This window comes from Enhygromyxa salina, assembly GCF_002994615.1.
GTDB lineage: Bacteria > Myxococcota_A > Polyangia > Nannocystales > Nannocystaceae > Plesiocystis > Plesiocystis salina_A.
Genome location: NZ_PVNK01000281.1, coordinates 1 through 57,671 on the forward strand (window position 1 = coordinate 1; position 57,671 = coordinate 57,671).

At 69.1% G+C, this 57,671-nt stretch carries 48 protein-coding genes and 5 tRNA genes (1 of these 53 running past the window's edge); 30 read left to right on the forward strand and 23 right to left on the reverse strand.

What is annotated here, in order from left to right:
- Positions 1–144 precede the first annotated feature (144 nt).
- The gene (locus tag ENSA5_RS32540; protein ID WP_146156355.1) at positions 145–996 is read left to right on the forward strand and encodes a hypothetical protein; all 852 of its coding nucleotides are present in this window, start codon (positions 145–147) and stop codon (positions 994–996) included.
- 164 nt (positions 997–1,160) lie between these two features.
- Here ENSA5_RS32540 and ENSA5_RS32545 read toward each other — a convergent pair whose 3' ends face one another.
- Positions 1,161–2,135 carry a hypothetical protein gene (locus tag ENSA5_RS32545; RefSeq protein ID WP_181198388.1) on the reverse strand — a complete coding sequence of 325 codons (975 nt, stop codon included), beginning with the start codon at positions 2,133–2,135 and terminating at the stop codon, positions 1,161–1,163.
- Between the two features lie 234 nt (positions 2,136–2,369).
- Here ENSA5_RS32545 and ENSA5_RS32550 point away from each other — a divergent pair, with 234 nt between their 5' ends.
- Positions 2,370–2,657: an N-acetylmuramoyl-L-alanine amidase gene (locus ENSA5_RS32550; RefSeq protein WP_106395624.1), complete on the forward strand. Its 288-nt coding sequence runs from the start codon at positions 2,370–2,372 to the stop codon at positions 2,655–2,657.
- A gap of 137 nt (positions 2,658–2,794) precedes the next feature.
- Complete coding sequence (locus tag ENSA5_RS36620) at positions 2,795–3,358, forward strand: hypothetical protein (RefSeq protein ID WP_146156358.1); 564 nt, start codon at positions 2,795–2,797, stop codon at positions 3,356–3,358.
- Positions 3,359–3,611: 253 nt separating this feature from the next.
- Here ENSA5_RS36620 and ENSA5_RS32555 read toward each other — a convergent pair whose 3' ends face one another.
- Together ENSA5_RS32555 and ENSA5_RS32560 are read right to left on the reverse strand one after the other, a co-directional pair.
- The gene (locus ENSA5_RS32555) at positions 3,612–4,502 is read right to left on the reverse strand and encodes a patatin-like phospholipase family protein (protein WP_106395625.1); all 891 of its coding nucleotides are present in this window, start codon (positions 4,500–4,502) and stop codon (positions 3,612–3,614) included.
- Positions 4,503–4,520: 18 nt separating this feature from the next.
- Positions 4,521–5,921: a cytochrome P450 gene (locus ENSA5_RS32560; RefSeq protein ID WP_106395626.1), complete on the reverse strand. Its 1,401-nt coding sequence runs from the start codon at positions 5,919–5,921 to the stop codon at positions 4,521–4,523.
- 114 nt (positions 5,922–6,035) lie between these two features.
- Between ENSA5_RS32560 and ENSA5_RS32565 the strand changes: the two genes are divergently transcribed.
- Positions 6,036–6,833 carry a BtpA/SgcQ family protein gene (locus tag ENSA5_RS32565; RefSeq protein ID WP_106395627.1) on the forward strand — a complete coding sequence of 266 codons (798 nt, stop codon included), beginning with the start codon at positions 6,036–6,038 and terminating at the stop codon, positions 6,831–6,833.
- 1 nt (position 6,834) lies between these two features.
- On the opposite strand, the gene ENSA5_RS32570 is transcribed toward ENSA5_RS32565, so the two are convergent.
- Both ENSA5_RS32570 and ENSA5_RS32575 read right to left on the reverse strand, forming a co-directional pair.
- Positions 6,835–7,815, reverse strand: coding sequence for a diguanylate cyclase (locus ENSA5_RS32570; protein WP_181198390.1), 981 nt, complete (start codon positions 7,813–7,815; stop codon positions 6,835–6,837).
- 162 nt (positions 7,816–7,977) lie between these two features.
- Positions 7,978–9,003 carry a penicillin-insensitive murein endopeptidase gene (locus ENSA5_RS32575; RefSeq protein ID WP_181198391.1) on the reverse strand — a complete coding sequence of 342 codons (1,026 nt, stop codon included), beginning with the start codon at positions 9,001–9,003 and terminating at the stop codon, positions 7,978–7,980.
- 83 nt (positions 9,004–9,086) lie between these two features.
- On the opposite strand from ENSA5_RS32575, the gene acs reads away from it, so the two are divergent.
- On the forward strand, positions 9,087–11,075 hold the full coding sequence (gene acs, locus ENSA5_RS32580; RefSeq protein ID WP_106395630.1) for an acetate--CoA ligase: 1,989 nt from the start codon (positions 9,087–9,089) through the stop codon (positions 11,073–11,075).
- 52 nt (positions 11,076–11,127) lie between these two features.
- On the opposite strand, the gene ENSA5_RS32585 is transcribed toward acs, so the two are convergent.
- Positions 11,128–11,703 (reverse strand): hypothetical protein, encoded by a 576-nt coding sequence (locus ENSA5_RS32585; protein WP_106395631.1) that lies wholly within the window; start codon positions 11,701–11,703, stop codon positions 11,128–11,130.
- Between the two features lie 274 nt (positions 11,704–11,977).
- On the opposite strand from ENSA5_RS32585, the gene ENSA5_RS32590 reads away from it, so the two are divergent.
- Complete coding sequence (locus ENSA5_RS32590) at positions 11,978–12,766, forward strand: ATP-binding protein (protein WP_146156359.1); 789 nt, start codon at positions 11,978–11,980, stop codon at positions 12,764–12,766.
- Between the two features lie 28 nt (positions 12,767–12,794).
- Here the strand turns inward: ENSA5_RS32590 and ENSA5_RS32595 are convergent, their stop codons facing one another.
- Positions 12,795–14,123, reverse strand: a complete 1,329-nt coding sequence (locus ENSA5_RS32595) for a zinc ribbon domain-containing protein (protein WP_106395633.1) — start codon at positions 14,121–14,123, stop codon at positions 12,795–12,797.
- A gap of 37 nt (positions 14,124–14,160) precedes the next feature.
- Between ENSA5_RS32595 and ENSA5_RS32600 the strand changes: the two genes are divergently transcribed.
- The 4 genes from ENSA5_RS32600 (at position 14,161) to ENSA5_RS32615 (ending at position 21,793) form a co-directional block, all read left to right on the forward strand.
- Positions 14,161–14,856: a matrixin family metalloprotease gene (locus ENSA5_RS32600; RefSeq protein ID WP_106395634.1), complete on the forward strand. Its 696-nt coding sequence runs from the start codon at positions 14,161–14,163 to the stop codon at positions 14,854–14,856.
- Positions 14,853–15,911, forward strand: a complete 1,059-nt coding sequence (locus ENSA5_RS32605; RefSeq protein ID WP_106395635.1) for a hypothetical protein — start codon at positions 14,853–14,855, stop codon at positions 15,909–15,911. The genes ENSA5_RS32600 and ENSA5_RS32605 overlap by 4 nt, the downstream gene beginning before the upstream one ends.
- A gap of 27 nt (positions 15,912–15,938) precedes the next feature.
- Positions 15,939–18,695, forward strand: coding sequence for an ankyrin repeat domain-containing protein (locus tag ENSA5_RS32610; protein WP_106395636.1), 2,757 nt, complete (start codon positions 15,939–15,941; stop codon positions 18,693–18,695).
- 83 nt (positions 18,696–18,778) lie between these two features.
- Positions 18,779–21,793, forward strand: coding sequence for a carboxypeptidase regulatory-like domain-containing protein (locus tag ENSA5_RS32615; protein ID WP_106395637.1), 3,015 nt, complete (start codon positions 18,779–18,781; stop codon positions 21,791–21,793).
- Between the two features lie 25 nt (positions 21,794–21,818).
- On the opposite strand, the gene ENSA5_RS32620 is transcribed toward ENSA5_RS32615, so the two are convergent.
- The gene (locus ENSA5_RS32620) at positions 21,819–23,210 is read right to left on the reverse strand and encodes a GNAT family N-acetyltransferase (protein ID WP_106395638.1); all 1,392 of its coding nucleotides are present in this window, start codon (positions 23,208–23,210) and stop codon (positions 21,819–21,821) included.
- 265 nt (positions 23,211–23,475) lie between these two features.
- On the opposite strand from ENSA5_RS32620, the gene ENSA5_RS32625 reads away from it, so the two are divergent.
- The gene (locus ENSA5_RS32625; RefSeq protein ID WP_106395639.1) at positions 23,476–23,781 is read left to right on the forward strand and encodes a hypothetical protein; all 306 of its coding nucleotides are present in this window, start codon (positions 23,476–23,478) and stop codon (positions 23,779–23,781) included.
- 12 nt (positions 23,782–23,793) lie between these two features.
- On the opposite strand, the gene ENSA5_RS32630 is transcribed toward ENSA5_RS32625, so the two are convergent.
- From ENSA5_RS32630 to ENSA5_RS32645, 4 genes are all read right to left on the reverse strand, one after another.
- A complete protein-coding gene (locus ENSA5_RS32630) occupies positions 23,794–24,129 on the reverse strand; it encodes a helix-turn-helix domain-containing protein (protein ID WP_106395640.1) in 336 nt (111 codons plus the stop codon).
- Position 24,130: 1 nt separating this feature from the next.
- Positions 24,131–25,072: a protein kinase domain-containing protein gene (locus ENSA5_RS32635; protein WP_106395641.1), complete on the reverse strand. Its 942-nt coding sequence runs from the start codon at positions 25,070–25,072 to the stop codon at positions 24,131–24,133.
- Between the two features lie 163 nt (positions 25,073–25,235).
- The gene (locus ENSA5_RS32640) at positions 25,236–25,571 is read right to left on the reverse strand and encodes a hypothetical protein (RefSeq protein ID WP_106395642.1); all 336 of its coding nucleotides are present in this window, start codon (positions 25,569–25,571) and stop codon (positions 25,236–25,238) included.
- Between the two features lie 288 nt (positions 25,572–25,859).
- Positions 25,860–26,429 carry an RNA polymerase sigma factor gene (locus tag ENSA5_RS32645; RefSeq protein ID WP_181198392.1) on the reverse strand — a complete coding sequence of 190 codons (570 nt, stop codon included), beginning with the start codon at positions 26,427–26,429 and terminating at the stop codon, positions 25,860–25,862.
- Between the two features lie 84 nt (positions 26,430–26,513).
- Between ENSA5_RS32645 and ENSA5_RS32650 the strand changes: the two genes are divergently transcribed.
- Complete coding sequence (locus ENSA5_RS32650; protein WP_181198393.1) at positions 26,514–28,097, forward strand: serine/threonine protein kinase; 1,584 nt, start codon at positions 26,514–26,516, stop codon at positions 28,095–28,097.
- Between the two features lie 158 nt (positions 28,098–28,255).
- Here the strand turns inward: ENSA5_RS32650 and ENSA5_RS32655 are convergent, their stop codons facing one another.
- From ENSA5_RS32655 to pcnB, 4 genes are all read right to left on the reverse strand, one after another.
- Positions 28,256–28,798, reverse strand: a complete 543-nt coding sequence (locus tag ENSA5_RS32655) for a hypothetical protein (RefSeq protein ID WP_106395645.1) — start codon at positions 28,796–28,798, stop codon at positions 28,256–28,258.
- 357 nt (positions 28,799–29,155) lie between these two features.
- A complete protein-coding gene (locus ENSA5_RS32660; protein WP_146156360.1) occupies positions 29,156–31,333 on the reverse strand; it encodes a VWA domain-containing protein in 2,178 nt (725 codons plus the stop codon).
- A 99-nt stretch (positions 31,334–31,432) separates the two neighbouring features.
- A complete protein-coding gene (locus ENSA5_RS32665) occupies positions 31,433–32,320 on the reverse strand; it encodes a class I SAM-dependent methyltransferase (protein WP_106395647.1) in 888 nt (295 codons plus the stop codon).
- Positions 32,321–32,322: 2 nt separating this feature from the next.
- On the reverse strand, positions 32,323–33,759 hold the full coding sequence (gene pcnB, locus ENSA5_RS32670) for a polynucleotide adenylyltransferase PcnB (RefSeq protein ID WP_181198394.1): 1,437 nt from the start codon (positions 33,757–33,759) through the stop codon (positions 32,323–32,325).
- 260 nt (positions 33,760–34,019) lie between these two features.
- Here pcnB and ENSA5_RS32675 point away from each other — a divergent pair, with 260 nt between their 5' ends.
- The 13 genes from ENSA5_RS32675 (at position 34,020) to ENSA5_RS32735 (ending at position 44,543) form a co-directional block, all read left to right on the forward strand.
- Complete coding sequence (locus ENSA5_RS32675) at positions 34,020–34,943, forward strand: hypothetical protein (protein WP_106395649.1); 924 nt, start codon at positions 34,020–34,022, stop codon at positions 34,941–34,943.
- A 65-nt stretch (positions 34,944–35,008) separates the two neighbouring features.
- On the forward strand, positions 35,009–35,428 hold the full coding sequence (locus ENSA5_RS32680; RefSeq protein ID WP_146156361.1) for a hypothetical protein: 420 nt from the start codon (positions 35,009–35,011) through the stop codon (positions 35,426–35,428).
- Positions 35,429–35,650: 222 nt separating this feature from the next.
- On the forward strand, positions 35,651–36,832 hold the full coding sequence (moeB, locus tag ENSA5_RS32685; protein WP_106395651.1) for a molybdopterin-synthase adenylyltransferase MoeB: 1,182 nt from the start codon (positions 35,651–35,653) through the stop codon (positions 36,830–36,832).
- Positions 36,833–36,881: 49 nt separating this feature from the next.
- Positions 36,882–37,463, forward strand: a complete 582-nt coding sequence (locus ENSA5_RS32690; RefSeq protein ID WP_106395652.1) for a histidine phosphatase family protein — start codon at positions 36,882–36,884, stop codon at positions 37,461–37,463.
- 17 nt (positions 37,464–37,480) lie between these two features.
- The gene (polA, locus tag ENSA5_RS32695) at positions 37,481–40,168 is read left to right on the forward strand and encodes a DNA polymerase I (protein WP_181198395.1); all 2,688 of its coding nucleotides are present in this window, start codon (positions 37,481–37,483) and stop codon (positions 40,166–40,168) included.
- A 273-nt stretch (positions 40,169–40,441) separates the two neighbouring features.
- Positions 40,442–41,902: a hypothetical protein gene (locus ENSA5_RS32700; RefSeq protein ID WP_106395654.1), complete on the forward strand. Its 1,461-nt coding sequence runs from the start codon at positions 40,442–40,444 to the stop codon at positions 41,900–41,902.
- A gap of 253 nt (positions 41,903–42,155) precedes the next feature.
- Positions 42,156–43,058, forward strand: a complete 903-nt coding sequence (locus ENSA5_RS32705; protein ID WP_106395655.1) for a hypothetical protein — start codon at positions 42,156–42,158, stop codon at positions 43,056–43,058.
- Positions 43,059–43,356: 298 nt separating this feature from the next.
- Positions 43,357–43,428: transfer RNA gene (locus ENSA5_RS32710), tRNA-Arg, on the forward strand.
- Between the two features lie 20 nt (positions 43,429–43,448).
- Positions 43,449–43,520 (forward strand) — tRNA-Arg (locus ENSA5_RS32715).
- A 6-nt stretch (positions 43,521–43,526) separates the two neighbouring features.
- Positions 43,527–43,597: transfer RNA gene (locus ENSA5_RS32720), tRNA-Arg, on the forward strand.
- Positions 43,598–43,602: 5 nt separating this feature from the next.
- A tRNA-Leu gene (locus ENSA5_RS32725) sits at positions 43,603–43,676 on the forward strand.
- A 4-nt stretch (positions 43,677–43,680) separates the two neighbouring features.
- Positions 43,681–43,754 (forward strand) — tRNA-Leu (locus tag ENSA5_RS32730).
- Between the two features lie 456 nt (positions 43,755–44,210).
- Positions 44,211–44,543 (forward strand): hypothetical protein, encoded by a 333-nt coding sequence (locus tag ENSA5_RS32735; protein ID WP_106395656.1) that lies wholly within the window; start codon positions 44,211–44,213, stop codon positions 44,541–44,543.
- A 77-nt stretch (positions 44,544–44,620) separates the two neighbouring features.
- Here ENSA5_RS32735 and ENSA5_RS32740 read toward each other — a convergent pair whose 3' ends face one another.
- The 4 genes from ENSA5_RS32740 to ENSA5_RS32755 form a co-directional block, all read right to left on the reverse strand.
- Complete coding sequence (locus tag ENSA5_RS32740; RefSeq protein ID WP_106395657.1) at positions 44,621–45,736, reverse strand: WD40/YVTN/BNR-like repeat-containing protein; 1,116 nt, start codon at positions 45,734–45,736, stop codon at positions 44,621–44,623.
- A gap of 4 nt (positions 45,737–45,740) precedes the next feature.
- Positions 45,741–46,010 carry a MoaD/ThiS family protein gene (locus tag ENSA5_RS32745; RefSeq protein ID WP_106395658.1) on the reverse strand — a complete coding sequence of 90 codons (270 nt, stop codon included), beginning with the start codon at positions 46,008–46,010 and terminating at the stop codon, positions 45,741–45,743.
- A gap of 148 nt (positions 46,011–46,158) precedes the next feature.
- Positions 46,159–47,742 carry a sigma 54-interacting transcriptional regulator gene (locus ENSA5_RS32750; protein WP_106395659.1) on the reverse strand — a complete coding sequence of 528 codons (1,584 nt, stop codon included), beginning with the start codon at positions 47,740–47,742 and terminating at the stop codon, positions 46,159–46,161.
- Between the two features lie 193 nt (positions 47,743–47,935).
- Complete coding sequence (locus tag ENSA5_RS32755) at positions 47,936–49,486, reverse strand: hypothetical protein (RefSeq protein WP_106395660.1); 1,551 nt, start codon at positions 49,484–49,486, stop codon at positions 47,936–47,938.
- Positions 49,487–49,613: 127 nt separating this feature from the next.
- On the opposite strand from ENSA5_RS32755, the gene gap reads away from it, so the two are divergent.
- Positions 49,614–50,621, forward strand: coding sequence for a type I glyceraldehyde-3-phosphate dehydrogenase (gap, locus tag ENSA5_RS32760; RefSeq protein WP_106395661.1), 1,008 nt, complete (start codon positions 49,614–49,616; stop codon positions 50,619–50,621).
- A 133-nt stretch (positions 50,622–50,754) separates the two neighbouring features.
- Here gap and ENSA5_RS32765 read toward each other — a convergent pair whose 3' ends face one another.
- Positions 50,755–51,567 carry a sulfite exporter TauE/SafE family protein gene (locus tag ENSA5_RS32765; protein ID WP_106395662.1) on the reverse strand — a complete coding sequence of 271 codons (813 nt, stop codon included), beginning with the start codon at positions 51,565–51,567 and terminating at the stop codon, positions 50,755–50,757.
- Between the two features lie 77 nt (positions 51,568–51,644).
- Between ENSA5_RS32765 and ENSA5_RS32770 the strand changes: the two genes are divergently transcribed.
- From ENSA5_RS32770 to ENSA5_RS32780, 3 genes are all read left to right on the forward strand, one after another.
- Complete coding sequence (locus tag ENSA5_RS32770) at positions 51,645–53,258, forward strand: DUF4215 domain-containing protein (protein ID WP_106395663.1); 1,614 nt, start codon at positions 51,645–51,647, stop codon at positions 53,256–53,258.
- A gap of 51 nt (positions 53,259–53,309) precedes the next feature.
- Positions 53,310–54,035 (forward strand): metallophosphoesterase, encoded by a 726-nt coding sequence (locus ENSA5_RS32775; protein ID WP_106395664.1) that lies wholly within the window; start codon positions 53,310–53,312, stop codon positions 54,033–54,035.
- Between the two features lie 295 nt (positions 54,036–54,330).
- Positions 54,331–54,603: a hypothetical protein gene (locus ENSA5_RS32780; RefSeq protein ID WP_181198396.1), complete on the forward strand. Its 273-nt coding sequence runs from the start codon at positions 54,331–54,333 to the stop codon at positions 54,601–54,603.
- A 170-nt stretch (positions 54,604–54,773) separates the two neighbouring features.
- On the opposite strand, the gene ENSA5_RS38675 is transcribed toward ENSA5_RS32780, so the two are convergent.
- Both ENSA5_RS38675 and ENSA5_RS32790 read right to left on the reverse strand, forming a co-directional pair.
- A complete protein-coding gene (locus ENSA5_RS38675; protein WP_181198397.1) occupies positions 54,774–56,279 on the reverse strand; it encodes a lyase in 1,506 nt (501 codons plus the stop codon).
- A gap of 253 nt (positions 56,280–56,532) precedes the next feature.
- Positions 56,533–57,396, reverse strand: coding sequence for an MBL fold metallo-hydrolase (locus tag ENSA5_RS32790; RefSeq protein WP_258183096.1), 864 nt, complete (start codon positions 57,394–57,396; stop codon positions 56,533–56,535).
- Between the two features lie 273 nt (positions 57,397–57,669).
- Here ENSA5_RS32790 and ENSA5_RS32795 point away from each other — a divergent pair, with 273 nt between their 5' ends.
- A protein-coding gene (locus tag ENSA5_RS32795) for a hypothetical protein (protein ID WP_106395667.1) crosses the window boundary here: on the forward strand, positions 57,670–57,671 show a 2-nt sliver of it. Its footprint extends 1,153 nt past the window's final position; only 2 of the gene's 1,155 nt are visible here; only part of the start codon is in view: it crosses the right edge, with 2 bases visible at positions 57,670–57,671; its stop codon lies beyond the right edge, outside the window.

The following is a 57,671-nucleotide window of genomic DNA, read 5'->3' on the forward strand; positions in this document are numbered from 1 at the left end:
CGGAATTTTCGCCGAGGGCGCGAAGCCAAAACGCCGCTGTACCGGGCGTACTCCAAGTTTTGGCGACAAAGCCCTCGGCGAAAAGGCCAAGCGAGCCGGCGCGAGGCATTGCTCCACGGGCTGCTAGGGATGATGGCGAGCGCGATGATGCTCTGCTGCGCTTGTGCAGGACCGAGCCAAGATGATGCGGCCGACGCCACGAGCACAGACGCCACGAGCGCGGGCGAGACCGGCGAGACCGGCGAGACCGGCGAGACCGGCGAGACCGGCGAGGGCGAGACCGGCGAGGACGAGACCGGCGGCGACGAGAGCCCCGACCCGGGGTGGGGAGAAGGGCCCCGCACGATCAGCGGTCGGGCCTACTTCTTCGAGATGCCGACCCTCGGTGAGATCGAGTGGGTCACCGATGTCGACGGCGCCGAGGTCTTCGTGTTCGAGGCCCCGCAGCTGCGGGTGAGCTTGAGCCAGGACGAGGACCACGTCTTCTCCATCGAGGGCATCCCCGACGGCGTCGACGTGACCCTGGCCCTGGAGCACCCCGACTTCTACCCGCTGCTCACGGCCACCTTCCCGGTCGACGGCGCGGATCTGAGCGGGCTGAGCTTCCAGGCGGTGAGCCACACGATCGCGACCGGGGCCGCGGCGCTGGTCGGGGCCGACGCGTCGGATCCGACCCGCTGCCAGATGGCGACCACGGTCTCGGCAGCCGGCGCCGAAGACATCTGGGCGATCGGTGAACCCGACGCCACGGTCACGACCGACCCGGCGGTGCCCCTCGAGCAGGGGCCATTTTACTTCAACACGGACGTCATCCCCGATCCCTCGCTGATGGCCACGACGACCGATGGCGGGGTCCTGATCGCGGACGCCGAGCCCGGGGTCTACACCTGGCACGCCACCAAGGACGACCTCGAGTTCGAAGCCCTGACGCTCCGATGTGAGGCCGGGTGGCTGACCAACGCGTCGCCGCCGTGGGGCCTCAACCTCGTCGAGTAGCGGGGGCCGGGCGTACTCCAAGTTTTGGCGACAAAGCCCTCGGCGAAAAGGCCAAGCGACGCGGCGCGAGGCATTGCACCCCGGGCTGCTAGCGGGGGCCGGGCGTACTCCAAGTTTTGGCCTTGTGCACTGGATAACACCACCGAAACCTGACGATGCCGCCTCTACGGCTGTCCACCCCACGATGGCCTGGGGACCCAACCCTCGTGAAGGTACGCCTCAATCAGCTGATCACCCTGCCAAACGTGGAGCACCAACATGGTGAGGGATGTCTCATAGTTGTCACAGTACTCGACGAGGAAGTCATCGATCCCATCATCTCCGATGTCAATGAGAGAGTATTGTCGATAGTATTGCGAAGTCCGAAGGGCCTCCTTGGGGAAGTCCATCAATTGTCCCTGATGACCAAGCAACAAACCCGCGCCGATCTCCCCAAAAATCGAAGGGTTGCGCACAGTCCAGGTTGCGTTCACCAGTACTTCGTACGGTGGAGGAAATCGCGCTGGAATGACTTCAGGTCGCCTGGTTTCTAGGTCATCGTCTTCGTAACTGAGCCGATCGGTGAGATCACGGTAGGCCTCGAGATAGTTCGCGGAGAGGTCATCCTGCTTGTCCATCGGACGCAGAGGAGTCAGGCGCGGGCCGTCGGCTCGGACGACGAGGCCTCCTTCATCCAGCGGGTGATGGGGAGTGAAGACGAGCATCAAGATGCTATCACCCTCGAAGGGACGGACGTCCACTTCGAAACCAGTGAGGGTCGCAGCGTACACGCCAGTTGCGCTGGCAACTTGGTATTCATCGCCGACTTGGAAGTACTCGGGGATACAGTCGGCGCTCGGATCGACTGGACCCATGTCGGCCTCGTCAAGCTTGGCCCACAGCCCCTCATCCTCGAAGCTGAGGATCTGAGCACGCAAGCGCTCACCATCCTTGGTGGCCCAAAAAAACCGCGGCGAGGAGGGCGCGGCCGCTAAATCGGTGGGGTCTTCACCAACAGGTTCGGACTTGGGCTCTATTTTCGGCGGGATTACTGGGGTTGGATCAGGTCGGCAGGAGAGCGAGCAGATGCTCGCTGCCACCACTATCAGGGAAGCGATGCCCCCAGCTCCCGCTCGCCCCCCTGTGTCGCGCCTGCGCACGTCAGCATTCTACCCGCCGGTTCTCACCATGTCACTTGACCCGTTCGAGGCGAAGCAAGACACTCTGAGCGTGGCTCTGGGCATCTACGTCGGCCCCCTGCGCATCCCCAGCATGGGGGCGGGAGAGCTGTGGCTCCATCGAGGGCCGCCGCCCCGGTCCGGGCGTCGTCTCGACGACTACTCGGCACTCCGGTGTCTACGCCACGCGGTCGTGACGGGGCACTCTCCAAATTCATGAATGGATCTGTAACCACAGGGGTTCACTATATCGTGGACTACGATGGCCACGTCGTCAAAATGTGCCCAGATACACGAAGCCTCGGCCACGCACATACTTCTTATTGGCGGGGAGTAAAGAAAATGAACTCTCGCGCGGTGGGGATCGAGCATGGCTGGACGCACTTGCCAGTTGGGCAGTCCCCCGCGCAGATGCGGGTCTCCGCGGAACTTGTCCAGCAAACCAAGTCCAAATTCAACATCGATGCCGAAACATCGCTGGGCATGGTGAAGTTCGTTGCATGAGTGACACGGAGCTACGGAGGAACCAAGCAGTACGGACTGAATTCAACGACCCATCTCAACTCACCCCTGATCAGAGGGCCTTACTCGCTAGGGAGCGCGCCAAAAAGCGTAGCAGCCTGGAGACCGTAACCCCTCCATTGACCGGACAACAAATCAATGAGAAAGTTGAAAGGCATATCAAGTCCTTCGATCTTGGCATTGACTACGACCCGTCAAATGGCCCCGCGCTGCACCCGAACGATCGGCTGACGAGTTGCCCTGGACGTAGCTTTGGGTGGGACTACTTGGCGGACAGGGGCGTTGCTCCCCATCCTGACACGATTGGTGTTCCCCAGGATTGGGACAGTCGTTACTACTCTGGGTATTTTGATAAGAGTCGAAATCAGGTGCGGCCCCTACGAGAAGGGGATGATGATGATGCTCAGACTTGGGGCGAAAAGCCGCAAGCTGACTTCGCCGGCACTCCAATTCGGGATTTGCACCACTACCTAGGCCAGATTGGCTACGCTGCCCCTGTAGGAGCATTCAACGGACATGGTTCTGTCTTTCACGTGACCCTCAAGTACGCCATCAAAGCGTTCAAGGTTCGATACATGCCCAACGACTCACTCACGAGTCAACAGCATGGGCGAGTCGACTATCGGACAGCTGAATTTATTCTCAAAGTCATGATGGCCTACGCCCAGGTAGGTCCAATTTGACCGCCGCCGTGGGACTCAAGCTGTTTGTCTGCGAGCGGTCGATCTACTCTGGCGTCCGGGGGTCAACGCTCAGCGGCGGACTCGCACGTGGCCACAGGTTACGCTGGAGGTCGAGGTCAACTTGCCAACCCGGCCCCGGGTCCGTGCCCGGGTCTTGCGGACGCGACCGAGGCGGGCGTACTGCAAGTTTTGGCGACAAAGCCCTCGGCGAAAAGGCCAAGCGAGGCGGCGCGAGGCATTGCACCCCGTGCTGCTAGCCCGTGCGGGCCTGCGCGCCGCCGTGGACAAAGTCGAGCAGCCGGTCGCGCATCGCCGCCGCGTCGCGGCGGCCGAGCTCGAGCGCCGCGTTGATCCGCGCGGGCGAGGTGTAGTCCCAGACCCGCACGGGCAGGGGCTCGCGCGCGGCCAAGTACAGCACCTGCGCGCCATCGGGCAGCATCACGGGCCGCTCGGGCACGCGGAACTTGTGGCTGACCAGACACAGGATCTTCGACCCGGGGGCGCGCGCCTCGTCGGGCAGCGCGCGAATCGGGATGTTGTCGATCAGCCCGCCATCCAAGTAGCGCCGCCCCCCGGCCTCCTGGATCGGCGTGATCGGCGGGATCGTCGACGACATCAGCGTCCAGTTGAGCAGCTGCTCGACGTCGGCGGCGTTGCGCGAGCACACGACCTGCGCCCCGATCCCCGGGGGCAGCTCGCGCGGCCCGTGCAGCACGCCCCGGCGGCGCCGATCCATGAAGGCCTGGATCGCGTTCAAGCTGGTCGAGACAAAGGGCTGATCCGCGTGGACATAGCTCAGGAGGATGTGAACCGGCGTGCCCTGGCGGACCCGCTCGAAGCCGTCGCCGTCGAGAAAGAAGCGGATCGAGTCGCGGTAGATGTCGTTGTGTGGGAAGGGCCGCTGGCGACGCAGCGCGCGGCGCGGGTAGAAGTTGCGGCGGTTGGCCGCCACCCGCCCGACGAAGTGCTCGAGGGTCTCGTCGAAGCGGCCCCCGGCCTGGACCAGAGCAAAGGCCGCCCCGGCGCTGGCGCCCGCCCAGTGGTCGATCGGCGGGAGCAGCTCGTTGATGACCTGGAGGGCGCCGTTGGCCCAAAACACCTTGCACCCGCCACCGGACAGGACGATCGAGAAGCGACCGGACATCGCAACCACCCTATCGCGCTACGCCGCGGCGATCACCCGCTTGTGGCTGCGCCGACGATAGCGGAGCCGACACGGCTCGCGCGGGCCGACGAGCAGCCGGGTGTAGTCGGGCTCGTAGCTGTCCTCGACCGTCTCGAAGTCGAAGTTGCGCAGGAGGTGGCTCCACAGCGCGCGCAGCTGGAGCTGGGCAAACACGATGCCCATGCAGCGGTGGCGCCCGGCGCCGAAGGGGATCCAGGCCATCGGGTTCTTCTTGTCCGCGTTGTGCGGCGCCATGAAGCGCGTCGGATCGAATTTGTGCGGCTCGGGGAACACCTCGGGCATGTAGTGCGACACCGTCGGCGAGGCGAAGATCATGCTCCCGTGGGGGATGTCGTAGCCGCCGAAGCTGAAGTCGTTCACGACCTTGCGCATCATCACGACGATCGGCGGGTACATGCGCAGGACCTCCTTGATCGTGGCGTCGAGCTTGGGCATCGCGCGCAGATCCTCGAGCGTCAGCTCGCTGCGATCGCCGAGCAGGGCGCGCTGCTCCGCGCGCAGCTCGGCGACCCACTCGGGGTGCTGGGCCAGCAAGATCCCCGTCCACGAGAAGGTCACGCCGCTGGTGTGGTGGCCGGCGAACATGATCGTCAGCAGCAGCCCGCAGATCTCGTCCTCGCTGAGCTTGCGGCCGTCCTTGTAGCTGGCGTCCATCAGGCTCTGGAGCATGTCGTCGCCGACGGTCCCGCGCTCGCGCCGGTCATCGACGATCTTGGTGATCAGCTCGACCATCCGCGCGCGGGCCTTGTCGCGCTTGCGAAACGCGGGCGTCGGCAAGTAGGGGGCCATGAACGCGAGCGCGCTGAGGCCCCCCTCCATGTCGGTGTAGAGCTTGGCGAACTCACCCGAGAGCTGCTGGCGAAACTCGTTGCCGAGCAGCGAGCGGCTCGAGGTGTAGATCGTCAGCTCGTTGCCGACCGCGTACATGTCGACGACGCCGACGTCGTCCCAGGTCGAGAAGTAGTCCTCGGCCTCGTCGATGAAGCCCTGGGCGTAGGTCCGCATCCGGGCCTCGCGCAGCGCCTCGTGGAAGAAGCCGAGCTGCTCTTTCATGATCGGCGGCGGCGCGTCGTAGGCGATGCCCTTGCCGAAGATCGGCGTCATCAGGCGGTAGGCCTCGGCCTGGCTGACGTCGTCGTCGCTGACGCGGAAGAATTTTTCCTGGGCCTTGGCCCCGGTCATCACGATCGCGTCGGTGCCCGGCATCGCGACGGTGCACAGATCCCCGTGGTGGGCGCGGGCGCGCTCCATCAGGCGGATCGGGTTGGTCCGGAATTCGAGGGCGTGGCCGAGCAGCGGCAGGCCGCCCTCGAGGCGGGGCGGCAGATTTGGCGCGGCGGCGGGCGTGCGCGGGGTCGAGAAGATCGTGCGGCGCATGGCGGGTCCTCTCGGGACCGTAGCCGGGCGCAGTCAGGGACAAAAGCGCCGCGCGGGGGCCTGTGGCCAGGATCACGTGTGGTCCACGCGGACCGAGCGTGAGAGGCTGGGCCCGTGCAAGCGCGCGGACTGATCGGCGTCGTCCACCTGCTCCCGCTGCCCGGTGATCCGGCCGCTGGCGAGGGCGGCTTCGCGGCCGCCTACGCCCGCGCCCGGGCCGACGCCGAGGCCCTCGTCGCGGGCGGCGTGAGCGGGCTGATCGTCGAGAACTTCGGCTCGGCGCCCTTCGTCAAGGGCTGCGCCGGGGATCGCCTGCCCCCGCACCAGGCCGCGGCGCTGGCCCTCGTGTGCCAGGCCTGCAGGCAGCTCGGCGTCCCGGTTGGGGTCAACTGCCTGCGCAACGACGCCCACACCGCGCTCGGGATCGCGGCCGCCTGCGAGCTCGACTTCATCCGCGTCAACGTTCACACCGGCGCCTACCTGACCGACCAGGGCGTGATCGAGGGCGAGGCCGCGCACACCCTGCGCTACCGCGAGCTGCTCGGCGCCCGGCGGATCCAGATCTGGGCCGACGTGCTCGTCAAGCACGCGGCCCCGCTCGCGCCGCTCGAGCCCGAGACCGCCACCCATGACTGCATCGACCGCGGGCTCGCCGACGCGGTCATCGTCACGGGCGCCGCGACCGGGGCCCCGGTCGACGTGGGCTTGCTCGAGCGCGTTCGCAAGGCGGCGTCGGGGCGGCCGGTGATCATCGGCTCGGGGCTGAACCCCGACAACGCGGCGGCGCTGCTCGCCCACGCCGACGCCGCGATCGTCGGGACGTGGTTCAAGCGGGGCGGGGTCGTGCGCGATGCCGTGGATCCTGCGCGCGTGCGCGAGCTGGTTGGGCGCTGCCAGACGCCACGCGCCTGAGTCAGTCGTCGCGATCGAGTTCGCCCCCATGTCGTCGGTCGGTCGTCGCCGCGCCCCCGCCGATCTCCACCCGGTTCCGGCCCCGCGCCTTCGCCCGATACAGCGCCGCGTCAGCCGCGAGCACCAGCGTCTTGCGCTCCAGCTTCCCGTCGAGCACGTCGGTGCTCGCGATCCCGACCGACACCGTCTGGGCCCCCGCGGCGCTCACCTCGACCGAGCGCTGGGCAAAATCGTTCCGGACCCGCGCGGCGAGGACCTGGGCCTGCTCGGCCGTGGTCTCGGGTGCGATGACCATGAACTCCTCGCCGCCGTAGCGGCTCGGCAGGTCGGAGACCCGCAGCTGCTCGCGCAAGACCTTGCCAAACAGGGCCAGGAGCGCGTCGCCGGCCAGGTGTCCGTGCTGATCGTTGACGGCCTTGAATTCGTCGAGGTCAAACATCAACAGCGCCATCGGCCGGCCGTAGCGAACCGAGCGCGAGATCTCGGCCACGATCTGCTCGTCGAACACCCGGCGGTTGCCGATACCGGTCAGTGAGTCGGTTCGGGCGGCGCGCTCGAACTCGCGGCTCTTGTCCTCGAGCGCCTTCGTCAGCGCGCGAATCCGCAGCATCGCGGTCAGCCGGACGCGAAGCTCGAGGTGGTCGACGGGCTTGGTCAGGAAGTCGTCGGCGCCCGCGTTGATGCACTGCTCGCGGACCTCGCGGCTGCGCAGGCCGGTCAGGAACACGGTCGGCACGTAGGACTTCGACTGGTCGCGCAGCAGCCGGGTCAGCTTGAGGCCGTCGACCTTGGGCATGACGGCGTCCATGATCACGAGATCGGTGTGGTCTGGATCGAAGGCCCGCAGCGCGTCGGCCCAGCCGTTGGCCACGGTCACCGCGTAGCCGAGCTCGAGCAGGATCGAGCGGGTGTTTGCGGCGGCGCTCGGATCATCGTCGACGACCAAGATCTGCGCGCGGTCCTGATCTTGGCTGGCTTCCATGGAGACGTCGGTCGGGATGATCGCAGGTCCCTCGCCGAATGGTCTCATGCGCCGCTCGCGGGCCCCAGCCTGCGGCGCCCACGCGGCTCGCTCCGCTCATGGGTCAGAACCGGCCGACGACCTCGCTACGGCCCCGGTCGTCACCCCTAGCAGCCCGGGCTGCTAGCGACATGGACCATCATTGGGCGCGCAGCTGAAGCGCACGTGGATGTGATCGTCATGCTTGGGCTCGTGGCGCACGATCCCGTGCTTCGCGTACTTCCCGTCGGGGTACTGAAACACATCGCGCAGCTTGGCCTTCGACCACCCGTCGGCGCGGGCGGCCGCGTACAGCCAGCCCTGCAGCTCGTAGTCGAGGAAGATCTTCTCGACCCCGCCATCTTCCCCGCTCGTGCGGACGAAGCTCTCGACCAGGGCCCAGGTCGCGGCGGCGTCGAGGGTGTCCTTGGTCGCGGCGACAAATTCCTTGGGGTAGCCCGCGGGGACCCGGCGGTAGTAGAGGCCGATGTCGATGTCGCGCCCGGACTGGTGCGAGTGGTGACCGTGGAGGGGCCCGCCGTCCTTGTCGGACAGATCCCCGATCGCGAGGCGGTGAAGCTTGGGGAAGGCGGCGTGGGCGTCGTGGACGGCGTTGAGGGTGCGGTCGATGACGTGCGCGGCGGCCCAGGTCCGCTCGACGCGGCGGCGGTAGTACAGGCCGCTGCGCGGGAGCTGGGTCGGCTGATGCAGCCAGCCGTGACCGGGTCGACCGCGGCTCTGGCCGGTCAGCAGGCGCACCGCTCGCCTGGCCTCGCCGGGCACCCGCAGCTTCTGGCCCACGCGGATCAGGCTGCCCTCGATCCCGTTGAGCTCGCGCAGCTGCGCGATCGTGGTCCCGTGGCGCCGGGCGATCGCGGCGAGGCTGTCGCCGGACGCGACCACGTAGGTCCGCCCGCTCGCGCGCTGGCGGTGGCCCGGACACGGCGAGAGATCGAGCTCACGCCCGATCACGATCGGGTCGTCGGGGCCCAGATCGTTGGCCTCACGCAGCTGCGCGATCGTGCACCCGCTGTCCTCGGCCAGCTCCCACAGCGTGTCGCCGGACCTGACCACGTGCGTGGTCGACCCGGCCAAGGCCGAGCTTTGGGGCCCTGCGAGCGACGCCAGGCCCGTGAGGCCTACGAACAGGACCATCCCGGGCCAGCGCATGGCAGCACCCTCCGCCAACTGGCGCGCGCGGGCAAATTTCTCGCCCTTTTCTGAACCGCGCGGATCACCGACCATCGTGGGCGATGACCGAAGCCGAACGCCCCGACATCATCGACGTCGACGACCGCGTGCGCGCGGGCAGCACCTCGCAGATCCAGGACATGCCCGCCTACCGCGAGCACTGGGCCCGGGCCGAGGCCGACCCCGGCGGCTACTGGCTGGCCCAGGCCAAGCAGCGGGTCCACTGGCGCAAGCCACCCACGCGCGGGCTCGAGGGCGATTTCTGGTCGGTCCGCGACAGCCCGATCGCATGGTTCGGCGACGGCGAGCTCAACGTCAGCGAGTCCTGCCTCGACCGCCACCTCGAGCGGCGCGGCGACAAGACGGCGATCCTGTGGGAGGGCGACGAGCCCAGCGAGGTCCGCAAGCTGAGCTACTCACAGCTCCACGCGGAGGTCTGCCGCTGCGCCAACGCCCTCGCCGAGCTCGGGCTCAAGAAGGGCGAGCGCGCGATCATCTACATGGGCATGGTCCCCGAGGCCGCGATCGCGATGCTGGCCTGCGCCCGGCTCGGGGCCGTGCACTCGGTCGTGTTCGGCGGGTTCTCGGCCGAGGCTGTCCGCGACCGGGTTCGCGACTGCGGCGCCTCGATCGTCATCACCCAGGACGTCGGCAAGCGCGGCGGCAAGAACATCCCGCTCAAGCGGACCGTCGACGCGGCGCTCGAGGGCGAGCACGGGGTCGAGAAGGTCCTGGTCTACCAGCGCGACGCCGAGGCCCCGGCCGAGCTCGTCAGCATGCAAGACGGCCGCGACCTGTGGTGGCACGACACCGTCGACAAGGCCAGCGAGACCCACGAGGCCACGACCTGCGGCGCCGAGGATCCCCTGTTCATCCTCTACACCTCGGGCTCGACCGGCCGCCCCAAGGGTCTGGTCCACACCTGCGCCGGCTACCTGACGTGGACGGCCTACACCCACGCGGTGACCTTTGACCTCCGCGAGGACGACGTCTACGCGTGCGCCGCCGACATCGGCTGGGTCACCGGGCACAGCTACATCGTCTACGGCCCGCTGTGCAACGGCGCGACCAGTGTGATCTTCGAGTCGATCCCGACCTACCCCGACGTCGACCGCTACTGGGATATGGTCGCGCGCCACCAGATCACGGTCTTCTACACCGCGCCCACGGCGATCCGGACCCTCGCCGCCCACGGCCCCGAGCCGGTTCGCAAGCACGATCTGTCCTCGCTGCGCGTGCTCGGAACCGTCGGAGAGCCGATCGATCCGGTCGCGTGGCAGTGGTACTACGAGGTCGTCGGCCAAGAGCGCTGCGCCGTCGTTGATACCTGGTGGCAGACCGAGACCGGCGGTCACTGCATCACCCCGATCGCCCCGGCCACCCCCGAGAAGCCCGGCTCGGCCACGCTGCCGCTGCCCGGGATCCTCCCGACCCTGGTCGACGACGACGCCCGCGCGCTGATCGGCCCCGGCCAGGGCCGGCTGTGCCTCGAGCACCCCTGGCCCGGCATCGCCCGGACCGTGTGGGGCGACCACGAGCGCTACGTCTCGACCTACTTCACGATGTTCGAGGGCCGCTACTTCACGGGCGACGGCTGCCGCCGCGACGCTGACGGCTACTACTGGATCACCGGTCGGGTCGACGACGTGCTCAACGTCTCGGGCCACCGCATGGGCACCGCGGAATTCGAGTCTGCGCTGATCGCAATCGACGAGCTCGCCGAGGCCGCGGTCGTCGGCTACCCCCACCCGGTGAAGGGCCAGGGCGTCCACGCCTACGTGGTCTTGCAGCCGGGATCCGACGACCGCGCGGAGGCGGCCAAGAACGCACACAGGGCCGTGCGCGCGTCGATCGGCGCCCACGCGCGGATCGATCGCCTCCAGTTCGTGCCCGGCCTGCCCAAGACGCGCTCGGGCAAGTGCATGCGCAGGATCTTGCGCAAGATCGCCGAGGGCGAGCCCGACAAGCTCGGCGACGTCTCGACCCTCGCTGACCCATCGGTCGTCGAGGTGATCGTGCGCGGCGCGGAATTGTTCAGCAAGGACGACTGACCGGCCAGGTCTCTTGGCCCGGCTCGAGTCGAGCCAGGTCCTGGCCCTTGCGTCAGTCGCCAAGCTGTTGCAGCGCCCACGTCATCACCCGGAGGGCGCCGTCGTCCAACTCCCGCTCCAAGGCGGTCGAGAGCAACGCACGAAGCGCGATGGCGGGCGACAGCGCGATGGCCTCGGCTCCGGCGACGCGGCACTCGAGGTCGTCCGAGCCCAGCGCGGACTCCACGAGCTCGACGTCGGTGGGCGTCCATCGCCCCCCCAACACCATGCCCCAGCGTCGGAGGTTGGGAGCCGTCAGCTCCTGCAGGCAGCGCTCCCGCAAGGAATCAAGCGAGACGCAGCCGAAGACGGAGCAGACGGCATCCGCGATGGCGGGACCCTGGTTGCGCGGGTCTTCAATGACCTCGAGGAGGACGACGGGCACCGACGGGTCGCTCATGATGCGCACGCCGAGTGTGCTTCTGAGCAGATCGTAGAACTCGTGGTCCGTCGCGCTCGAGTCCGGGTCGGCCGTCTCTCCCGCCCACGCGAGGTCGACCTGCCCCACGTCGGTCGTTGCCGCGATGAGGCGTGGCACATCGGTCCGATCGAATCTGAGTACATCGAGGATGCGGGTCTCGTAGTACATGCACAGAGCCTATCGGTTGGATGGGGAGGCGGCCAACGCCGCGTCCCCCCAGGCCCTCGTCTCGCGGGCTCAGCACGCTCGAGGTGGGGCCCGGGCTCCGCTGGCCCGTGCTGTCGCGCTTACCGAAGATCGTGGTGACCGGGCGCGCGAGCGGCCGAGCGTTGCGTGTTGCAGCGATCGCCTCGAGCTCGTCGAGATCCCCCCCGCGGGGCGTACCAGCCTGGTCCCGCGACTCGCCGTCCGCGCGCTCGCCATTCGCTGGTACATTCCGCGCGTGCGCGGGGTGGCGGAGCTACTTCGGGCGGCCCTCGACGGGTTGACCCGCGATCGGGAGCTCGACGCGAGCCTCGCTCAGCCCCCAGCGAGCAGGCCACTCGACGAGCTCCCAACCCCGACCAAGGACGTACTGAGCGCGCGCGCGTGGGTCAGCAGCCAGCCTCGGCGACCGCGCGAGCGACCGCGGATCATCGCCAACATCCGCGAGAACCCGGCCGGCTCCGTCGGCGACATCACCCGCCCGGCCGCGCTCGGGACCATGCTCGAGGGCGCGATGGCCTTCGCCCTCGACGACGCGATCGACGACAAGTGCCGGGTCATCGAGATCCGCCTGCTGCGCGACGGCGCGGCCACGGTCACCCACATCGGGCCTGGCTTCGCGCCCGAGCGCGCCGCGCGGGGGCTCCAGCGCTGGCCGTGGCTGCGGCGCTCACCCGCGGGCGAGGTCATCTTGACCCAGAGCCTGGCCGCGCCGGTCGTGACCTGTGCGCTCAGCCACTGGTGCCGGCTCGAGATCAGCCGCGCCGACGGGATCTGGCGCCAGGCCTTCTATCGCGGCGAGCCCGAGAGCGCGATGCGCTGCGATCCGATCGGGCCGGGCCGCAACACCTACACGCGCGTGTCGTTCCGGCCCGACCCCGAGATCTTCGCCGAGCTCTCGTTCTCGATCGACGACCTCTACATGCGCGGGCTCGGCTTCTTGATGGAGCTGAGCATGATCGAGCTGCGCATCCACGACGAGCGGACCAAGGTCCCGCCCCTGATCATGGTCGGAACTGGGATTTGATCGGCCCTGAAGGGGGCTCGAGGACGACCTAATCTTCGTCGAGGGCGTCGAGGGCGTCGCCTGCGTCGAGGTAGGCGGAGCCCTTGCGAAAGCGCAGCTTGTCGCCGAGCAGCACGCCGACGACCCCAGCCGCGCCCCAGCAAAACAGCGCGAGCACCTGCATGCGCATCAAGAAGATGAACCCGGCGTCGCTGGCCCCGAGGTCGCCGAGCGCGACCATGACCACGAGAGTCGCGAGCATCCAGTTGATCGGCACCAGCGCCCCGGCCGAGGCCCGGGAGCCGCGCTTGACCACGAAGGTCAGGGCGAGCGGGGCGATCAACATCAAGACCGCGCTCAGCCCGATGTAGCGCCGCGGGTCGACGGCCCAGAACACGAACTCGTCGGCGGTCATCGAGGTCACGAAGATCGTGGAGGCGTCGTCTCCCTGGGCCGCGATGCAGGCCTCGGACAGCGTACCCTGGCACTCGAGCGCGAAGCCGAGCGGCTCGCGCAGCAGCGCGACGAAGAGCGCGAACACGATCGAGCTCAGCAGCGCGACGAGCAGGACCCACGGCCACTGGACCCCGTCGCGGTCCTGCTCGGTGTCGCAGCTGGGGCAGCGGACCGGCGCCGTCGGACGCAGCGAGTAGGCCCTGTGGCAGTGGACGCAGGTCGCCTTGCCGGTCAGCTGCTCCCGCGCGATCCAGCCGGCGAAGGCGAACAGCATCGCGGTGAACAGCATCAGCAGCAAGATCTGGCTGAGCAGGATCGGCGCTGGCCCGCGCATCACGAAGTCGTCGCCAGTGATCCGCAGCTCCGCGCGCAGGTGGCCCCCGGCCGCCCCGACCATGAACCGCCAGATCACGTACTGCGCGAACATCCCGGCCGTCGCCCCGAGCACGACCTCGCGCAGGTAGCGACCGGCGAACACGAGCGCGGCGACGAGCCCGGCGAAGCCAAAGGCCAGCGAGGTCCCGAACACCTGCGACAGCCCCGCCCGCGAGGCCAGGACCTCGACCCGGACCGGACGCTCGCCCTCGTAGCGAATCTCCTCGTGGACCGTGAGCTCCATCGACCAGTCGGCGAGCCACGCGAGCAAGACCGCGGCCAGACAGATCCCCGCGACCGCTCCGACGACGACGCCGTTGAGCTTGCGCGTCGGCGCCGTCGATCGCTGGACCTCGGCGAGGGGATCGAGCACCCGGCCGCAGCTGTCGCAGCGCGTCACGTCGGCCAGGTTCTCGGTCCCGCACTCGGGGCAAAACACGGTCCCGGCGTCGAAGCTCGGCGCGTCGAGATCGGGCGAGACCGGCTCGTCCTCTGGCACGGTCACGATCTCCACCTCGTCGTCCGGCCGAGCCCCATCCTCGCTCATCGCCACGAGCTTAGCTCAGCCGGGTATAAGCGTCGCGGTGCTCGGCCTCCTCACGATCTTGCCGCTGGTGCTCGGCGTCCAGCAGTGCCCCTCGGTCCTCGACCCTGCGGTCGAGCCGCGCCTCGCCTGCTTCATGGATCTGACCCCGCCTTGCCCCAGCGAGCGTCGCTACTGCGTCGGGCTTCACCTCCACCTCGCTAACGGGGCCGAGCAGACCCCGGCGTGGGTGGCCGCCGAGCTCGAGCACGCCTTCGAGCTATTTGGGCCGGCCGAGGTCGGCTTTCAGGTCGAGGCGATCGACGCAATTGAACCCGAGTTCGCCGTCATGCGTACGCGGGAGCAGCGCGACGCGATCGGCCGGGCCCGGTTCACGACCGGGGTCGTCCACGTGTTCCTCGTCGCGCAGCTCGACGACGTCGACGTGCCCGACACGCAGATCCGCGGGGTCCACTGGCGCCAACGCAGCAACACCGACAAGCGCTGGATCATCCTGTCGCAGATCGGCTCGAAGGTCGTCATGGCCCACGAGCTCGGCCACTTCTTCGGGCTCCCGCACTCGCGCTACACCGACAGCATCATGAACAAGCGCCCGCGCGAGCAGCCGCCGTGGGACGAGCGCGTGTTCGTCCCCGACGAGCTCGACATCGTGCTCGAGCGCCGCGACGCGATGTTTGGCGACGGCTCGCTCACCAATCAAACCCCGCACAGCCGTGCTAGCCTCGTGCCGCGATGAGCAGCACCTCCGCCAAACCGAGCGCCAAACCGCGCGCAAAATCGGGCTACATCGTCAGCCGCTGGTACGACTGGGTGTTCTTCTTGCTCCCACCGATCCTGGCCCTGTTCCTGGGCATCGGCATCTCGGGCACCCCCTTCGCCGACGATCCCTTCACCTGGTGGGGCTGGGAGGTGACCTGGTCGGGCCTGCTGATCGGCGTGTTCATCCACGCCCACCTGGTCCTGGTGTTCGCGCGCAGCCACGGCAACAAGGAGATCTTCAAGCTCCACAAGCTGCGCTTCTTGCTGATCCCGGCGCTGCTCTACGTCGCCATGCTCAGCTCGAACTACGTGATCTACACGGCCTCGGTCGTCGCGACCTTTTGGGACGTCTACCACTCGGGCATGCAGACCTTCGGGTTCGGCCGGATCTACGAGGCCAAGGTCGGCAACGACCCCAAGAAGGGCCGGCGGCTCGACTGGGCCCTCAACCAGCTGCTCTACGCCGGGCCGATCGTCGCCGGCGCGGTCATGCTCGACCACTTCGAAGACTTCAACGAGTTCGCCGACGTCGGCCTGATGTTCTTCACCGAGATCCCGGCCTGGATGGACGGCAACCACGCCTACTTCACCTGGGCGATGATCGGCGGCGGCTCGGGCTTCTTGGCCTACTACCTCTACGCCCAGATCCAGCTCCACCGCGAGGGCCACAAGGTCTCGTGGCAGAAGGTGTTCTTGTACGTCACGACCGGCGCGACCTCGCTCTACACCTGGGGCTTCAACAGCTTTGGCGAGGCCTTCTTCATCATGAATTTCTTCCACGCCCTCCAGTACTTCGGGATCGTGTGGGCGACCGAAAACAAGAACATGCAAAAGCACCTGCGGCTCGACGGCCAGGCGATCGGCAAGCCCCTGACGCTGATGCTCTTCGTCGGCCTCGCGCTGCTCTACGGGACCTGGGTCCAGTTCATGGATCCGCGCGTCCACCACTGGTGGGCGCTCACGCTGCTCGTCTCGCTGATGCACTTTTGGTACGACGGCTTCGTGTGGTCGGTCCGCAAAAAGCAGGTCTGATCCGCGCCCACGCATGATGAGCTACCCGTGTCCGAAGAGCTCGAGTTTCGCCGCCGCCTCGCCGAGCTCGAGCGCCGCTTCTTGCGGCCCGAGCGTGCCGACCTCGACGAGCTCGCGGCGGCGATCGAGTACCGTGGTCGGGACCCGGGCGCGGCCGTGTGGCAGCGGGCGATCGACGCCGGGCGGCTCCCACCTGGCTGGGCCGACGAGCCAAACCGCCGGTTCCGAGCCACCCGCGCGGAGCTCGAGCAGCTCGGCTTGATCGAGCGCGGCCGCGGGGGCCCGCGCCACGTCCGACTCGCGACCCCGGCGACGGCTCGCGCGGCGCTGCTGTTCGCCAGCGACCCCGAGGGCCTCGCCGCGGCCGAGGGCCTGGCTCGCGCCCTCGTCTCGCGCTTCGAGATCTGGGGCTGCCCCCCAGCGACGCGGGTGGTCTGGCGCCTGGCCGGCAACCCCGTCGCGCACCGCCAGGCCAAGCCGCGCTCGCTCGGCGCCCTCGGTCCTGCGGTCGCCTGCCTCCGCGCCGTGCTCGGCGGGCCCGAGCGGATCTACGAGCCGCCCCACGTGCACCGTCGGTTTCAGGTCGTCGTCGACGCGCTGTTTTGGTCGCGGCGCTGGCAGCAGCTCGCTCCCTCCGAGCTGCCGGCCCGGGTGCCCGGGCCCGCGGGCGAGCTCGAGGTCCCGCCCGCGCTGGTCGGCCGGACCCTCGCCGAGCTTCAAAACCCGCTCGAGTCGTGGCTGGCCCTCGCGCGGACCGGCTACGGCCTCGCTGGCGTTCGGGTCGAGCCCGGGCGTGGCGGCGAGGCGACGATCGAGCTCGCGGCCCCCTTCCCCGCCGCACGGACCGCGCTCGTGTCCAAGAACAAGCCCGAGGCCGCCCGCGCGCTGTGGTCTCGCCAGCTCACCGCGCTTCGCCTCGCCTGCGCGCGCGGAGACGTCGGCTGGCTGCGCCGCGAGCTGCCCTTGCTGCCCGGGGACGACGAGCCCGGCCAGCCGCGACTGATCCAGTTCGCGGCCTACGGCGGGCCCTCGGCTCTCGCGGCCCTCGCCGAGCACCGCGCGCTCGAGCTCGACGCCCGCGACCCCCTCGGTCGGAGCGCGCTGATGCTCGCGGCCGCGCTCCCGAGCGCGGGCCCGGCCGGCGCCCTCGCGGCCGAGGTCGACGTGCCGATCAGCGAGATCGTCGGCGCGGCTGCGTGCGAGTGGCTGCTCGGCGCCGGGGCCGACAGCGAGGCCCGCGACCGCCGAGCCTGGACCGCGCTCCACTTTGCGATCGACGCCCGTCGGCCCCGCTGCGCCGCGGCCTTGATCGAGGGCGGCGCCCAGGTCGACGCGATCGACCACCGCGGGCGCACGCCCTTGATGCTCGCGCTCTCGACCGAGCCGATGGCGAGCCTGGTCGAGCTGCTCCTGCGCGCGGGCGCCGACGCCGACGCCCGCGATCATCACGGCTGGAGCCCGCTGCACTACCTCGCAGCCGTGACGGCGGGCGAAGGTCAGCTCGCCCTCGCGCGCGGCCTCGTCGCCCACGGCGCGCGACCGAGCCGCGACCGCGCGGGGCGCTCCCCCGCGGATCTGTGCCGCCTCCAGGGCGTCGAGCCGCGCGACGGTGGGCCCTTCGATCCACGGACCGCGGTCGCGGCCGGACCCGGTCCGCGCGCGCGGATCGTCGAGCCGACCCTCGTGACCCGCCTCGTCGACGGGCTCGTGCCCGCGCCGCCCGATCCGAGCGAGGCCGACGACCGCCGTGAGCGCGCGACCGCCGACTGGATGATCTGGGCGGATTGGCTGCAGAGCCGGGGCGATCCCCGCGGACAGCTGGTCGCAACCTCGCTGGCGTGCGCGCGCGTGGGTCGGCGCAAGCGTCGGCCCATGCTCGACGAGCTCGCCCGGCTCGAGCTGCGCGCGAGCGGGCTGACCCACGCCGCGATCGACTGCGCCGACCCCCGCGCGCCGATCCGCCCGACGCCGATCGGCCTGACCTGGACCCACGGCTTCGTGACCGCCGCGCGCCTGTCGAGCCTCGACTGGGACCCAGGCCCGCGTCCGAGCGACCGCCTCCGAGCCGCCGCGCAGATCGCCGAGGCCGCGCGCATGCTCCTGACCCACGAACCGCTCCTCGCCGAGCTGCGCGTGGCCGTCGTCGGGGCGGAGGCCTGGGACCAAGTGATCGCCGCGCTGGCCACGATCGACCCGGCCCCACGCCTGCGGCGCCTCGTCCTCGACCACCTGCCCGCGCGACTGCCCGCGCTCGGGGGCCTCGCGCGCAGCTTCCCCGCCCTGCGCTCGCTGTGGCTCCTCGCAACCAGCAACCTGAGCTTCGGCGCCCTGCGCTGGGCGGGGCCCAGGGATCTACGCGTGCGGCAGGCCAAGTCCTCGGGTGCCACGCAGCGCGGCTTCGACCTCGAGCTCGCGCTGCCGGACCTCAGCCACCTCGACTTCGGTCTGCCGATCGACAACGGCACGAGCGAGGCCGAGCTCCACGGCGTCGCGCGCATGCTCGGGACCCTGGCCAGCGTCCGTCACCTCCGCCTCGCGCCCCTCGATCAAGACCACGCGGCCAGCTTGATCCCGAGTCCGCTGATCTCCCGCCTGCGCACCCTCGAGCTGGCCGGAGTCCGCGGCTCGGCGCTCGAGACCCTGGTTCTCCGGGCAGACGCGCTGCGTGGGCTCGAGCGGATCCGGGTGGCCGTCGCCTCCGAGCTGAGCGAGCGCGACCGCGAGCTCACCGAACAGCTGCGCCGCGAGCTGCCCAGGCTCGAGCTCGACACCGGGCCCTCTTAGTACCTGTTCAGGCCCAGTAGTCCAGAGCCGATCGACGCTCCCCCCGAGTCGCGCTGAGCCCCTGCGCCTGGTACAAAACGGTCATGAAATATCGCGCCAGAGCGTCGCTGTGGGTCGCGGCAGTCATCGCGCTGGTGCTCGTCCTCGGGCTCGGCTGGCGTCTGCGCTCCGACAGCCACGAGGCGGACTCGTCGCCCGGGGCTGAGGGCGTCGACGCGCGGACCGCCGATCCCTTCGCCGGTTCCCCGCCAACGAGCACGGCCAAGCTCGATCTGGCCCGCGCCCCGAGGGCGACGATCCGCGGAACGATCCACGACCCCGACGGACGCCCGATCGCCGACGCGCAGGTCTGCGCGCGCGCGAGCGACGACGCCCTGCGGGGCCTCGACGACCGCCGCCATCGCTGCGTCCACTCCGGGCCCGACGGTCGCTACCAGATCGAGGGGCTGTTCCCGGTCGAGACCCGCGTCCACGCCTCGGCGGCCACGTTCATCCCAGGTCGGTGGGAGCGGCAGGTCTCGATCGGTCTGCGACGAGTCCAGCTGAAGCTGCGAGCGGGCGAGACCACCGAGCACGTCGACATCGAGCTCGAGCCGGGCGGCGTATTGCTTCGCGGCGTGATCAAGGACATCGCTGGCGGCGAGGTCGAGGGCGCGCAGGTGGCTGTCGAAGCCGGCTGGCTCAACCGGCGGGGAGGCGGAACCGCCGTCGGACTCAGCGACGAGCGAGGTGGCTTCGAGCTGTGGGTCGCGCCCGGCGACGCGTTCGTCCACGCCTTCGCAGACGGCTACGCCGAGGGCCTGGTCGAGGCGAGCGCCCCGAACGAGCTCGTCGAGCTGTTCTTGACGCCCGAGTCGGTGATGGTCGGCAAGGTCGTGCTCGCGAGCAGCGGTGAGCCCGTCGCAGACGTCACGGTTGACGCCGGCTTCAAGCGCGGAGCCGAGCAGGCCGCCCGGACCGACAGCGAGGGCCGCTTTCGAATCAAGCAGCTGCAGCCCGGAACCTACAAGCCATGGGCCGAGAGCGACCAGCTCTACGGTCGAGCCGTCGAGCAGGTTCACCTCGGCCTCGGCGAGACCTCGGACGAGGTCGTGATCCGCGTGCACCCAGCCCACAGGGTCGACGGCCGAGTCGTGGTCGCCGGCTCGGACGCGCCGTGCTCCCTCGGCTCCGTCACGCTGACGAGCGACGCTGGCGAGCGCAGGCAAGCCAGCACCGACGAGGACGGCCACGTCGCGCTACGCGGCCTGCTCGCGGGCGCGTACGAGGTCTCGGTCAGGTGCCGGGGCTACGTCAGCGAGCCGGAGTACCCCACGCTGGTCGTTGGCGAGGACGAGCGCGCAGCCGTGGTCTGGGAGGTTCGCGAGGGCCTCTCGATCCGCGGAGAGGTCGTCGATGAGCGCGGCGAGCCGGTCGAGGCGGTCGCCGTCAGCGCGGCCCCGATCCTCGATCCCGAGGGCGCGCGCCAACAGACCACGCGGGGCAATGGCCGCAGCCAAGCCGACGGTCAATTCGAGCTGGCCGGGCTGCTGCCGGGTCGCTACGAGGTCCGGGTCCCGGGCTGGCGCGCGCGCCCCGGCCCCCTCGATCCGATCACGGTCGAGCTCGAGCCCGGCGCCGACGTCAACGACCTGCGCATCGTGATGCCCGCGGTCGGCGGCATCCGGGGCCGGATCGTCGACGGGTCCGGGACCCCGGTCGCGGGGGCCCAGCTCAGCGCCTCACTGATCGGCGGATCGTCCAACGCCGCGAGCCGGAGCAACGACGCTGGTGAGTTCGAGTTCAGCGAATTGCGCCCGGGTCCAACGCGGGTCGTCGCCCAAGACGGCGACCTCGGTGGCGTCGCGATGCGCAAGCCCGGCACCGGCGACGATGACCTGCAAGGGGAGGTCGTCGAGGTCATCGCCGAGGAGGTCGTCGAGCTCGTGCTCACCGTCGAATCGCGCGACGGCCGGATCACCGGGGTCGTGCGCGACGAAGGCGGCGGGCCGGTCGCCGACGCGTTCATCGATGTCCAGCGCATGTCCGAGAGCGCTGGCGCCAACCCGGTCGCGGCCCGCAGCAGGATCCTGTGGAGCTGGGGCAGCCAGCCGGTGTTGACCGACCAGGACGGCCGCTTCGAGCTCGACGGGCTGCCCAAGGGCAAGTTCATCGTCCGCGCCAACCGCAAGGGCGGCGGCGATGCGATCGTCGAGGACGTCGCGGTCGGCAGCCACATCGAGCTCGTCATCACGCCCACGGGCGAGCTCGCGGGCACGGTCGAGCTCGCCGACGGCAGCGCGCCCGAGACCTTCTCGATCGCGGTCCGGGACCGGGCCGCCGGCCTCTTCTTGCACGACTCCTACTTCAGGACCGAGGGCGCGTGGCGCCTGCGCGAGGTCCCAGCAGGCCGCTACGAGATCACGGCGACCGCCGGCTCGGGCACCGCGAGCCTCGAGCCCGCGCTCGAGCTCGGCGAGGGCGAGGTCCGCGAAGACATCGACCTTCACCTGAGCTCACGCTTGTCGCTCCGCGGTCGCCTCGTCGATCTCGAGACCCGCGAGCCGGTCGCCGGGCTCGAGGTCCACGTATACGGCAACGGCAGGTACGCCTTCCGCCCCAGCGCTGGCGAGCGCCTCCACGTCAGCGACTCCGACGGTCGCTTCGAGATCAAGAACGCCCCCGCAGGCCGAGTCACCCTCGCGGTCTGGAGCCATGGCCCCCGCAACGGCCCAGGCAAATACCATGGCCTGCGCCGAGCGATGACCCTCGACCCCGAGCCAGCGGCGCAGGACCTCGGCGAGATCGAGGTCGTCGCCCATCGACTCGAGCGAAACCAAGACGCTGGCGACATCGGCTTTGGCATCAACCGGTGGGATCCAAGCGCCGACCCCGAGGGCTTCGAGGCGACCGTCGCCGCGGTCCGACCGGGCGGTCCCGCCGATGGCAGCGGCCTCGCGCCCGGCGATGTGATCGAGAAGGTCGACGGTCACAGCGTGCTCGGCGTCGATGGCGGTCGATTTTCTTCGCTGACCACCGTGCCCGCCGGGACCGAGCTGAGCCTGGAGCTGCGCGGGGGCGACAGCGTCGTGATCGTCGCCGGACCGCCCCTGCGTTAAACGTCGAGGGGCCTCGACGAGGGGGTCATCGCGGCCCAAACACGAAGTCGACCACGCTCGCGACCTCCGGCTGCATCTGCTCGCGCGGCGGGAGGTAGCGCAGCTCGGGCGGGACCAAGGAGATCGAGTAGACCGCCTCGGAGGCGTAGCGCACGGCCCCAGCCGCGATGACCCGACGCTCCGAGGCTGGGGAGATGCCGACCAGCCTGAAGCCCGTGGCCTCGCACAGGAGCTGGCCACGAAGGTGGCGCAGGGGGACGAAGGTGGTGATCGTCTCGAGCTCGAGCGCCTGCGCGGTGAGGATCTGCGCGCGCATCAGCAGGCTGGGCAGCTTCAGCTCGTCGTGGCGTGGATCCGTGACAATGAGCCTGGGGAACAGCCACGAGCGCGAGACGTCACACCTCGCCAGGCCGAGGCCCGCGAGGGCCCCGTCGACGACGACGCACCAGCCGTGGACGGGGTCGGGTGTGCCGCTGTCGTCGAACGCAAGCGAGCGGAGGCGCGCGAGCGGCTCTCGTTCGATGGCCGGCTGCCAGGCTTGGGGCCCGTGGACGCGGTCGGCGATCTCGGCGAGGTCTCTCGGCCTGAGCCGGCGCAGGACCACGCGGGGCGACAGCGCGAGCTGCTCGGCGAGCTGCTCGGCGATCGGGTCGAGCTCAGGCCACGGCGGCGCGTGGCTGGGCTCGGCCGCCACCCGGGCCCGCGTCGCGGGCTCGAGCTCGGGCACGGGCTCGGGCTGAAACGACACCAGCGGCCCGGGCGGGTCGCCATGGTCGAAGACCAGCTTCATCAGGGCGGCCGTCGCCGGGCGCATCGCCGCAGCCTCGGGCCAGGCGATCTGCTCGGGCGACACCAGCGGGGCGAAGAGCGCCGCCTCCGAGACGCAAAGGACTCGCCGGGGCCCGACCGACTTCCAGTCCGCGTCTGGCAAGACCCCGCAGACCCGATACCCGGCCCGAATCAACAGACCGGACTGCACGAGGTTGTCGAGCTCGACGAAGCCATGGGTCAGGACCGCGCCGCCCGCCCGCGCGAGCGCGATCTGCAGCTCGACGTGCACGCGCCCGAGACCCTGGCCGCGCTGCTCCGGCGCCACGACCGAGAAGCGACCCAGGCTGACCCGCCCCTCGTCGTCGAAGTCGTTGACCGTGCAGCTGACGATCGCGCCCTCGCGCACGAGCACGATCACGAAGGTGGGCCGCGTCGCAGTGCTGCAGTCTTCGCCCGCGAGCGCGACCTGCTCCTCGTAAAATCGCGCCGTGAGCAGGGCGGCATCCTCGGCCTCGGCGAGGCTTGGCTGCCACCGCGACAGCAGTCGGATCAAGCCGGGCACGTCCCCGCGGGCGAGCTGTCGCGCTCGCACGCCGGTCGGCAGTTGAATGTTGTGGGCAAACGACTCGATGTCAGGCCAGCGCATGATTAATCCAACTCCAAAGTCGCGGGTCTTTTGACCCCTCCGTCACCCAAGGTCAACCGGGTAAGGGAGCTCCAGACTAGTCTAGTCTAGCAGCCCGTTGGGAGGGCACCGACAGCTCGGTCTGGGGGTGGGCTGGACCCCCGCCCAGCCCCTTCGTTCGAGAGTCCTCGCGCTCGTTCGCTCCCTGAACGCGGCGCGGGCGGGCGCGTCCTGGTCGTCCTCGCTGGGGTGCTGGGCTCGACGACCGACCGCCCGGAGCCCGAGGATGCCTGATCCGCAAGACGACCGGCGGTACCTCGAGCTCCCGCCCGGCTTCGTCGTCCTACGCGAAAACAAGCTCGACCCGGACGAGGGGCGCGGTGACCGTTGGGGCTGCCGCGGGATCGTCAGCAGCCGAAGCGTCATCCGCTCGGGCATGTGGTCCGCATGGGTACTGGACGCCGTCGATCTCGGTCAGTCGGCGCAGGTTGATTGCCAGGAGCTCATGAGGGGCGTGGGGCGGCATGACCTTCTTGTCGTCGGCCACCAGGATCTGATCCCGGATGAGGATAAAAGGCTCGGCCGCATCTGAGCCGTGAACCGGTCAACGCTCATCCAAGCCGTCGAGAAACTCTCGTAGGAGCCGCAACGCCGCGCGGCACGTGGCCTCGCTTCGATCTCCGAGCAGCGCGGCGATATCGTTGACCACCGGGTGCGGATGAGAAAGCTCGAAGCTGGCGAACAGGGTGGTCAGCGATATCTTCAAACCTCGACAGACCTTCCGCAGCGTCTTGAGGCTGGGGGAGAAGTCTTGGTGCTCCAGCCGGCGAATGGTGTCGGGGGCGAGGTCCGAGCGCTCGGCGAGCTGCTCTTGAGTGAGGCTCCGGGCTTCGCGCAAGCGCTTGACATGCTGTCCGAACAGTGGGTCCACGAGTGCCATCTCATCGTTCCCCCTGGGCGCGTGCTCGAAGCCTTCCGAGCAGCCCCTTCGGCTCAGTAAGCGACTCGAACTGCGCGAGGAACTCGGCGAGCGTTGGCCGATCCAAAGGTTCGGGCACCAACGCGGGCCGCAGCGCTTTCACGATCGCCGAGGTGGGCCGGCGTCGATCGATCCCGTCGAGTTCCAGCTCGCCCTCGCGCACGCGCTCGAACTGGACCATCGCCGCAGCCGACGTGCTCGCGGTGCGCGGAGGGCCACAGGGCGGTCGCCCGAGCAGCGTGACCCAGGCCGTCGCCGCAAACGAGAACACGTCGCAGGATAGCTCCCGGTACCCGTCGCCGACCTCGGACGCGATGTAGCCGACCGTCCCGCGCACGCGCGGCGACCAGCCGCGCGGACCCGCGAGCCCGAAGTCTGCGAGCTTGGCTACCCCATCGGCGAGCAGCACGTTCTCGGGCTTGATGTCGCCGTGGACGATGCGCTCGCCATGCATGGCCTCGAGTTCGCGACCAGCTTCGACCAGGCGCGCGATCACGTCGGTCGTGGGCTTGCCCGCCGCCCACGTCTCGAGGTCCGGGTCGCACAGCTCCATGACCACGTAGGGCCAACCATCTTGGCCGCCAACGTCATAGCCGCGCACGAGTTTGGGGTGGTCGAATCGTGTCATGATCTGGACCTCAGCGATCAGCCGCCAGCATCGCTTGCCGTCGTGGGCGGCGCGCAAGACCTCGACCGCGCACGCGAGCAGCTGATCGACCGCGGCGAACACCCTCGCCCAGTGGGTCTCGCCGGGGATCCCGAGGAGCAGGTAGCGACGCTGAGACTTCATGGCGAGCAGCTCCTCGGCGATCTCGCCGAGCTCCGTGTCCACGTGATCGCCGACGACCTCGAGCACGCGATTGGACCACAACCACCGCGCGTCGGGGACCCGAGGTCCCCACATGACCGCGTGCCATCGAAGCTCGGGTAGAAGAATATTGGCGTTCTTTGTGCCCCCATTTGACCCTGGCCTGTCGCTGGACGCTCGCAGCAACCTTCAGCGCGACGCGCTTAGCGACGAGTTCGAGCCGCGCCGAGCTGGTTTGTTGGTCTCGACCGAGCACGGGCTACACCTCGCTCCCGATCGAAGCCGAGTCGGCCAGGCGGTAGCGGGTCCCGGACGTCAGGCCCCGTCGAAGGAGCAGCCCGCGCTCGGCCAGGTCGGCGCACAGCTTCTGCGCGGTCCAGCGGTTCAAGCCGAGGTGACGGACGAAAAATCCCGAAGAAAGCCACTGATCTCGAGCGAGACGAAACAAGCGGAGGATCGCGGCCTCGTCGGTCTCCCCTGGCTGGACCGCGAGCACGTTCGGACTGCCCCACAGCTCACCGATCTGAATGTGCTGTAGGTCCCCCGCATATTTGCCGCTTTGAACCAGGCAGATCAGCTGGTCGAGCGAGAGCATCCTGCTAGCACACAGCGCAGACACGAGCGCTGTCCTGCGGGCTTGAAACGCAAGGTCGACAATGCCGGGGGGCGTCACGACCCCTCCCGCTGATCGTCCTGTTCTGTTCGCGAAAGGCTACGTCATCTAGCAGCCCGGGGTGCAATGCATCGTGTCGCCTCGCGCCGGAATTTGCGCCGAGGGCGCGAAGCCAAAACGCCGCTGTACCGGGCGTACTGCAAGTTTTGGCGACAAAGCCCTCGGCGAAAAGGCCAAGCGAGGCGGCGCGAGGCATTGCACCCCGGGCTGCTAGGTGCGGTAGCGCACAGGAGTGCGCCGGCTTTGCTCGCGCGCGCTGTCGAGGACACGACGTACCTGCCAGACACGACGTCGCAACGTCCCCACAGGTATGCCGAGTTCTTTGGCGATCCTCTTGGGCGTTTCGCCAAAGATGACGCGCAAGAAGGACACGCGAAAGGGCGTGCGAACGTTCCGCAGTTCCTGCCGGACGAGGGCCAAGAGCTGTCGCATCTTCAAGCCAGAGTCCATTTGGCGGCTTGGCGTGCGCGGGTGATACAGGGCTGCGGTGCGTCGTCCGTGTTCGCGCTGGCGCCCGCCGACATACTTCCTGATGGTCATGGTGGCGAACGCTTCGACCCGGCTTCGAAGCTGCTCGGGGTCGGCCGGTAATTCCGCGAACTTCTCGAGCAAGTCCCTGATCGTCCGCTGACTGAGCTCATGAACCTCGTCGTCCGACCATCGTCCCTGTTTGTAGAAACGGAGCACGGTAGCGAACATCCACTCCGCCACCTCGTCATAGGCACGCGGGTCGCCTGCGCGAGCGGCCGCGACAAGCTCGGGGCGAGGTTCGGTTACCACGGCGCGACGGTACCCCAGCGATTTGCTGGGTGCACCTGTTCCAAAGGTCAGTCGAGACTCGCCGACCTTGGTAAAGTGCCGCCAGTGCCGGAGTGGTCCGAGGTGTATGACGCAGACGCGCCGGGTCTAGATCTGCTGACCTCACCGCATGGCACGCCCACGGATCTCTGCGGAGCCGTGACCATAGCGACGGGCATGAAAAACCTGGTCAACCCCGCCCTTCCGGCGCCGCGCTGTGGCCGTTTCGAGATCCGCACCGTCCTTGGCTCAGGCAGCTTTGGTTCGGTGTTCCTGGCCTGGGACCCCGAACTCGAGCGAGAAGTCGCGCTCAAGGTCTGCCCGAGCGACCCGCTCTTGGACTCGGCCAACTTGCTGGGTGAAGCACGCAGCATCGCGCAGCTGTGCCATCCCAACATCATCACGATCCACGACGTCATGACCGGCCGCGACAAGTTGGCCTTGGCCATGGAGTACGTAGGTGGACGGACGCTCTACCACTACGCCGTCGAGCACAAGCCGGACAGCTTGGCCGCGCTGATCCAGATCTTCATTGGCGTTGCCCGGGGCCTGGCGGCGGCCCACGACAAGGGGGTGGTGCACCGCGACCTCAAACCCCAGAATATCTTGCTGCACGAGGACCTGCGGCCATGTGTGGCCGATTTCGGGGTCGCGCGGATCATAGGCAAGCCCAAATTGACGGACTTGGCGATCGGGACCAAGGCCTACGTCGCGCCCGAAGTCCTCGCGGGCCGGGGCCAGCTCGGCGACGCGCGCTCGGATCAGTGGTCGTTCTTCGTCATGCTGTGCGAGTGTATCGACGGCTGGCTGCCGATGTTTCCCTTTTGGGTCCGCGAGCTGCCGGACGCGAAGATGCTGTGGATGACCCGCAGGTGGTTGCGACGAAAGAAGCTGGTGCGCACGGAGGTCCCTGAGGCGCTCGCGGAGATCTTACGGGTCGGGCTGGCGCTCGATCCTGACGAGCGGTTTCCGGACATGCACGCGGTCGCAGACGAGCTCGAGAAGGTGTTCGTTCGCGGGCTCGTCGCGGGACCGTCGCTCGCGGTCGCGCCCTCGAGTGAGGGGGTCGTCGTCCGTCCGGTGTCAAACGAAGCTGCTCCGCCGGTCCTGCCTTGGCGGAAGAAGTGGGGGCTGTTGGCGCTGTTGCTGGTGATGGTGGTTGGGCTGGGGGGCCAGGCGTACTTGCTGGCCCGGCGGGAGGTGGGACGCGCGACAGAGGCACAGGTGGAGCAACTGCCACCAGACAGCGCCGACCAGTCGAGGCGAGGTGAGGACTCCCCTTGTGTTGCAGATGGTGTCCCGATCCGACCCGACGCCAGCGTGCGTGCCATGTGTCGGGCGTTGCGAACGGATGGACTTCAGGCGGCCTATGATATTTGGAAAGAGATCACCGACTCTCGCACTCGGAGTGCCAGCAGCGCCAGCGACTGGTTCAAGGTCGCTAACGACACAGCCATCTTCGCTCAGACAATAATGAATGAATCCGGCACGGCTGACGCCGAGCAGGCGGTGCTCTTTGTTGACACTGCTACTCGCCTCGCTGACGTCGCTCAGATTTTCCTAAGCGATGCGACCAACTACGAGACCACCGAAGCGGTCTCGCAGGTCCAGTCGATCATCGACAGGATCAAAGTGGCCGGCACCAACTAGCAGCCCGGGCTGCAATGCCTCGCGCCGCCTCGCTTGGCCTTTTCGCCGAGGGCTTTGTCGCCAAAACTTGCAGTACGCCCGGTACACCGGCGTTTTGGCTTCGCGCCCTCCGCGAAAATTCCGGCGCGAGGCGACACGATGCATTGCACCCCGGGCTGCTAGTCAAAGCATTCGACGGTTCCATCAGTGTTAGAGATCCCCCACCGGCACCACAAGAATTCGCCTTCGCAGTGTTCGCTAGCTTTCGCGGGAAAGCATCCTCCTGCTCCGCAACACATCGCTTCGATCGGCTCGCCGGTCGGCGTCGGATCGTCCGTCGGCGCCACACAGTAGCCTGCCTCGCAGGCGTCCGGCAACGGCTGGTAGCACACGACCCCACCAAGCGAGTTGGCCTCGCCGTACTCGCACCAGTACAAGTCGCCGAACTCGCACTCCCCCCGCGCATTGGGCAGCGAGCAGCGCGCGCCGGATGTGTCCAGTTCACAGCAGACGTCGCCGTCGAGCCGCGGCGCATCAGGCCCGGTCCACTCGCAGTGGCGGGACAGCGTCCCCCCCGTCGAGTCGTGGACGGGTGCCCCGTCCTCGCCGAGGTACACGTCAGCGCACAGATCCGGCGACGAGCCGGCCGTCGACGCGGTGTCGGCCGAAGCGGGGACAATGAAGGCGAGCAAGCTCGCCAGGAACAGCATCGAGGTTTTCATGAATTCGGTTTTACAACCGCCTCATGACCCCGTCACCGCCCACAATACTCGCCCTAAACCATTCAGCTTTTCAATTCAGCGCTTGATTTAGGTCTAGCAGCCCGGGGTGCAATGCATCGTGTCGCCTCGCGCCGGAATTTGCGCCGAGGGCGCGAAGCCAAAACGCCGCTGTACCGGGCGTACTGCAAGTTTTGGCGACAAAGCCTTCGGCGAAAAGGCCAAGCGAGGCGGCGCGAGGCATTGCACCCCTGGCTGCTAGACACGACCGCGTACAAACGACCCGAGGAGCGAAGCGACCGGACGCGCCAGCGGCCGCACTCGGCGAGGTGCCCGGGGCGTCTGTGGGGGTCCAGGCCCTCAGTCCCTCTTGTGGGCGTTTTGATAGTCGGACAGCACGTCCGCGCTCTCGACCAGCCGCTCGAGCATCGGGTCCCGGGTCTCGCCCGCGCGCGGCGGCTGTCCGCCCTCGGGGGCAGTGAATTCGAGGGGGTAGTTGATCACGTAGACCTGCGAGTCGAGGTTGCCGGCCGGTACATCCATCGCCCACGCCGCGCGCTCGAGGCAGCCGAGCAAGCGATCGTCGGGGTGGCTGAGCTCGGACTGGGTCAGCCCGGCCATCATGACCTCGCCCTTGCCGACCTCCATGCGCAGCTCGACGCGACCGCCGAGGATCTGGTTGCGAGTCAGCGCCTGGTTGTAGCAAGCGCGCGCGCGCGGCAGCACGCGCGTTCGCAGCTGGCGCTCGATGATCGTGTGATCGAGCTGCCCGGTCGGCTGCCACCCGACCTTGCCGGCCTGCGAGATGTTCATGGTCGTGGTCCGACGCATGCTCGGCGTGTACCAGTCGGGCAGCGCGAGGCCCTCTTGGACGGCGCGGGGACGGTCGGCCTCGCGCAGCGCGGCGGCGATCGCCCCCGGCCGAGGGTCGCGCTTGGCGAGCTTGAAGCTGGTCGAGACCCGGGACTTGCCGAGCCGCCCGCGGACCGAGATTTTGGACGGTGGCTTGCCGCCGTAGCTGCCCTCGAGGACCACGAAGTCGCCGGCGACCAGCCCGCTCGGCAGCGGCTCGTCGAGCACGACCGTGGCGGGCAGCGAGACCGAGAGGCCGCCGAGGACCTTGGGCGCCGACAGCAGCTTGTCGATCTGCTCGGGGCCGAGGTTGGCGAGGGTCTCGAGCGAGAGCCGCGCGCCGAGCCCGGCCGCGAGGTCGGCGATCGGGTGCTCGGCCGGGAGCCCATGGACGTTGAGCAGCGGATCGTCGACCACAAACAGGAGCTCGGGCCGCTTGGCCTTGCCGAGGGCGTCGCCCAGAGCCGCGCCGACCTGATCGGCGCCGACGCTCGGCGGCAGCATCCCGTCGGTCACGACCAAGATGAGCGGTCGCTTGGCGCCGCGGGCCGCGAGCTGCTGGCCCGCGAGCTCGAGGGCCGCCCGCAGGTCCGTGCCCTGGCCCGGGACCGCGAGCTTCAGCGAGCGCTCGAGCTCGGCGCGAGCGTCGACGTTGTCGGCGCGCGGCGCCTTGCCGCCCTCGAAGCGCTTGGGATCCATGAGCCGCTCGGCGTCCCGCGCGAAGGTGATCGCGTCGAAGGTCGTCGACTTGGGCAGGGTGTCGAGCAGCTGGGCGAACATCCGGCTGCTGTCGCCCGGGAGCGCCGACGAACCCGAGCGCGAGCGATCGACGACCAGGACGACGTGGTCGGGGGCGACGGCGCTGCTCGAGCCGAGGCGCAGGACCACGCGCAGGCGCCCGCCCTGGCCGTCGGGATCGCGCGAGACCTCGTAGCTGCCGTCGAGCTGCGCGCTGGTCTTGATCCGCGCAGGCCACGAGACCGCGATCGCGTCTTCGGACCGCGTGACCATGTAGGGCGTGCCCTTGCTCGAGGTCCCGTCGACGAAGAACTCGTCGCCGCTCGGCAGACCCTGGACGATCACCCGGCGGCGGTCGCTGAGGTTGGGAACCTCGGCGTTGCGCCGGGGCAGGTCGAGCTGCCAGCGATCGCCGCGCAGCAGCGGGTGAACCCGCAGGCGCAGCTCGACCTGCGTGGTCGCTTGCGACGCCATGCCGAACGCGACGAGCTCGATCGCCGGGAGCTCGCCGAGCTGGGCCGGCTCGAGCTCGCGCGCGAACACGCTGCCCGGGTCCCGCCGCCCCAGGACCACCTCACCGCGCTGCTCGGCGACCTTGCTGACCTGGCCCTCGATCCAGTCGCCGCCGTCGGCGATCGACACCCCCACGAGCTCGCTGCCCGCGGGCACGCCGAGGGTCAAGACCGTGTCTTGGGCCGTCGCGCTGGTGTTGTGCAGCGCCACGCGGATAGCGAGCTCGGCCTCGTAGCCCTTGCCCGGGCGGATGATCGTCTCGTAGGACAGCTCGTCGATCGGCACGTAGCCCGCGTCGGGATCGGCCTCGAGGGTGTCGGACCACGCGGGCGGGCCGATCAGGCACGCGAGCACGGTCGTCGACGCGAGCCGCCCCAGCCACCCCAGCCGCCAGGTTGGAAGAGCGGAGCGCTTCGACGACGACCTGCCAGGCACGTCGCCAGGCTAGCGCAGGATCGCGGCCGGTGCCGCTCGCTGGGTCAATATGCTCGCTGAGCTCGGATCCACGCCCTCGCGGCGTCGCCGGACGCGCGACTACGACCGGGGCTTGGTGCAGATCACGGCCTGGACCTCGATGTCCGCGCTGAGCGACAGGTCGAGGAAGTCGCCCGTCTGGCTCTCGAGCTCGAAGCCCGCGATCCCGAGCAGGGCCCGGAGCTCATCGGGATAGATCTGGCGGTGGGCGAGGTGCACGGTCTGCTCGGGCTCGCGCCCCGGCTTCAATTGGCCGTCCCCGGCTTCATCGCGATCGTAGTAGATGCGGATGTGACAGATCTGGGTCTCGGGATCGTACTCGTGGTTGGTCGAGTAGATCATCGCCTCGCCCGTGCGCGGGTGGACGAAGGGGGTGACCGCGTGGCGCTCGTTGGGGTCCCAGCGCAGCCACTCGAGATCGGGCAGCAGAACATCGAAGGCGAAGGTCCCCCCGGGCTCGAGCACCCGAAACACCTCGCGAAAGCAGGCCAGCAGCTCGCGCCAGTCGTAGAGGTGCATCAGGCAGTTGAAGGGCGCGATGACCAACCCGACGCTGGCGTCGTCGAGGGGCAGGTCCATCATGTCCGCGAGCACGGGCTCGACCGTGCCCGAGACCGGCTCACCGGCGGCGGCGAGGCGCTCGAGCTTGGTGAACAGCTGCGCGAGCATCGGCTCCATGCGGTCGAGGGCCAGGACGCGGTGGCCCTCGCTCGCGAGCGGGATCGCCACGCGCCCGCTGCCAGCACCGAGCTCGAGGACCGTCCGACCGACCGCGCGCTCCTCGGCCAGCGCGCAGTACCACTCGACGTCGTCGGCCTGGTCGCGGTACTCGAAGTCGTAGAGCAGCGGGTCGGTGTAGTGGTCGGTCGTCCCGCGCTCGAGCAGCTGCGCGAGCGGGGCCGGCAGCTCGCGCCGCGCCCTGGACCCCGGCTTTGCCTGCTTGGTCACCGCTAGCTCTCGCTCACCGGAGCCTGAGCACCCGACTGGCTCCCACCGGAGCGCCCCCGCGACCTGCGCTTGCCACCGCGACCCCTGCGGCTGCGCTTGCGCTTGCGCTTGGTGCCGCCGCCCGAGCCACCGCCCGAGCCACCGCCGCCTTGATCGTCGTCGCTGGGCTCGCGGGCCTGGAGCGCGGCGAGCTGACGCCAGTGCTCGAGCGCGTTGCCGTCGAGGTCGCGGGCCTCGACCGAGAAGCCGAGAAAGAGCAGCGCGTCGTGGAAGTACTGGCGCTGGACCAGCGAGGTCCGACGCCCGCGCTTGCGGCTCGGCAGCAGCATCCGCCGATGGGTCATGAAGATCTGCCGCGCGAGCTCGCGGTCGCGTCGGGCGACCCCGAGCGCGGCGCAGGGCGGGGTCATGAGATCGTCGACGTGGACGTCGAGGTCGGCGCGCTTGGCCTCGAGCAGCATCCCGTCGAGCAGCGGCGCGAACAGGATCGCCTGGATCACGCCGTTGCTGGGCGTCTGCCCGGTCTCGCTGACGTAGTCGTCGAGCGCGGCGAGGTAGCGCCAAAACAGCGCGATCGGCTGCCCGGGCGGCCGGGCCCGGCTCGGCCGACGCAGGCCGACCTCGCCGCTGTCGGGGTCGCTGTACAGGTTCACGTAGGCCGGCCAGATGTGCTGGAGCAGGTCGGCCTCGAGCATCAGCTCGAACGACCGCTTGGCCGAGCCCCCGCGCAGCAGCTTGTAGAGCTCCTCGACGAGGCGCGCGCGGCTGCAGCGGGCGATGTCGGGCGCGCACTCGAGCAGCGCCTCCCACGACTCGGCCTCGATCGTGAAGTCGAGTCGCGCGGCGAACTTGATCGCCCGGATCATCCGGACCGGATCTTCGCGGAACCGGACCTCGGGCTCGCCGATCGTGCGGATGACCCCGCGATCGAGATCCGCGACGCCGTCGACGAAGTCGATGATCTGCTCGTGCTCGATGTCGTAGAACAGCCCGTTGATCGTGAAGTCGCGCCGCCGGGCGTCCTCCTCGATGTCACCCCACTCGTTGTCGTGGGTGATCAGCAGGTCGTCGCCGCTGGAGTCGCCCGCGCCGCCGTCCTCGCTCGGGTTCGTGCGAAAGGTGCTGGTCTCGATGATCTTCGAGCCGAAGAACACGTGGGCGAGCTTGAAGCGTCGCCCGATGATCCGGCTGTTGCGAAACACCCGACGGATCTGCTCCGGCCGGGCGCTGGTCGCGACGTCGAAGTCCTTGGGCTTGCGGTTGAGGTAGAGATCGCGAACGCAGCCACCGACGAGGTAGGCTTCGTGGCCCGCCGTGAGCAGCTTGCGGACGACCTTGAGCGCCTCGTTGTCGATGTCTCGGAGCGAGAGCGTGTGGCCCTTGCCCGCGGGCACGGCCTTGCGATCTTTGGCCTTCGACCTTCGGTTGTCCCTGGTCACGTTCGGCCGTCGTCTAGCACAGCCGGGCACAGATCTTTAGGCCGGATGATCAACGGGCGGGCGTGATTGACGCAACAGGTGGTGGGACCGGGCTGTTCGACGCCTCGGAGAGAAGATCGCGCACCACTGATCAGCCGAGCAGAGATACGCTCAAAACCGACACTCAGGACCCCACACTACCTTGTCTGGAACAGATCACGTGACGCGATCGAGCTGGCACCCACGCAGCGGGAGTACTATACAGTTTTACAGGACTGGTCATGAGTTCCTCACGCCACGCCAAGACCCTCGAGCGCGCCTGCGACGGCGAGCATCTGGCGATTTGGGGCCTCGCGGGTCAGCAACAGCTCGAAATCGTGCTGTCGGAGCTGCTGGCAGAGCGCGAGTCACGCGGCTCACGGGTGCCGGTCGTGTCTTTGCTGATGCGCGGCCGTGAGGACGCCGAGTGGATCGAGCGGGCGGTCCGCTGGCTGAGCCTGCGCGGCCGCCGGGTGATCGTTCGAACCCGGGTCGTGATGCCGCGGCCGGTCGTCACCGCGCTCCATCAAGCTCACGGATGTGAAGACGGGTGTGAGGGTCGGCGCGGGGGTGGAGCGGTCGTCGAGCTCGAGCTCGCGCACCACAAGCCGGCGATCCAGCGGGCGCTCCTGGGTCAGCAAGCCGATCCCGCCGCGGCCTTGCTGTTGCAAGCGCAGCACCTCGAGACCCTCGAGATCCCGGTCGTCGCGCGGCTCGGGCCGCTCATGCCCGGCATTCATGACCAGGGCAACGGCTTCACCCCGCTGCTGCGCAACGTCGAGGCCGCCGACGTGAGCCGGATCGTGCTCCAGATCGGTCAGCTCCATCCCCAGCAGATCCGCGCTCTCGTCGACTGCCAGCGCGAGCTCACCGCCGCGGGCGTGCTCGAGCTGGCCCGCGCCTACGGCGTCAGCGCCATGACGATGCTCGGGGGCACCGAGCTCCCCGCCGACGAAGACGGGGTCGTACACAAGCTCAAGAGCCGCCGGGCGCAGGCCTTCACCCACGGGCTCGAGCGGCTCGTGACTGACGCAGGGCTCGAGCTGCCCGGCTGCGGGTGCCAGTCCCACTGCGAGCTCACCCCGCAGCGCGCCGCCAACGACTACGAGGCCGGCTACGAGTCGGTCATGGGCCGCGACCTCTTCGCCGGCCTGGCCGGCTGCTGAGTCGTGTCGGGCTCGTGACAACAACGCGGCTGACGCCGGCAGTTTTGGGATTACACTCCCGGGCGATGGCTTACGAAGTGGGCTCGGATGTGGAGGCGATGTGCAGGACCTGCGACGACGTGTGGCACGTCATCGTGGCCAAGATCGGCGAGAAGATCACCAAGGTCGAGTGCAAGCAGTGCGGCAAGCAGCACCGCTTCAAGCCGACCGGTGACGCGCCCGAGGCCAACCTCAACCCCACCCGGCGCAAGGTCTCGGGCAGCGGCCGCAAGTCCGGGTCGCGCGCCCAACCGAGCCCGAGCGCAGGCATCGCGCACAACCCCGACAAGCCGACCCGCAACTACGCCCTGAGCGAGCGCTTCGCCCTCGGCGAGCAGATCCAGCACAAGAAGTTCGGGCCGGGCGTGGTCTGTGCCGTCGAAGACGACAAGATCCGGGTCAACTTCGCCGACGCGACCAAGGTGCTGCTGCACGGCCGGAAGTAGCTGCTTCCCCTCGCAGCCGTCCTGCGCTCCGCCGCGCGCTGCCGCTGCGCTGCGGCCGCTCGATCTTCGCTTCGAGGGCCCGAAGCATTACCTCTCAAATTACAGTAAAACAGCTCGCGTTGACGGCCACCCGTTCCTCGGTCAGAGTCAGCAACACCATCTTGTATGGTGCTGCTGGCCAAATCGAAGCGGCCCCAAAAACCACGCTGAGCATCGGTAAATATGACGACATTCAACCAGGTCCTGTCGCAGGTCAAGGGCGACATCCGCGAAGTCTCGGTCGAAGAGACCAAGGCGCGAGTGCTCGACAGCGCGGCCGACGAGCGCCCCGTGCTCGTCGACGTCCGCGAGCGCGACGAGTACGAGCAAGGTTTCATCCCCGCGTCCGAGTGGATCCCCCGCGGCTTCCTCGAGATGAAGATCGAGGATCTCGTCCCCGACCGCGACCGCGAGGTGATCGTCTACTGCGCAGGCGGCGTGCGCTCGGCCCTCGGGGCTCGCTCGCTCGCCGAGCTCGGCTACTCCAAGGTCTCGTCGATGGCCGGCGGCTTTCGGGCCTGGAAGAACGCCGGCTACGAGTTCGAGCGTCCGCGGATCCTCAGCCCCGACCAGATCAAGCGCTACAGCCGGCACATCATGCTCCCGGAGGTCGGTGAGGCCGGCCAGGGCAAGCTGCTCGACGCCAAGGTCTTGTGCCTCGGCGCGGGCGGGCTCGGCTCGCCGAGCGCGCTGTACCTCGCGGCCGCCGGGGTCGGCACGATCGGCATCGTCGACGACGACGTGGTCGACGAGTCCAACCTCCAGCGCCAGGTCCTGCACAACGTCGAGCGCCTCGGCATGTCCAAGGTCGAGAGCGCCCGCAAGACCCTCAAGGCCCTCAACCCCGACGTCAACGTGATCGCCATCGAGGACCGCCTCGACAGCTCCAACGTGCTCGAGATCATCTCGCAGTACGACCTGATCGTCGACGGCGCCGACAACTTCCCGACCCGCTACCTGCTCAACGACGCCAGCCTCAAGCTGCGCAAGCCGGTCGTCCACGCGTCGATCTTCCGCTTCGAGGGTCAGGTCACCACCTTCATGGGTCGCGCGGGCGACGACGAGGGCCCCTGCTACCGCTGCCTCTACCCCGACCCGCCCCCGCCCGGGATGGCGCCCTCGTGCCAGGAGGCCGGCGTCCTCGGCGTGCTCTGCGGCATGATCGGCACCCTTCAGGCCAACGAGGCGCTCAAGATCATCTTGGGGCTCGGCACCACCCTCTCGGGTCGGCTGATGGTCTTCGACGCCCTCGGAACCAAGTGGCGGACGATGAAGCTGCGCCGCGATCCCGAGTGCCGGGTGTGCTCGAAGGATCCCGACGAGATCGAGCTGATCGACTACGAGGAGTTCTGCAACGTCCGCTGAGCCCGGGCGACCGTGGCGAGAGGTCGCCGATCGTGGCGAGCTCGCGGTCTTGTTGATCCGCCACGGTCGGACCGCGCTCAACGCCGAGCGCCGCTTTTGTGGCGGCCGCTCGGATCCTCCCCTCGACGCCCGCGGCCGCGAGCAGGTCGCGGCCCTGCGCGAGCGCTTCGGCGGCGAGCTCGACGGGCTGTTTTGCTCGCCGCAGCGGCGCGCGCTCGAGACCGCGGCGGTGCTCGGCCCAGCGACGGTCGTCGAGACCCTGCGCGAGCTCGATCATGGCGCGCTCGAGGGCCGCGAGATCCAGCCGACCCTGGCCGAGCACGCGGACTTCTTTCGGGCCTGGCAACGAGACCCGACCAAGGTCGCCGTGCCCGGCGGCGGCGAGAGCATGGGCGCCCTGGCCACGCGGGTCGACGCGGGCATCCGCAGCATCCTCGATCAGCTCCCTGGGCCTTGTTCGCGCGGGCAGGTGATCGCGGTCGTCGGCCACCAGCTGGCCTGGGCTGCGTTCGTGTGCCGAGCCCTTGGCAGGCCGCTGCGCGACTGGCCGCAGTTCGAGCTGCGCAACGCGAGCGCCAACTTGTTGGCCTTCGACGGCGCGCGCTGGTCGTTGTTGGGTCGCAAGCTCTGAGGCGATACCCTCGCGCCGTGGCCACGCCCGAGCGCCTGATCCTCATCGACGCCAGCGCCCTGATCTACCGGGCCTACTACGCGATCCCGTCGAACTTCACGACCGCCGACGGCCTCCACACCAACGCGATCTACGGCTTCGCCACGATGTTCCGCAAGATCCTCTCGGGCCGCCAGCCCGAGCGCGGGGCCGTGGTCTTCGACGCCCCGGGCCAGACCTTCCGCGAGAAGAAATACCCCGAGTACAAGGCCCAGCGCCCGCGCATGGATCCGGAGCTGCGCGAGCAGCTCGCCTGGGTCGACAAGCTCGTCGAGGCCCACCACTTCCCGCACCTGCGCATGCCCGGCTACGAGGCCGACGACGTGATCGGCACGCTCACGCGGCTCGCGGTCGAGGCCGGCATGGAGGTCTACATCATCTCGGGCGACAAGGACTTCGCCCAGCTGATCTCCGATCGCGTGCGCATGGTCGACACCCTCCGCGACATCACCTTTGACCCGGAGCTCGTGCGCAAGAAGTGGGGCGTCGCCCCCGAGCGCTTCGTCGATCTGCTCGCGCTGATGGGCGACAAGGTCGACAACATCCCGGGGATCCCCGGCATCGGCCAGAAGACCGCGACCAAGCTGCTCGACAAGTACGGCGACTTCGACGGGATCTTCGCCCACGTCGACGAGCTCAAGGGCAAGCAAAAGGAGCGCATCGAGGACCACCGCGAGCAGGCCGCGCTCTCGCGCGAGCTGGCCACGATCGACACCAAGGTCCCGCTCGAGCTCGGGCTCGACGATCTGAAGCTCGTGCCCGTCGAGGCTGGCGCGCTCAACGAGCTCTACAAGAAGCTCGAGTTCTACTCGCTGCTGTCCGAGACCGAGGCCGCCAAGGAGCAGGGCGCCGACGCCGACGCCGACTTCGCGGCCGTCGCGACCCTCGCCGAGCTCGACGCCCTGATAGCGAGCTTCCCGGCCGCGGACTCGGGCGCGGTCGCGGTCTACCCGGTCTACGACGCGCCCTCGCCCGTGCGCGGGGCCCTGGCCGGGCTCGCGTTCTCGTTCGCGGCCAACCACGCCCGCTTCGTGCCGACCGCCTGCGCTGGCGGGCTCGGCGACGCGGCGATCGCCAAGCTCGCGCCGTGGCTCGAGGATCCCAAGCGCTACAAGCTCGGCCACGACTGCAAGGCGCTGTGGGTCGCGCTGCGCCGGGTCGGCGTGACCCTGCGCGGGGTCGTCGGCGACACGATGCTCGAGTCCTTCCTCATCGACCCCAACAAGCTGATCCCCCACGCGCTCGGGCAGGTCGTCAAGGAGTACCTCCAGCGCACGATCCCGCCGACCAAGCGGGTGCTCGGCTCGGGCAAGAAGCTCAAGCAATTCACCGAGCTCACGCCCGCGGAGCTGTTCGAGTGGAGCGGCCAGCAGGTCGAGGCCATCGCCACCGCGTTCCCGGCGATCCGCGAGCGCCTCGACCTCGAGGGCCACCGCGACTACCTCGAGACCGTCGAGCTGCCTTTGTCGTGGGTTCTCGGCCAGATGGAGCTCGATGGCGTCGCCGTCGACAGCGAGGACCTGGCCAAGATGGGCGAGGAATTCGGCGAGCGCCTCGCTACCCTCGAGGCCAAGATCTTCGAGATCGCCGGGCGCGAGTTCAACATCGCCTCGCCCAAGCAGCTCGGCGAGGTCTTGTTCGACGAGCTGAAGCTGCCGGTCATCAAGCGGACCAAGACCGGCTACTCGACCAACGCCGAGGTCCTCGAGCGGCTCGCGGCCAAGACCGAGCTCGAGGGCCACGAGATCGCCGAGCACCTGCTCGAGCACCGCAAGCTCGCCAAGCTGATCAACACCTACACCGAGGTCCTCCAAAACGCGGTCAACCCCGAGACCGGCCGGATCCACACGACCTTTCAGCAGACCACCGGCGTCAGCGGGCGGCTGATCACGACCGAGCCCGACCTCCAGCGCACGCCGGTCAAGACGCCCGAGGGTCGGCGGATCCGCCAGACCTTCGTCGCGCGGGCGGGCTGCAAATTAATCTCGGCCGATTGGAGCCAGATCGAGCTCCGGCTCCTCGCCCACTTCACCGGCGACGAGCACCTCGTCGATTCCTTCGCCCGCGGCCTCGACGTCCACGCGCGCACGGCCGGGCAGCTGTTCGAGGTCGCGCCCGACGAGGTCACGCCCAAACAGCGCGGGGTCGGCAAGCTCGTCAACTTCGCCACGATCTACGGCCAGGGCGCGACCGCGCTCAGCCAGATCCTCAAGGTCCCGCGCAAGCAGGCCCAGGCCTACATCGACGGCTACTTCGAGTACTACGCGGGCGTCCGCGCGTGGCTCGACGCGACGATCGCCCAGGCCCACATCGACGGCTACGTCGAGACCGTGCTCGGGCGCCGCCGCTACATTCCAGAGCTGTCGAGCAACAATTGGCAGGACCGCCAGTACGGCGAGCGGATCTCGGCCAACACGCCGATCCAGGGCTCGGCCGCCGACATCTGCAAGCTCGCGATGCTGGGCATCGACCGCGAGCTGAAGGCCGCGAAGCTCGAGGCCAGGATGCTGCTGCAGATCCACGACGAGCTGGTGTTCGAGGCGCCGGTCGCCGAGCTCGAGCAGGTCATGGCGATCGCCCGGGCGCAGATGGAGCAGGTCTACCCGCTGAAGGTGCCGCTGGTGGTGGATGTCGGGGTTGGCACGAGCTGGGCCGAGGCGCATTAGTCCATTCCTCCCAACCATCAGCGACGGCGCCACGCACGGCCGCGAGCGGCCGGTCGCTCACTCGCTTCGCTCCTTCACTCGGTGGGCTGGCAGGAGCTTCGCCAAGGAATGCGTGGCCCCCCAGAGCGCGCTTGGTTTGCTGTGAGCGGCGGCCTCGAGTCGGCCACGCTCGCGCGTGGGCAACTGCATGGGAGACGGCGCGCACAGCGCGCAATGCGGGACCCCCGATTGGGGTAACGTATCGGGATGAGAAAGCTGACCAAACGAAGTCCTGTGCCTCTTGTCCTGCTGCTCGGGCTCGGCGGCTGCGGGTACGACGTGACGGGGCCCGCAGCTGCGGAGTTCGACGAGCTGTGCGGCCAGAACGAACCCGTCAAGCTGCTCAACCTCGACCCCGACCGCACGCTCGACCACGTGACCAGCCGTGAGCTCGGCGAGCGGCTGTTGCTGATGCTGGGCTACGAAGACGCCGAGAGTCGCGAGCTGTGGTCGGTAGGGCGCTGCGGAGAGGACCCCGTGCTGGTCAGCGACAGCCTCCACGGGTGGCCAAGGAGCTACGAGCCCTGGCCCGAGATCCTGTTTTACTGCGACGAAGCGGACGACCTCCTCTGGACGCTGGATCCGACCGGTGTCCACCCGCCGAGCCCGGTGTTCGAGACCCGCGCGTGCTTCGCTAAGGTCACGCCCGCGGGGCTGGTGACGATCCTCGGTGACGGCGACACGGGCCCCCTCGTGCTGCAACCTTGGCCCGAGGACCCCTTCACCCAGGCGGCCGAGCAGGTCGTGCTGCTCGACGAGGTCAAGGCCGCAGCGCTGCCCTTTCCACACACCCAGCCCGACGCTCACGAGGTCCTCGACACGGTCGACAACGAGGTCTTCGCGGTCACAGCCGCCGACGAACTCGTGGTCCTGAACCTCGACGATCTCGTGCCCACCGTGCTCGCCCAGGACGTGCGTGAGTTCGATGTGAGCCAAAGTGAGGGGGGCCGCTGGCTCGTCTGGCAGGACATCGAGGTCACCAAGGTCGGGATGTACAGCGGGGACAGCCAGTGGCCCGAGGGTCCGGTCTACCTGCTCGATCGCATGTCCGGTGAAATCTCGCAGCTCGACGACACGGCCATGGCCTACACCCTCACATCCTATATGGGGGCGGTTGAGGCCGGGCTGCTGTACTACCGGGTCGGCGCGATCAACGACGAGTCCGCTGGGCGCTGGGTTCGACTCGACACCCTCGAGCAATACGCCAGCCCGTCAACAACCGCCTCCCCCTATCTCGTCATCGACGAGTCGCGGCTGCTGCTGAGCTCCGTGTTCTTCCGCCCGCCCTTCACCGTGGTCGACGTCTCGACCGGCGAGCACAACACGATCTTCTCGGACCAGATGGTCCGCCTGCGCGCCACGACCGACAGCCTGATCATCCTGCGCGAGTCTGGCGGCGAGCTGGTCAAGATCGACTTCGAGGGCAACACGCGGACCCTCGCCAAGGGTGTTCACGAGCTGTATCAGATCAGCGAGGACGAGCACGTGATCACGCCCTTCGCCGTCGGGGCCGACGGCATCGGCTCGCTCGTGATCGTCGAGCCCGAGACTCTCGACGAGCGCTACATCGACGACGACGTGCTGTCCAAGTCGTCCATGATCTACGAGACCGACGACGGCCTGTTGGTCAGCTATGCGGTCATCAGCTCCGATCCCGAGCGTCACGGCATATGGCTGGCCAAGCCCGGCGACTGACGCCAACCAAACGCTCGAAGCGCTGACCCAAAGCCGAGCTCGGGGCGGAGCTGCTAGCAGCCCGGGGTGCAAGCAGCCCTTCACCGATCACGGGACCAACGTGACTTCGAGGAGAAGGGGCGGCCCGGCGGTCGGCCGGCCCGCGACCGGGCCAGCGGCCCGCCAGCGGGCCAGCCCCCACCGCTCGACCGGCCTCAACTACCTGAAATCGTGGGACTTCGCGCCTGGAGCCGTCCATGCACCCGTGGAGGCCATGGACACACTCGCGCACCCGAGCTCCCGCACACCTCACTCGCCCGCGCGCCCGCGCCTCGTCGTCCGGCCGCTGCCGACCTTCTTCGTCCGCGTCCCGGCCGGGCGCGAGCTGCCCGCGGGCGCCGAGCTCGAGCTCTACCTCCGCCGCTGGATCATGAAGGAGCTCGGCGGCTGGCTGCAGATCGCCGTGGTCGAGCTCCTCGCCGAGGGCAGCGTCGAGTGGACCCTCGACGCCGCGCTCGACGGCCAGGGCAGCGATCGAGTGCTCGCGGTCCGCTGCCTCGATCGCCGAGGTCCGCGGCGGCCGGGCTTGTGGGCCGCGCTCGCGGTCGCGCACGCCCTCGCCCAGCTAAGCGACGGGGTCGTCGTCGATCCGCGGCGCAGCGCGAGCGCGTTCGGTCGCTGCGCGTGGAGCCGGGCGCCCGCCGACGGGCGCGTCCACGTGGCCAACCACCTGTGCGTCCCGAGCTCGCGCGGGCCCGATGCCCGGCGCTGGCTGAGCAGCGTCGGGATGGCCCACTTCGGCCTCCCGGACCTCGAGCTGCTCGCGGTGCCCGACTCCCTCGCCGAGCTCGGCGCGCGGCTGCTGCTCGGCGTCGCCCAGCACGTCATCGACGCGTCGTGGTCACCGCCGCGGGCGAACGAGCACCCGCGCGAGGTCCTGCTGACGGTCGGCGAGCTCCACTGGGCGCTCGGCGGCGAGCCAGGCTCGGTGCCGATCACGACCGGTCGCGGGTGGACGCGCGCAGCCGTCGAGCTCGACGCCAGCCGCGGCTGGCCCGAGCGGATGCGGATCGGGCCCCCGCTCGGCGCCCGCAGCTGGCGTGACGAGGGCGCGTGGATCCGCGACGCCTGGGCCGATTTGTTTGGGGTCGCAAAAAACCTCGACCGCCTTCATTGACATCACCACATTGGTGCACTAATCATTCTTTGCGGCGATGTGGGCCGCATGGAGTTCGAGCGATGAACGCGTCGATGCAAAACGCGAAGCTATGTAGGTCCCGCCGCCAGCGGCAGGGTGCGCTACGAGGCTCGCGCTTGCGTCCGCGCTCGCTCGGCCTCCTTGCACGCCAGCGTGTGGGACGCTCCTAACCGCCACATTCGGCGGCAAAGAGACCGATAGGCAAAGAGACCGATAGGCAAAGAAGCCAGGAGGCAGACCTGCCTCGGCTCGTTCGACCTATCGATCATCACCACCTGGGGCCTTAGCTCAGAGGAAGAGCGCTTGGTTGCGAACCGAGAGGTCGGAGGTTCGAGTCCTCCATGCCCCATCCCTGCCCACTTTATCCTTGGGGTGTTCGCTCAGAGGAAGAGCAGTCGGCTTCTAACCGACACCACGGGGGTTCGAATCCTCCACACCCTGCCTCGCGGGGCATTAGCTCAAAGGAAGAGCCTTCGGTTCCGAACCGAGAGGTGGAGGTTCGAGTCCTCCATGCCCTACTCCCACCGGGGTAAGCAAACTGGCAAAGCTGCCGGCATGAGAGGCCGGTGTCTGCGGGTTCGACTCCCGTCCCCGGTATCTCGCCGAAGTACGCCAATCGGAACGGCGGCCTGGCTCAGACCCAGGTGTGTGCGGGTTCGAGTCCCGCCTTCGGCATCTCGCTCGATGACGGGCGCCCGGTCGCCGGACCGCCAGCGGTCCCGCCGAGCCCCAGCCGGGCGTCGTGGCCCCCCCGGCTTCCCGGACCGCCATCTCGGGGTCTTCCCCGCCTCCGAGCCCCCTTTTTTGTGGGCGCTCCTTCCGCCCAGACTTGCGAAGGCCTGGAAGGCCCCGGAACGTTCGGGTTCCAGGGGGCCGCCGACGGTCTGGCCACGAGACGAGGCCAATTCCGCCCAGAACCACGTAGGCTGTCTCCTATGGCTGTTTGGAGCTCTCCGGGCGGGCCCGGCCAGGCGCCGCTCGGGGCCGAGTGATGTTCCTCAGAAGAATTCTCTTGCAACAACCGCGTTTGCTGGGGACCCTCTGCACCCCAAGCAGAGTGCACGGGCTCGGCGGATCCTTGATCCCGGAACGTGAACTCCAACCCGATCCAACCCGACAGGTTCACACCCCATGAAGAAGTTCCAAAAGCTCCTGGCGCTCGCCGCCCTCACTCCCTTCCTCGCCGCCTGCACCCCGTCCAACGAGGACGTGTGCAACCACGTCATGGACATCATGAAAAAAGAGATGGGCGACGCCGAGGGGGCCAAGGAGCCCTCCGAGGAAGACATCAAGAAGTACACCGAGAAGTGCGTCAAGGACCTCGAGAAAGAGAAAGAGAAGATCGGGGCCGACGCGTACAAGAAGCAGGTCAAGTGCGTCATGGACGCGACCAAGATGGACGACCTGATGAAGTGCGACGAGGGCGACAAGGACGCCGAGGACGCCGACAAGAAAGAGGAGTAATCCTCTTCGTCTGAAGACTCCCAACGGCCACGGGGTCCGCTCGCCAACACGGCGACGGATCCCGTTGTCATTTAAAGCTAGCAGCGCGTGGGCACGAAGTGGACGGCGTAGATCGGCGGGAGGTGGGCGCTGATGTTGACGAAGCTGTCGCCCGCGTCCTCGGTGATCCAGAGGTTGCCGGTCGTCGACCCGAGCGCGAGCCGCTGCCCGCTCTGATCGATGTCGAGCGCGTGGCGGTAGACGATGTCGTAGGCGTGGTCCTGCGGCAGGCCCTTGCGCAGCACGTCGAAGCTCCGGCCGCCGTCGCGCGTGCGGGTGACGACCATCCGACCGTCGACGGGGACGCGGCGTTGGTCGCTGATCCCGGGCACGAAGTAGGCGGTGTCGGGATCGCGGGGGTGGACGGCGACGGCGAAGCCGAAGGTCGACGGCCCGGCCTCCTCGACCTCGACCCAGGTCCGCGCGCCGTCTTCGCTGCGCCAGATCCCGCAGTGGTGCTGGGCCCACAGACGATCGAAGTCGACGGGGCACGCGACCACGCGGTGCGGGTCTTGGATCACGGGGTCGCCGGCCTGATCGGGCGGCATGAAGTTGGCCCGCATGCCCTCGGCCCGGACCGTCCAGGTCTCGCCGTCGTCGGTCGTCTCCCACACGCCGCCGCAGCTGACGCCAACGAGCACGCGCGCGCTGTCGCGGGGGTCGACGAGCACCGAGTGGATGCCCGGGTAGTCGGCCCCGCCGCCGAACCACCGCCGGCGCTCGGGGTGACGCCAGAGCGACTCGACGAGCTCCCAGGTCTCGCCGCGGTCGCGCGAGCGAAACAGGCCGCCGGGGATCGTCCCGGCCCACAGCTCGCCCGGGCGGTCGGCGCCGCCCGGCTCGAGCGCCCAGATGACCTGGAGAGCCCACGGGATGCTGCGGCCGTCGGCCTGGAGGTCCTCGTCTTTGGGCTTGGGCGGGTACTCGGGCACGCCGACCTCGACCCAGCTGGCGCCGTCGTCCTCGGACCGGTGGAGCTTGGCGCCGAAGTGACCGTGATCGATCGCGGCGTACCAGCTGCCGTCGCGGACGTCGGTCAGGGCCAGGGTCACGTTGTCGCCGATGAACGAGGCGCGGTCGACGGACCAGCCCGACGCGTGATGACGCACCTCGAACAGGCCCTTGCGTGTGGATACCAGCAGCGTGTCGTTCACGAACTCAGCCTCCCGAGAGGGCCTGGATGACGTAGATCTCGGACGCGGGGGTGACCGCGTCGCCGAGCCCGACGCGATCGCGGATCTGCTGGCCGTCGACGAACACGTTCATGTGCTTGCGGACCGCGCCCTGCTCGTCGAGGACGTAGCCCCGCAAGCGAGGGTTTTGGTCAAACACCGCGGCCAGGACCTCGCCGACGGTCGCGCCCTCGACGGTCGTCGTCGGACACGCGACGTGTCGCTGAAGGTTGGCCGTGAAGTGGACGGTGGGCATCGCAGCGATCCGGCGGCTTGCCCCCCATGATGCGTGCGCGGGCGACCTTTGAGCAAGCAAGCTCGGCTTCACCGGAGCACGAGCCCCCCTCAGGGGTGGCCACGCAGTCGTCTGCGAGGCCCCGCGCACGTCGGCTGCGGGGGTCGAACTAATCCGCGATCCCGAGGGCTCGCATGCGCAGCTTGAGCGCGTGGGTCGAGACCTCGAGGGCGGCGGAGGCGACGGTCAGCTTGCCCGAGGCGCTCGCGACCGCCGCCAAGATCTCCTCGCGGCCGATGTCGGCGGCCTTGCGGACCCGTGAGGACTGCTCGACGAGGGCGTAGAGCGAGGTCCGCGACAGGTTGAGGGCCTTGGCCGTGGGCGCGAGCCGGTAGCTGTTGCCGCGCAGGACCTCGATCAGCTCCTCTTCGCTGACGTCGCCCGGGGCGCGGTAGCTGCTGCGGGCCGGAGCGCGCGGCGACTCGAGGGTGTCGAAGTTGTCGGGGTCGTAGCTCGGGGCGGGGTCATTCGACAGGCGCTGGGCGAGCGGCCGGAGGAGGGCGTCGAGATCGCTGCCGAGGCTCATCTCTTGCTGGTGGCGACCGGCGATGACCAGCTGTCGGACGACGTTGCGAAGCTCGCGGACGTTGCCCGGCCAGTGGTAGGCGGTCAGCCGAGCGATGGTCGCGGCGGAGATCCAGGGCTGCTCGGTGTCGGCGGGCGCGAGCAGCTTGGTCATGCCGACGTTCTCGAGCTCGGTCCGCGCGAAGTGGTAGATCAGCGGACCGATGTCGACCCGGCGATCCCGGAGCGCGGGGACGTTGATGCGGAACCCGGCGAGGCGCTGGAGCAGCGCCTCGCGGAAGCTGCCCTGGCGCACGGCGCCCTCGAGGTCGGCGTCGGTCGCCGCGATCACGCGGACGTCGACGGTCTTGGTCGCGGACCCGCCGACCGGACGCACGTCGCGGGTCTCGAGCACCCGCAGCAGCTGCGCCTGGGTGTCGACCGGGGTCTCGCCGATCTCGTCGAGGAACAGCGTGCCCGCGTCACAGCGGACGAAGCAGCCCGTGTGGTGGCGATCGGCGCCCGTGAACGCCCCGCGCACGTGACCGAAGAGCTCCGAGGCCGCGAGCGAGGCCGAGAGCGTGGCCATGTTGAGGGCCTCGTAGTGGCGATCGGCGCGCGCGCTCTCGCGGTGGATCGCCCGAGCGATCAGCTCCTTGCCCGTGCCGGACCCGCCGCGGATGAGCACGGGCACGTTGAGCTCGCCGACGGTGCGGATGTCCTTGCGGACCCGCTCGATCTCGGCGCTGCAGCCCTCGAGCCCGAGGGTCTCGGCGCCCGGCGCCGCCTTGCTCGGGCCGAGGTGGAGCAGCAGGGCCACGCGTCCGTGGAGCGTCAGCACGACCCCGCGCTCGATGTCGGCGGCGTCGAGGCGCGTCGGCTCGGACACGAGCTTGCCGTCGGCGAGGACCTCGATCCGGCCCTCGCCCGGCAGCACCCAGATCGCGTCGTCTTCGGGCTTGATCGTGACCGGGCTGCGGCTGATGTAGCGATCGCCGAGCGGGTGCGGGCGGCCGTCAGACAGCTGCGTGAAGGTCGGAGAGGTCCGCGAGACCTGCAGCGTGCCGTTGATCTTGAGCTGACTGGGGACGCGCTCGGGGTTGGGGTGCGCGATGATCGTGAGCGTGGGGATGACGTCGGCTTGCCGCCGGGTCGTCGTTGGTCGCGGGACTGTTGCCTCGTCGCTCATGGGTTTCTCAGTCAGGTTAGCGGCGGGGTCTTGAAGTCCATCGCCGTGGTGCAGAGCAAGGGCGGTGCCAGGTCGGCACGGGGGGTCAGGACCGGCTCTGAGCCGCGTGGAGCGCGGCTCGAGCTGTTGGGCCAGGCCGGGCGAGCATCGGACCACTGTCGGCCGGACTGACCGACGGTTGGCAGACCGTCGGTCAGATGTTCGCGCGAACGCTGGGCAAACGCATCTTCCACAGAAATCCGTCGAAGTAAAAGTGAGCCATCGACTGGTACACGCCCCAAAACCCCAACCAGTAGGCGGTCCGATAGCCAAACAGCTCGGGACGATCGGCCTCGGGCACGATCCAGCGGCCCCAGTACTTGAGCAGCATGATCGCGACACCGAACAGCAAGATCATGCCCAGATAGAAGAGCAGCGGGCGTCGCAAGGCGCGCCCGAGCGTCGGATCGTGCGCGAGCGGGCCCTGGTAGCGCTTGCGCTGGTACGCCCACACGAACACGCAGTACTCGACCGCGTGTGAAAAGGCGAAGGCCAGGTAGACCTTGATCGGGTCGAAGACGAAGAAGCACAGCGCCAGGCCTGTGGTCCCCCCCGCCATCAGCAGGCGCGGGACGCTGCGAAGCCTGCTCGCCCGCCACTCGGCCCGCAGCCACAGCCCGTGAACGACGATCACGATCGCGATGGTCAGCGGCAGGGTCACCGAGCTGATCTGGTCGAGGAGCGACAAGAAGCCGGGGAGCACCGCCGCGGCGTCGTCGAAGTAGTCGACCGCGATCTCGCGGTACAGCGGGCCGAGGTACGCGAAGTAGAGCGGCAGCCAGCACAGGACCAGCGCGCGATCGGCCCAGCCCGGGACCTCGGCCGCCTCGCCCTCGAAGCGGCCCCGGGCCTTGGCGTTGTACATGCGCATGATCCCGTACTTCTGCATGTAGACGTGCCAGAAGTTCCACAGCGCAGCGATCACGGCGACGACGGCCATCACCTGCTCGACCGGGACACCCGACGTCACCTGGTGTCGCGCGAGCCAGGAACGCAGCAGCAGCGCGACGCCGATCAGCGCGAGGATGATCATCGAGGCCGCGAAGCGTGGACCGCCGGAGCTGGCGATCGCTTGCTCCGACGCCCCGGTCGCGCGGGCGGAGGTGTCGCTCGCGGGCAGCGTCGCCCGTCGGATCCGCTGCCAGTCGAGCCAGGTCGAGGCGAACAGCGCGGCCCCAAACCACCACCACGCCGGGTCGAAGCTCAGCGCGAGGCTGCGGGTCCAGATGTCGAGGATCAGCGCGACGCTCATCGTGCCGACCAAAACCCTGGCCAGCTCGCCGACGGGCGCGGCCGCCTCCCCGCCGTCGCGTCGGAGGATCTGCAGCAGCAAGACCAAGAGCCCGGCCAGCGCACACACGGCGACCGGGCTCAGCACGAGCTCGCTGTCGGCGAGGAAGGGGCTGGCGGCCCAGGCCAACAACAACACGGCCGGGAACAGCCAAAAGCGAGCCGGGTAGCGGCGCCGGACCTGCTTGTCCAGGTACACGTAGGGCAGGCCGAAGTGACGATGCAGATCCGTGATCGCGATCGTCAGCAAGTACAAGAACAGGTAGTCCTCGCGCGCGGGTCCGAGCAGGAGCAGCGGCCCGAGCACCCAGATCCAACTCAGCGAGTACGCCGCCAGATCGACGAGCGGCGACACATGCCAGCCCACGACCTTCTCGTCGGGCTCGGGGAGGCGAAACGCGGCGCGCAGGCCCATCCCGCCGACGGTACCCGCGCCGACAAAGAAGGTCGACCCGCGCCAATTGCGGTCGCGGGCTGCGCAAACACACAAAACGGTATTCCGCGCGAGTTGCCAGGATCGTGCGAGCTGTACACTCCGACCAATGACGACTCGCATCGGCATCAACGGCTTCGGGCGCATCGGTCGTTCGATCCTCCGCATCGCCTCCACCCGCGCGGACATCGAGGTCGTGGGCATCAACGATCTCGCCGATCCCCAGAACCTCGGCTACCTGCTCGCCTACGACTCGGTCCACGGCCGCTTCAGCGAGCGCGTCGAGGCTGAGGACGGGGCCCTGCTGATCGGCGACCGACGCGTGCCCTTCACGCAGACGCGCGACCCCGCGGAGGTGCCGTGGGGCAAGTACGGCGCCGACATCGTGATCGAGGCGACCGGCGCCCTGACCAAGCGCGAGGCGGCGGCGGGCCACCTCGCGGGCGGGGCCAAGCGGGTGCTCATCTCGGCGCCCGGCAAGGGCAGCGACGCGACCTTCGTGATGGGCGTGAACCACACCAGCTACGATCCGGCCAAGCACACGGTCGTGTCGAACGCCTCGTGCACGACCAACTGCCTCGCGCCCGTCGCCAAGGTCCTCGAGGACAGCTTCGGGGTCGAGTCGCTCCTGATCACCACGGTCCACGCCTACACGATCAGCCAGTCGATCCTCGACGGGCCCAGCCCCAAGGACTTTCGTCGCGGTCGCGCGGCCGCGGTCTCGATCATCCCAACCTCCACCGGCGCGGCCCGGGCCACGGCCGAGGTCATCCCCAGCCTCGCGGGCAAGATCGACGGCATGGCCCTGCGCGTGCCGGTCCCCGATGGCTCGATCACCGACATCGTCGCTACCTTGAGCCGCGACGTCACCATCGACGGGATCCACGAGGCCCTGCGCGCGGCCGAGGCCGGGCCGATGGCGGGCTTCTTGGAAGTCAGCGATCAGCAGCTGGTCTCGACCGACATCGTCGGCAACCCGAACTCGTCGATCATCGACAGCCTCAGCACCATGGCGATCGGGAGCCGGACGGTGAAGCTCCTCAGCTGGTACGACAACGAGTGGGGCTACGCCAACCGCTGCGTCGACATGGCCGCGTACATGGCCGCCAACAGCTGAGGCTCGGCCGAGTCCGGCGCCGAAGCCCGGCTCGATCTGCTTTCAGTGGACGACTCGATCGGCTCGCCGGTCGGGTCGTTCAACTCGACCCGACCGGCGAACCGATCGAGCTCGAGGGCGTGGCGTGGCGCGCTCAGGCGAAGGCCGAGTAGAGCATCAAGACGCCCGCGACGGTGACCATGACCAGCACGAACCAGCGCACGAGCGAGGCGCCCTTCTCGAGCTGCCAGCGCACCCCGAGCCACGCGCCGCCCATCGTCCCGGCGGCGAGCACGAAGGCGGGCGTCCACGCGACCTGCCCGGCGAACGCAAACACCGGCAGCGCGAGGCAGGTGTAGGCGAAGATCAGGCTGGCCTTGACGGAGTTGGCGCGGACGAGGTCGTAGCCGAGGTGTCCGCTGAGCAGCGCGAGCAAGGGGAAGCCGACGCCGGACTGAAGGAAGCCGCCGTAGAGGCCGACCGCCAGCGCCAGCGCGTAGGTCATCGGCTTCGGCGAGCGCTCCTGGTCGGGTGGATGCAAGAAGCGGTCGGGCTTGATGACCAAGATCACAGCCCACAGCAGCAAGATGATCCCGAGCAAGGGACGAAACAGCTCGTCGTCGAGGCGCGTCGCCAGCCACGAGCCGAGCAACGCGCCCGCCATGATCGGCGGAGCCAGGCGCAAGCTCAGCTTATGCGCGTGGACCCCGTTTTTGTGGAAGGCGCCGACGAGGGTGGCGTTTTGCAGGAGGATGGCGACGCGGATCGTGCCGTTGGCGGTGCTGGGCGGGACGCCGAGTCCGATCAAGATCGGGATGGCCAAGAACGACCCGCCGCCGGCCATCGCGTTGACGATGCCGGCCATGACGCCGGCTCCGAGCAGCAGCGCGAGATCGAGCCACGGGTTGCCGAGCAGGCTCAAACCGCCGAGGTTCGGGATCGGGATCGCGTCGAGCGCGGCGAGCACGGGCGGACGCTAGCCCAAATGGCCAGCGAGCAACACCTGGGCGCCCGCGGGAACGCCCGAGGTGATAGCGTCTGGCGATGCGTCGCCATCTGCTGAGCGCCGCGATCCTCGCGGTCGGGTGCGGTGGCCAGGTCACCGAGGCCGCCGACACCGGCGAGAGCGCGACCGACACCGACACGGGTCCGAGCTGCGTCATCGCCTCACTCGACTGCGAGTGCACCTCGAGCGGCAGCTGCGAGCCGGGCCTCGAGTGCGTGGCTGGCGTGTGCGCCGAGCCAGCCAGCGACGAGGAGTCGGGCGCCTGCACCGAGCTCGGCTGCGCCTGCGAGGGCGAGGGCGAGGAGGCGTGCGACGAGGGGTTGTCGTGCATCGACGGGGTCTGCGGGATCGACACCTGCGGCGACGGCATCGTCGACCCCGGCGAGGCCTGCGACGACGCCAACAACATCGACGGCGACGGCTGCGACAACGACTGCACCCCGACCGAGATCCTCGAGCTCTCGCTCGGCGGCGTCCACACCTGCGCGCTGATCGAGGGCGGTCGCATTCGCTGTTGGGGCCACAACGGCGCCGGCCAGATCGGGCTCGGCGCGACCGAGGACATCGGCGACAACGAGACCCCGTCGCTGGCTCCGGATCTGCCCCTGCCCGCGGCCGTCGACGTCGAGGCCGGCGGGGCCCACACCTGCGCGCTGTTCGAGAACGGCGACGTGCGCTGCTGGGGCTTCAACAGCGCGGGCCAGCTCGGCTACGGCAACACCGCCGAGGTCCTGGCGATCGGCGACAACGAGACCCTCGAGGGCCTCGCGAAGATCGACCTGGTCGCGCCCGCCAACGAGATCGACGTCGGCGTGCTCCAGACCTGCGCGCGCGTGGCCGGCCAGCTGCGCTGCTGGGGCGGCGGGAACTACGGGCAGCTCGGGCTGGCCTCGACCGCGAACGTCGGCGACGACGAGCTGCCCCTCGACGTGCCCGCGGTCATGATCGGCAGCGAGCCGGTCAAGCTCGCGGTCGACGGCGCCCACGGCTGCGCGATCATGGCCGGAGGCGGCGTCCGCTGCTGGGGCCGCGGCGACAGCGGCCAGCTCGGCCTCGGCAGCACCGCCCACATCGGCGACAACGAACACCCCGACACGGTCGCCGAGCTCGAGCTGATCCCGCCCTCGCTGCCCCGCGACACCACCGTCGTCGACCTCGCCGTCGGCCTCGTCCACAGCTGCGCGCTGCTCTCGACCGGCGACGTGCTGTGCTGGGGCGCCAGCCTCTCGGGCCAGATCGGCCAGGGCACCCATCAGGCGTGGGGCAACCAGGCGGGCGAGACGCCCTCGGCGCTGACCCCGATCGAGCTCGGCGGCCCCGCGCTGGCGATCGCCGCCGGCTATCAACACAGCTGCGCCCTGCTCGACGGCGGCGACGTGCGCTGCTGGGGCAACGCCGAGGCCGGCCAGCTCGGCTACGGAGACGAGGAGCCCGTCGGCCTGACCGACCTGCCCGCCGACCGCGACCCCCTCGAGCTCGGCGGCACCGCCAGGTACATCGCCGCGGGCGGCCTTCACAGCTGCGCGGTGCTCGAGGGCGAGGGCGTGATCTGCTGGGGCAACAACGAGTACGGCCAGCTCGGCTACGGCTTCACCCACACGATCGGCGACGACGAGCTGCCCGAGGTCGCCGGGCTCGTCGACTTGCTGTGAGGGCTGGGGCTCAAGGCCCGCGCTGCCAGGCGGCCGTGCTAGCTTGAGCGAGTGCGCTGGATCGTCGGCGACCTCCAAGGCTGCGCGCGCGAGCTCGAAGATCTGCTCCGCGCGATCCACTTTGACGCCGGGCGCGACCAGCTGTGGGCGGCCGGCGACCTCGTCAACCGCGGGCCCGACTCGCTGGCCACCCTTCGGCTGTGGCGCGAGCTCGGCGGCCTCGGGGTGATCGGCAACCACGAGGTCTACACGCTGTGCGCCCGCAGCGGCCGCTGGCCTCGCAAGCACGACACCCTCGACGAGCTCTACGCGGCGCCCGACGCCGAGGAGCTCCTCGCCTCGCTCCGGGCGCTGCCCGCGATGGCCCTGCTCCCCGCGGCCGACGGCGCGCGCGACGTGTGGCTGGTCCACGCGGGCGTCCACCCGCAGTGGCGCGACCTCGGCGAAGCCGCGGCGCGGCTCGACGCTCGCGAGCACGACGACGACTGGCTCACCTCCGACGAGCTCTCCTTCGTCACGCGCGTGCGCTGCTGTACGGCGACCGGCGAGCGCAACCGCTTCGACCGCTTGCCCGAAGATTGCCCGCCGCCCTTTCAGGCGTGGGACGCCTTCTATGACGGCGACGCGATCATCGTGCACGGCCACTGGGCGCGGCGGGGGCACTACCGCGGAGCCAAGACGATCGGGCTCGACTCGGGCTGTGTGTACGGCGGACCCCTGACGGCCTGGTGCGTCGAGGAGGACCGCGTCGTGCAGGTCCCGAGCCGCAAATCGTGACCTTGGCCCGAACGCAGCAAGGATTCGGGAACCTAACAAAACTAGAGAGTGCGCGACTCCGCGCAGGATCGGCGCGTTTTCGAGCCAGATCGCTCTCAGCGCTGGCCCAGATCCTAATGATGCTACTTTCTGTCCAACTGGCCACATTTTAGGTTGCCTTCTACCCGTGATTGGAGATACTTTTTCTGCGGCGGATGAAGACCTCCTGAAAGCGAGCCGAGCGATGAAGAAGTACACACGAGTTCTGTTCCTGTTGGCGCTTCCCATGATCTTTGCGACCGGTTGCGCAGAAGGGGTGACCTCGCCGGACGAGCAGCTCCGAGGCGTCCCGGCCGATGAGGGCGGGGAGGAGGACACCCCGTGCGTGGAGGACGACTGCCCCCCGATCGCGCCGCTCCTCGAGGGTGAGTGCGACAACTGGATGGAGTGCGAGAACGTCGACGACGTGTGCCAGTGGGTGTTCTACGAGGAGTGCGTCGAGCCCGACCCGGAGCCCGAGCCCGAGCCCGAGCCGGACCCCGACCGTGAGCGCCCGTGCGAGACCGAGCACCAAGACGCTCCCGTCTGAGCCCGGACTATCCAAACCACCGATCTCGACCCCGCCGCTCTCGGCCGCTGCGACCCAGCGTCCCGTGAGCGGCGGGTTTCAATTTTGGTCGCCTGGCCGGGTCCGGGGCCTGGCAACCAAAGCAAGAGCCGGCCGCAGCGAGGCTGCGACCGGCTCGAGCGTGGACGCGACTACTGCGGGTTGACGACGGCGTTGAGGCCACCGCCGGTCATGTCGGAGTAGGTGTAGTGGTTCCCGGCGATCATCACGATCTCCTTGTCGTAGGTCTCCGGGTCCATCTTCCACGCCCAGCCCTGCTGGTCGACCATCCACACGAAGCCCTCGACGTCGATGCTGACGCCGACCGGGGTCGAGCACTGGTTGTTGAAGTCGGCCGCGGTGTGGATCTTGATGACCTCCTCGGTCTCGCGGTCGATCTGGGCGAGGCCGCAGGGCGAGTTCATTGCGACCCAGACGTTGCCGAGGCCGTCGGCCGCGACGCCGCGGTGACAGGCCTGGGTCCCGGGGATCGCGGTGAAGCTCTCGTCCTGGGCGTCGAACTTGGTCACCGGGCCGCTGCAGCCGCCGAACCAGGCGTTGCCCTCGGCGTCGACGGTCATGCCGTAGGCCTGGGCGTTGGCGGGCATCGCCCAGCGGTCGACCGTGAGGTCGTCGGTGTTGAGCCGGAAGACCTCGCCGCGCAGGGCCGTGAACCACACGTTGCCGAGGCCGTCGTAGGCGGCGCCGTAGGGCGGGTAGTTGGACCAGCCCATGTTCCAGTCACCGATGTCGACGACCTCTTCGATGGTGCCGTCGGCCGGATTGAGGCGCGCCATGTGGACCTCGTTGGCCGCCTGGCCGTGCCACCCGACCCAGATCTTCGGGTTCTCGTACTTGCAAGTGTTCTCGTTGAAGTCGCCCGGATCGAAGGTCATGCCGCGCGGGCCGGACTGGATGCCCGCGCCGACGTCGGGCAGGTCGACCGACCACAGCACGCACTCGTCGGCGCCCCAGTCGAGCAGATCGTTGGGCCCGAGCGAGGTCGTGATCATGTTGTCGTTGTTGCTGTCGACGCAGTCCATCTCGTTGGCGGCGACCAGGGTCACGCTGCCGGAGTTGCGGTTGCCGACCAGCGCGAAGCGGCCGTCGAAGCTCACGGTCGTGCGCGAGGGGCTGTGGCTACCGTTGTTGGTCCCCGTGCGGTAGCGGCCCTCCTCGGCGAGAGTCTCGGTGTTGACCTTCGAGACGCTGCCCTCGTTGGTGTTGGCGACCCACAGGTAGCTGAAGTCGAAGCCCTGGTTGCCCATGTTGCAGAGGTCGCCGTCGCCGTCTCCGTCGCCGTCGCCGTCTCCGTCTCCGTCGCCGTCGCCGTCGCCGGTGTCGCCGTCGCCGTCTCCGGTGTCGCCGTCGCCGTCGCCCGTGTCGCCGTCGCCGTCGCCCGTGTCGCCGTCGCCGTCGCCCGTGTCTCCGTCGCCGTCGCCAGGATCACCGTCACCGTCGCCGGGATCACCGTCACCGTCGCCGCTCATGTTGGTGTCGCTGCTCTCCTCCTCGGACCCGTCGGCGGTCCCGGTCTCGGCCGTGCCAGCGGTGCCGCTCCCGTCATCGTCAGTCGCCGAGTCGTCCCCGCAGGCGGGGAACAGCAGCAGGCAAGGGAGGCCAAGAAGGAGAGTGCGGGTTCGGCGTCGTAGCAACATGGCGCGGACTGTACCCCGAACGGGCGCGGCCGGGGAACAATCTGTCGCGGCCAAGAGACGGCTCGGTCACACCTCCGCGCGCAGATCCGCGCAGACCCCCGAGCTCGTGATCGGCCAAGCTTGCACCGACCCCAACCTCTCGCTCGGGCTCGACGTCGAGCTCGCGCTGCGCTGCCTCGGCACCGACGACTGGACGCCCCGCGATCTCGACCTCCGCGGCTCGGCGACCACGGTCAGCGGCGCCTGCGAGTCGTCAGCGCGGACGCGCGCCCCTGCCCTCGCGGACCAGCTCGCCGTCGTCGACGAGCTTGCGCAGGTGGGCCTCGACCGAGAGCGCCGCGATCGGCCACAGGCGCTTGGGCGTGTCGGCGTAGGCGCTCGCCAGGATACCCAAGAAGGCCCGGCGGCCGCCCTCGACGACCGCGCGCCGGACCTTGTCTTCACGCGCGAGCCGATGGGCGACGTAATGGTCGAGCACCGCGGCGGGATCGTCGAGGACCGGACCGTGGGCGGGCACAAAGCTCGGCGCGCGCCCGAGCTCCCGCCGCGCTCGCACCCGAGCGGCCATGCGCCGGAGCGAGTCGAGGTAGGTCGACATGTCGCCGCCGTCGCTCACGTCGACCAGGATCGTGCCCTCGCCCGCGACCAGGTCACCCGCGTGGGCGACCTCGGTCTTGCGATCCCAAAGCACGAGGTGACCCGGGGCGTGACCGGGGGTGTGCAGGGCCTCGAGCTCGTGCCCGTCGCCGAGGTCGATCGACCAGCCCTCAGCGATCTGTGTGTCGACTTCAAAGGGCACGCGGCTGGCCGTCTCGGCGTGGGCGAAGATCGGGATGTCGTGGGCGTCTCGCAGGGCCGTCGCGTAGCCGACGTGGTCGACGTGGTGATGGGTGATCACGACGCCCGCGAGCGTCCGGCCCTCGGCCAGCAGCTCACCGACGAGGGCGTCGAGCCGGGCCTGCTCACGGGCGTGCGGCGTGGCCGGCTCGACAATCAGCAGGCGATCCCCACCAATGACCAGGGTGTTGGTCGCCGTGGCCGGCGGCAGCGTGGGCGTGTCGAGGGCCAGGACCCACGCGCCCGCTGCGATCTGCGCCTGCTCGCGGGGGGACTGCACGCCGCAAGGGTAACCGGTTACGCGGGCGCACACGGGCGACCACGAATGCGATAGGCTGCGTCGTGGCCTGGCGCTCACCCCTCGATCATCCATGCCGACGCGTCCCCTTGTTGCTCGGCTGTGGGGCCCCGATCAACGGCGATAGCGGCGATAGCGGCGATAGCGGCGGCGTGACCACGGACCCGAGCGGCGACGGCTCGAGCGTCGACGGCCCTGGCGAGCGGCTCTTGCCCTGCGCGCGCGCGCGGCACGATCACCCGGCGGCGACACAACAT

Excerpts from the sequence above, each read along its gene's own strand:
- ENSA5_RS32540 (WP_146156355.1), top strand. The coding sequence starts at position 145 with ATGATGCTCTGCTGCGCTTGTGCAGGACCGAGCCAAGATGATGCGGCC.
- ENSA5_RS32550 (WP_106395624.1), top strand. The coding sequence starts at position 2,370 with ATGAATGGATCTGTAACCACAGGGGTTCACTATATCGTGGACTACGAT.
- ENSA5_RS32555 (WP_106395625.1), bottom strand. The coding sequence starts at position 4,502 with ATGTCCGGTCGCTTCTCGATCGTCCTGTCCGGTGGCGGGTGCAAGGTG.
- ENSA5_RS32560 (WP_106395626.1), bottom strand. The coding sequence starts at position 5,921 with ATGCGCCGCACGATCTTCTCGACCCCGCGCACGCCCGCCGCCGCGCCA.
- ENSA5_RS32570 (WP_181198390.1), bottom strand. The coding sequence starts at position 7,815 with ATGGAAGCCAGCCAAGATCAGGACCGCGCGCAGATCTTGGTCGTCGAC.
- ENSA5_RS32575 (WP_181198391.1), bottom strand. The coding sequence starts at position 9,003 with ATGCGCTGGCCCGGGATGGTCCTGTTCGTAGGCCTCACGGGCCTGGCG.
- acs (WP_106395630.1), top strand. The coding sequence starts at position 9,087 with ATGACCGAAGCCGAACGCCCCGACATCATCGACGTCGACGACCGCGTG.
- ENSA5_RS32585 (WP_106395631.1), bottom strand. The coding sequence starts at position 11,703 with ATGTACTACGAGACCCGCATCCTCGATGTACTCAGATTCGATCGGACC.
- ENSA5_RS32595 (WP_106395633.1), bottom strand. The coding sequence starts at position 14,123 with ATGAGCGAGGATGGGGCTCGGCCGGACGACGAGGTGGAGATCGTGACC.
- ENSA5_RS32605 (WP_106395635.1), top strand. The coding sequence starts at position 14,853 with ATGAGCAGCACCTCCGCCAAACCGAGCGCCAAACCGCGCGCAAAATCG.
- ENSA5_RS32615 (WP_106395637.1), top strand. The coding sequence starts at position 18,779 with ATGAAATATCGCGCCAGAGCGTCGCTGTGGGTCGCGGCAGTCATCGCG.
- ENSA5_RS32620 (WP_106395638.1), bottom strand. The coding sequence starts at position 23,210 with ATGCGCTGGCCTGACATCGAGTCGTTTGCCCACAACATTCAACTGCCG.
- ENSA5_RS32625 (WP_106395639.1), top strand. The coding sequence starts at position 23,476 with ATGCCTGATCCGCAAGACGACCGGCGGTACCTCGAGCTCCCGCCCGGC.
- ENSA5_RS32630 (WP_106395640.1), bottom strand. The coding sequence starts at position 24,129 with ATGGCACTCGTGGACCCACTGTTCGGACAGCATGTCAAGCGCTTGCGC.
- ENSA5_RS32635 (WP_106395641.1), bottom strand. The coding sequence starts at position 25,072 with ATGTGGGGACCTCGGGTCCCCGACGCGCGGTGGTTGTGGTCCAATCGC.
- ENSA5_RS32640 (WP_106395642.1), bottom strand. The coding sequence starts at position 25,571 with ATGCTCTCGCTCGACCAGCTGATCTGCCTGGTTCAAAGCGGCAAATAT.
- ENSA5_RS32655 (WP_106395645.1), bottom strand. The coding sequence starts at position 28,798 with ATGAAAACCTCGATGCTGTTCCTGGCGAGCTTGCTCGCCTTCATTGTC.
- ENSA5_RS32675 (WP_106395649.1), top strand. The coding sequence starts at position 34,020 with ATGAGTTCCTCACGCCACGCCAAGACCCTCGAGCGCGCCTGCGACGGC.
- ENSA5_RS32680 (WP_146156361.1), top strand. The coding sequence starts at position 35,009 with ATGGCTTACGAAGTGGGCTCGGATGTGGAGGCGATGTGCAGGACCTGC.
- moeB (WP_106395651.1), top strand. The coding sequence starts at position 35,651 with ATGACGACATTCAACCAGGTCCTGTCGCAGGTCAAGGGCGACATCCGC.
- ENSA5_RS32705 (WP_106395655.1), top strand. The coding sequence starts at position 42,156 with ATGGACACACTCGCGCACCCGAGCTCCCGCACACCTCACTCGCCCGCG.
- ENSA5_RS32735 (WP_106395656.1), top strand. The coding sequence starts at position 44,211 with ATGAAGAAGTTCCAAAAGCTCCTGGCGCTCGCCGCCCTCACTCCCTTC.
- ENSA5_RS32745 (WP_106395658.1), bottom strand. The coding sequence starts at position 46,010 with ATGCCCACCGTCCACTTCACGGCCAACCTTCAGCGACACGTCGCGTGT.
- ENSA5_RS32750 (WP_106395659.1), bottom strand. The coding sequence starts at position 47,742 with ATGAGCGACGAGGCAACAGTCCCGCGACCAACGACGACCCGGCGGCAA.
- ENSA5_RS32755 (WP_106395660.1), bottom strand. The coding sequence starts at position 49,486 with ATGGGCCTGCGCGCCGCGTTTCGCCTCCCCGAGCCCGACGAGAAGGTC.
- gap (WP_106395661.1), top strand. The coding sequence starts at position 49,614 with ATGACGACTCGCATCGGCATCAACGGCTTCGGGCGCATCGGTCGTTCG.
- ENSA5_RS32770 (WP_106395663.1), top strand. The coding sequence starts at position 51,645 with ATGCGTCGCCATCTGCTGAGCGCCGCGATCCTCGCGGTCGGGTGCGGT.
- ENSA5_RS38675 (WP_181198397.1), bottom strand. The coding sequence starts at position 56,279 with ATGTTGCTACGACGCCGAACCCGCACTCTCCTTCTTGGCCTCCCTTGC.